This window comes from Terrabacter sp. NPDC000476, assembly GCF_040300125.1.
Classification (GTDB): Bacteria; Actinomycetota; Actinomycetes; order Actinomycetales; family Dermatophilaceae; genus Terrabacter.
Genome location: NZ_JBEPDF010000001.1, coordinates 1,918,523 through 1,973,033 on the forward strand (window position 1 = coordinate 1,918,523; position 54,511 = coordinate 1,973,033).

Here is a 54,511-nt window from a genome sequence, read left to right on the forward strand (position 1 = left end):
CACCCCGTGACCCAACCACCGGGCGCCCCAGCGCGTGACCGAGCACGGAGCACCCCACTGCGACCGTGCCCGCTGGATCGCGTCACCCCGTGACTCAACCTCCCGGGGGCGCAGGCCGGAGGTACATCACCAGCAGGCGCCTCTGGAGAGTCATCCGCCGACGCACCATCCTCTCCGCGTCCGGGGCAACCGCGCCGCCGGCGCCACACACCTGAGGTGACTCGCCCGACGAGCTCCCGAGGTGCGCGTCCCACCAAGCCACTCACCCCGCGAGGGCGCGTCGGCCCGCGACGGAATGCACAGCCTTCGGGCCCCGGACAGCGGCGCGGCGCCTCGAACGTCCCCACGTCGATGAGTCACCTCACGACGCAACGCAGAGCGGCCAGCCACACCTGCCCGACACCACGAGAGCCACACCTGCCCGACACCACGAGAGCCACACCTGCCCGACACCACGAGAGGTGAGCAGCGCGCCGCCTGGAGCATCCCCGCGTCGGTGCGTCACCTCACGACGCAACGCAGAGCGACCGACCACACCTCCCCGGCACCGACAGGAGGTGAGCGGCGCGACGTCGATCCCGACAAAACGACCCTGCCCGGGCCGGCGCGGCCGTAGCATCCGGCGAGCCCCGCCCGTCGCCGAAGGACCTCACCGTGACCGACCATGCCTCCTCCCCGCCAGCCGCCGCGCGCCCCGGCACGACGCTGCGTCCGCACGAGGCGCAACCGCAGTCCTCCGACGGGTCATGGGTGGCACGTCGGCGACGACGGGCGACCGACGACGCCGCCCGGCGGTTGCACGACGACCTCGTGGCGCGAGGCATCACGGTCACCCGCTCGGCGAGCGGCACCGCCGTCACGGTCCTCGCCTCACTCGTGCTCGCGGCCGCGGCCGTCGTGGTCGGTCTGCTCGTCTGGGCCACCGTGGCGCGGAAGGGACTCTGGGGGTGGCTCGGGGTCGTTGCCGGATGGGCGTTCGTCGCGGCGCTCGTGCCCCGGCCGGTGCGCCTCGGCGAGACGGTCCGGCTCGAGCCGGACGACTTCCCCGCCACGCACCGGCTCGTGGCCGATCTCGCCGAGGCCGTGGGCGCCCACACCCCGGCCGCGGTGCACCTCGACGCCGGCTGGGGCGTCGAGGTCGTCGCCGTCGGCTGGACGAGGCGACCGACGCTCGTCGTCGGGCTGCCGCTGTGGACGTGCCTCACGGACGACGAGCGGGTGCCCTCGTCGCTCACGAGCTCGGCCACGTCCGCAGCGGCGACGGCGTGCGCGCTGCGCTCGTCGGCCACGCGCACGGGCTCCTCGACCGGCTCGCGACGCTGCTGACGCCGTTGCCCCGCGACGCCGTCTCGGACCTCGTGGACGACCGCCTCGAGGTGGGCCGGTCGCAGACCACCATGAACGGTCTGGGACGCCTCGTCCTCACCGTCGTGTCGGCGCCGGCCGTCGTCACCCTCCTCGCCTTCGAGCGGGTGGCGTCGCAGGAAGCGCAGGAGCGCGAGTACGCCGCCGACCTGCGGGCGGCCGAGGTGGCCGGCACCGCAGCCGTGGTGCGCCTGCTGCTCACCACGATGGGCCTCGCCGGCGTGCACACCCTGGCCGGTGCGGCCGCTCGCCGGCGCGAGGACCCGTTCACCGCGCTGGAGGCGGTCCGCGCGCGACCGGACCTGACCGACCGCGACGTCGCCCTCGCCCGGTCCCGCGCCCGCGAGCACGACCTCCGGTGGGACGCGGCGCACCCTCGCGACGACCTGCGGCTCGGCGTGCTCGAGGCCCATCCGGCCACGCCGGAGCCGGAGGCGCAGGCCGACCGACGAGCCCTGGCTCGCGCGGCCGACGCCGAGCTCACCGGCCAGCGGACCGTTCTCGCGCGCCGGCTGCGCGACGAGCTGCTCGACACCTGGCGCTAGGGCACCGGGTCGCCGACCGGACGGAGCGCGGCTCAGCCGCGGAGGGCGGAGGGGAACGCGTTCGACCAGGACCGGACGGCGATGCCACCGTCGGCCGAGCGGTCGACCGACGTCGCTGCGAGGAGCGCGTGCACCACGGCGCGCGCCACGCAGTCGGCGCCGGCCTCCATGAGCACGGTCTGCTCGACCGGGTCGGGCGCCGACCCGCCGCCGGTCGAGAGCGCGAACACGGTGTCTCCGTCGAAGAGGGTGTGCACGGGCCGCAGCGAGCGGGCCAGCCCGTCGTGCGCCACCCCGGCCGCCTTCTGGCACTGCGCCTTGGTCAAGGTCGCGTCGGTCGCCACCACGCCGATCGTCGTCGCGAGCCCCGCCCGGACGGCCCCGGCCGGCGCCGCCTCGGCGCGCGCTCGCGCGGCCTCGAGCTCGGCGACGCTCGGGCGGCCCACGTGGGCCAGCTCGCCCGGCAGACCGAGGCCCACGGCATACGGGAGCCCGGAGGTCGGGTCGACGGCCGAGCCGACGGCGTTGACGGCGACGAGCGCGGCGACCGTCGCGCCCGACGGGAGCACGACGCTCGCCGACCCGATGCCGCCCTTGAGGCCACCCACGGTCGCCCCGGTGCCCGCGCCGACGCAGCCCTGCTCGACCGTCGCCGACGACGCGAGGTCGTACGCCGCCCGGCCGTCCTCCGGGCCCGGCCGGTGCTCCCAGGTGCCGCCACGCCCGAGGTCGAAGAGGATGGCCGCGGGCACGATCGGCACGACCTGCCCGGGCCCGCCGACCGGCCAGCCGACGCCGTCCGCGGCGAGCCCTGCCATCACGCCGTCGGCGGCCGACAGGCCGAAGGCCGACCCACCGCCGAGCACGACGGCGTGCACGCGGTCGACGAGGTTGCGCGGGTCGAGCAGGTCGGTCTCCCGGGTGCCCGGCCCTCCCCCACGCACGTCGACCCCCGCCACCGCCCCACCGTCGGGTGCGACCACGACGGTGACCCCGGTGAGCCAGCCCGGTTCGTCGCGCGTGCGGTGCCCGACGCGCAGCCCCGCCACGTCGACGAGCGAGTTGGTCGGGCCGGGCGTGGTCATCGCGGGTCGCGCAGGTCGAACTCCATGAGGCGGCCGGGCGAGGAGAAGCCGAGACGCTCGTAGAACTCCTGCGCGCGGTCGTCGGGTGCGTTGAGGCGGATCCACTTGACGTCGGTCGTGCGCGACCACTCGATCATCGCCTCGGTGAGCGCGCGGCCCACGCCACGGTCACGGCATCCGGGGGCGACGAACAGCCCGCCGACGTGCAGCCACGACACGTCCCTGCGACCGGGCCACGGCAGGGCGCGGATGCGCCGGGTCTCGAGAATCCCTGCGTGCTCGCCCCGGCTCTCGGCGATCCACGTCGGGCGGTCGGGCCGCTCGGCGAGCCACGCGTCGACGAAGCGGTCGAGGTAGCCCGCCTCGGACGGCATACCCAGCTCACGGGCGAACTGCAGGTGCAGGGCGGCGACGATGAAGGCGTCGTCGGCGCCCGCGCGGCGGATCGTCACCTCGGCCATGAGGGAAGTGAACCACGCCGGTGCGCGCGGGGCGCGCAGGCCGACCCGGTGGGCGGGATCGGCCGGGAGCGTCAGACGTTGATGCCGAGGCGACGGGTCGTACGCGCCCGCTGACGGCTGGAGCGCATGCGGCGCAGTCGCTTGATGAGCATCGGGTCGGCCTCGAGGGCGGCCGGGCTGTCGAGGAGCGCGTTGAGCACCTGGTAGTACCGCGTGGAGCTCATGTCGAACAGCTCCTTGATGGCCTGCTCCTTGGAGCCGGCGTACTTCCACCACTGGCGCTCGAAGGCCAGGATCTCGAGGTCGCGGGCGCTGAGGCCGTCCTCGGACTCGTGGCTGTGCGGCTGCGCCGTGGCGTGGTCTGTGCTCATGTCCCCGTCTCGCTGAAGGTGCGGTCGTGCGTTGGCTCCGCTCACACCATAGACCCAAATGACAGGGGTGTCATTCGGCCGCCGGGCCGCCCCGACCCGTCCGGAACAGGCGTCACAGCCGCCCCTCGGGCACCACGACGGTCGTCAGTAGGGAGGTCACGAAGCAGCGCTCACGACATCGTGTCGAGGATGGCGCTGACGTCCTCCTTGGTCGTGTGCGGGTTGACGATGGCGAAGCGGGTCAGCGTCTCGCCGCGGAAGGTCGTCGGCACGACGAAGGCGAACTCCTCGCCGAGCAGGCGGTCGGTCCACGCCTGGTAGTCCTCGGGCCCCCAGCCGAGCCGCCGGAAGACGACGACCGAGAGGTCCGGCTCGCGCACCGCCTCGAGGTAGTCGCGCCGGCCGATCTCCTCGGCCGCGAAGCGGGTCACCTCGAGCGTGCTCTCGATGGCCTCGACGTAGGCGTCGGTGCCGTGCACCGCGAGGGAGTACCAGAGCGGCAGGCCACGGGCCCGGCGGGTGAGGCCGATCGAGTAGTCGGTCGGGTTCCACTCGGCCGACTTGGTGATGACGTCGAGGTAGCCGGCCTCCTGGGTGTGCGCGACCCGCGCGAGCTCGGGCTCGCGGTAGATGAGGGCGCAGCAGTCGAAGGGTGCGAAGAGCCACTTGTGCGGGTCGACGATGAAGGAGTCGGCGTGCTCGATGCCGTCGAAGAGGTGGCGCACCGACGGGGCGGCGAGGCCCGCGCCACCGTACGCACCGTCGACGTGCAGCCAGAGGCCGTACTCGCGGCACACCTCCGCAACCGACGCGAGGTCGTCGACGACGCCGAAGTTCGTCGTGCCGCTCGTCGCGACGACAGCGAAGAACGTCTCGGGACCGTTCTCCTCCAACGTCTTCCGCAGCTCGGCACCGGTCAGGCGCAGCTGGTCGTCGACGTGCACGCCGCACACCTCGGCGTCCATGACGGCTGCCATCGAGACGACGGACGAGTGCGCGTTGTCGGTGGCGGCGATCCGGTAGGGGCGGGCACCCGTGCCTGCCGCCGTGGCCTTCGCCCGGGCCGTGTGCCGGGCCACGACGAGCGCCGACAGGTTGCCCACCGTGCCGCCGGGCACGAAGACGCCGCCGGCCGACTCCGGCAGGCCCGCGAGGTCGCTGATCCACCGCAGCGCCTGGTTCTCGGCGTAGACCGCACCGGCGCCCTCCATCCACGAGCCGCCGTAGATCGAGGAGGCGCCGACGACGACGTCGAAGGCCGCGGCCTCGCGCGTCGGGGCGCACGGGATGAACGACAGGTAGCGCGGGTGGTCGGTGGAGAGGCACGCCGGGGCGAGGGTGTGCTCGAAGAGCTCCATGGCCCGGGTCGAGCCGAGGCCGTCACGCGTGATGGTCTGCCCCGCGGCGGCGGTCAGGAACTCCTCGGTCTGCGCCCCGTCGAGCGGGATCGGGTCCATGAGGAGCCGCTCACGGGCGTAGCTGAGGACCTTGTCGACGGCGACGTGGTCGGCGTCCTTGTCGAAGCTGTGCACGCACGCATGCTAGGCCCTGCCGGGCCCGGCCCGAGGTCAGGCGCCGAGGAGGGCGGCGCGCAGCTCGTCGGCCGTCGAGACGACGACGCTCGGGCGGACGCCGTGCAGCGCGTCGGGCTCGCCCGCGCCCCACGTCACCGCGACGGTGTCCATGCCCGCGGCCTTGCCCGCGAGCACGTCGACGACTGCGTCACCGACGTAGACGGCGCCGGTCCCGCTGCGGCCCATCCGCTCGAGGGCGAGCAGCAGCGGTGTCGGGTCGGGCTTGTGCTTGTCGGTGTCCTCCATCGCGACGAGCACCTCGACGTGCTCGCTGAGGCCGAGGATGTCCATCGCCTGCTGCGCCGACTCGCGCCGCTTCGAGGTGGCGACCCCGACGTGCACGCCGGCGGACCCGAGGTCCGCGAGCACCTCGCGCACGCCGTCGTAGCCGCGGATCAGCCGCTCGGTGTTGTCGGCGTTCCACTGCAGGTACGTCGCGTACAGCTCGTCGGCGTGCTCGGGCGAGTGGTCGCGGAAGGCCCCGATGAGCGGCCGGCCGATCCACGAGCGGATGACGGTCGGGTCCTCCTCGTGGCCGAGGATCGTGCGGAACGCGTGCTGGTAGGACTCGACGATGAGGTGGATCGTGTCGGCGAGCGTGCCGTCGAGGTCGAAGACGGCGGTGGACCAGCGCGGTGACGTCACCGGCCGAGCCTAGATCAGGCCGGTCCCGAGCCACCGCCCTCGTCTCATCACCCGGGTCGGCCGCGCGTCCGCCCCGAGCACGAGCAGGTCGGCCCGGGCCCCGGCCTCGAGCCGTCCCCGGTCGGCCAGCCCGAGCACCCGGGCGGGGGTGCGCGTGGCGGGCCGGACGGCATACGGCAGCGGGACGCCGGAGGCCACGGTGCGCGCGACGATGTCGGCGACGTGGCTCGTGCCGCCGGCGATCGACCCGGGCACCGTGCCGTCGGGGTCGCGGGCGAGGCGCGCGACGCCACCGGTGACGACGACCTCGAGACCGCCGAGCACGTAGGCACCGTCGCCGACCCCGGCCGCCGCCATCGCGTCGGAGACGAAGGCGACGTGGTCGGCGCCCACGAGGTCGAGCACCGTGCGAACCGTGTCGTCGGCCAGGTGCACGCCGTCGGCGATGAGCTCGACGGTGACGTCACCCCGGGCGGCCGAGCGCATCAGCGCGGCAACGGCGCCGGGCTTGCGGTGGTGCCAGGGGTCCATGCCGTTGAAGAGGTGCGTGGCGAGGTCGGCGCCGGCCGCCACGGCCTCACCGACCTGGGGGTAGGTCGCGGTCGTGTGGCCCACCGCGGCGTGGATGCCGGCTGCCGTGAGCCAGCGGACGAGCTCGAGCCCGTCGGTGCGTTCCGGCGCGAGGGTGACCTGCCGGATGTGCCCGCGCCCCAGGGCGATCAGGCGCTCGACCTCGCCGAGCGACGGGTCGCGCAGCAGCGCCGGGTCGTGCGCGCCGCAGCGCGCGGCCGCGAGCCAGGGTCCCTCGAGGTGGATGCCGTCGACGAGGCCGTCGTCGGCGAGCTCGGCGAGCATGGCCACCCCGCGCTCGAGGTCGCGCGGGCTCATCGTCACGAGGCTCGCCAGCAGGCTCGTCGACCCACGGGCGTGGTGGTGCTCCGCCGCCGCAGCCGCGGCGTCGTCGCGCAGGTCGGTGAAGGCCGTGCCGCCGCCCCCGTGGCAGTGCAGGTCGACGTATGCCGGCACCATCGTCCCGCCCACCGGCTCGGCCCCGCCCGCGCCGGGCGGGAGCGGCGCCCCGTCGACGAGCGGGGTGACGGACGTCAGGTGCTCGCCGTCGACCTGCACGAGCACGTCGGGCAGCACGGCGTCGTCGACGAGGGCGGGTCCGCGCAGTGTGAGGTTCATCGGGGTCGATTCTGTCGCACGGACGGCGGGGGTAGCGTGTGGGCGTGCCAGCCCGTCCCCTCGCCGACCTCGTCCACCCGACGTGGGTCCCCGCCCTCGAGCCGGTGGCCGACACGATCACCGCGATGGGCGAGTTCCTCCGCGAGGAGGTCGCGGCCGGCCGCGGCTACCTCCCGTCGGGCGACCGCGTGCTGCGCGCCTTCTCGCTGCCGCTGCCCGACGTGCGCGTGCTCGTCGTCGGCCAGGACCCCTACCCGACGCCCGGCCACCCCGTGGGGCTGAGCTTCAGCGTGGCCCCGGACGTGCGGTCCGTGCCGCGGTCGCTGCAGAACATCTACCAGGAGCTCGGCACCGACCTCGGCCTGCCGACGCCGGCCAACGGGGACCTGACGCCGTGGTTCGAGCGCGGCGTCATGCTGCTCAACCGGGTGCTGACGGTGCGACCCGGCGCGAGTGCGAGCCACCAGGGCAAGGGCTGGGAAACCGTGACGGCACAAGCGATCTCGGCTCTCGTCGAACGCGGCGGGCCGCTTGTCGCGATCCTGTGGGGTCGTCAGGCGCAGTCGCTCGCCCCGGCGCTCGGCGAGGTGCCGCGCGTCGAGTCGGCGCACCCGTCGCCGCTGTCGGCCCGCTCCGGCTTCTTCGGCTCACGCCCCTTCAGCCGCACCAACGACCTCCTCGCCCAGCAGGGCGCGGACCCCATCGACTGGAGCCTGACATGACCCAGCCCACTCCCGAGGTCTCCGGGCCCACGGTCTGGACGCGCTTCGTCGCCATCGGCGACTCCTTCACCGAGGGCATGTGCGACGACGACCCGACCTTCGGCCACGACGGCGAGTTCGCCGGCTGGGCCGACCGGCTCGCCTCGCACCTCTCCGGCATCGCGCGCGCCGACGGCGTCGACTTCGGCTACGCGAACCTCGCCGTGCGTGGCCGCAAGCTCGCCGACGTCGTGGGCCCCCAGCTCGAGGACGCGCTCTCGCTCTCCCCCGACCTCGTCAGCATCGTCGGCGGCGGCAACGACATCCTCCGCCCCAAGGCCGACCTCGACGGGCTCGCCGCACGGCTCGAGGCCGCCGTCGCGCGCATCCGGGCCACGGGCGCCGACGTGCTCATGGCGACGCCCGTCGACCCGGCCGACGCGCCGCTCGTCAAGGCGACCCGGGGACGCGCCGCGATCCACACGGCGAACATCTGGAGCATCGCGCGCCGCAACGGCGCCCACGTCATCGACCAGTGGGGGCTGCACGCCCTGCGCGACTGGCGGATGTGGAGCGAGGACCGCATCCACATGACGACCGAGGGGCACCGCCGCGTGGCCCTCGCCGCGCTCGAGGCGCTCGGCCACACCCCGACCGAGACCGGCTGGGCGACGCCGCTCGAGCCTGCTCCCCCCATCGGTCGGCGCGAGGCGCTGCAGGCCAACGCGCAGTGGGCCAAGGAGTACGTCGGCCCGTGGGTGCACCGCCGGCTCACCGGGCGCTCGTCGGGAGACCAGCGCTCGGCGAAGCGCCCCGACGTCGCGCCCCTCGACCCCAGCTGACCCCAGCCGACCTCTCGAGCGCGCACGACGGCATACGCCCGGGACCACGGGATGGCAGCAGGCAGTCCACGAGCGCCCCGCGTGCGGGAGCGGCGGTGAGCTGCCAGCCGGACGTCCCGGTCAGCACGTCGGGCGCCGCCGGCGCAGCTCGACCGCCGCGATGAGCACCCGACGCACCCAGTCGGGCTCGACCATGACCTGCTCCCAGGTGAAGCGCAGCACGATCCAGTCGCGCACCGTCAGCTCGTCGTAGCGCCGGCAGTCGCGGTCGAAGGCGCGGCGCTCGGCATGGAACTCGTGGCTGTCGGCCTCGATGACGATCTGCAGCGCCTCGTCGGCCAGGTCGACGCGCGCGTACAGGTCGTCGTAGCGCAGTCGCACCTGCGCCTCGACGGTGAGGCCCGGGACGCCGAGGGCGATCGCGCGGAGCACCGACTCGAACGGGTTGGCCGCGCGGGCGTCCGCCTGCCGGGCGATGCGCAGGACGCGGGCCCGCTGCCGTGGACCCAGCGTCGTCGCGAGCGCGGTGACCTCGCGTCGTGGCAGTCCGGAGCGCAACGCCGAGTCGAAGACCGACAGGGCCTCGTCGAGCGGCAGGTCGAGGCAGCAGTCCACGACGGTCCGGGCCGGGCTCGTCACGTGCGAGCGCACGTGGTCGGCCGGCAGGTTGCGCCAGTGCAGGGTCGCGACGTCGCGTGCTCCGCGCGGGAGCCGACGGTGCCGGGCGAGGGTCACGTCGGGCCGGCGCGGCGTGGTCTTGACCTTCCAGCCCCAGTGCAGGGCGGCCGAACGGTGCGAGAGCGTGCCCGCCAGCCGGCGGGCGACGGCAGCCGCCTCGTCGGCGCCCTTCAGTCCGTAGAGCCCGCGACGCAGCCGCACCACCTCGCCCGCCTCGACGGCGTGCCCGATGCTGCGCCAGGGCACGGCGCGCCGGAGCTGGCGCCAGGTGCACACCCCGCCCAGCCGTCGCACGGCCTCGGCGGCGTCCATGCGCCCACGATGACGTGCGGCGCGGGGTGCCGCGGGCCGTCGTCCACAGGCCGCGCGGGACCACGGGCTGGCACCCGACACCCCGACGCGGGGAAGCGCGCGCAGGGCGTCGCCCACTGCCAGCCGGCCGTCCCCGCAGGCCACCCCACGACGACGGATGCCGCCCCGCTGGCTCAGCGGGACGGCATCCGTGCTCGGGTCGGTGGCGCCTCAGACGCTCGCGGCGAACGCCTTCTCGAAGACGTCGAGGCCCTCGCTCAGCAGCTCGTCGCTGGCGGCGAGCGGCGGCAGGAAGCGGAAGACGTTGCCGTAGGTGCCGCACGTCAGGGTGACGAGGCCCTCGGCGTGGCAGGCCTTGTTGACGGCGCCGGTGAGCGCGGCGTTCGGCGTCAGGTCGCCGGGGCCGTTGACGAGCTCGACGGCGAGCATGGCGCCGCGACCGCGGATGTCGCCGATCTGCGGGTACTTCTCCGCGAGCGCCTGCAGGCGCGGCACGAAGAGGGCCTCGACCTGCTTGGCGCGGCCGCAGAGGTCCTCCTCCTTCATCGTCTCGATGGCACCGAGGGCCGACGCGCACGCGACGGGGTTGCCGCCGTAGGTGCCACCGAGACCGCCGCCGTGGATCGAGTCCATGACGTCGGCGCGGCCGGTGACGCCCGCGAGCGGGAGGCCGCCGGCCATGCCCTTGGCCGTCGTGATGAGGTCGGGCACGACGCCCTCGTGCTCGCTGGCGAACCAGTCACCGGTGCGGCAGAAGCCGGTCTGCACCTCGTCGGCGATGAAGAGGATGCCGTTGTCGGCGCACCAGTCGGCGACCTGCTTGACGAATCCCGGTGCGGGCACGATGAATCCGCCCTCGCCCTGGATCGGCTCGAGGATGACGGCGGCGAGGTTCTCCTCCCCCACCTGCGCGTGCACCTGGCTGACGAACGCGTCGAAGCTCTCCTTGGCGCAGTCGGCGGGGCCACCCGGCCAGCGGTAGGGGTAGCTCATCGGTGCGCGGTAGACCTCGCCGGCGAAGGGCCCGAACTTGTGCTTGTACGGCATGTTCTTCGCCGTGAGCGCCATCGTGAGGTTGGTGCGGCCGTGGTAGGCGTGGTCGAAGGCGACGACGGCGTTGCGGCCGGTGAAGTGGCGCGCCACCTTGACGGCGTTCTCGACGGCCTCGGCGCCGCTGTTGAAGAGCGCGGTGCGCTTCTCGTGGTCGCCCGGCGTCAGCTCGTTGAGCGCCTCGGCGACGTCGAGGTACTCCTCGTAGGGCGTCACCATGAAGCACGTGTGCGTGAAGTCCTGCACCTGGGCCGTGACCCGCTCGACGACGCGGGGCGCCGCGTTGCCGACCGTCGTCACGGCGATGCCCGAGCCGAAGTCGATGAGCTGGTTGCCGTCGACGTCGACGAGGATGCCGCCGCCGGCGCGCTCGACGTAGACGGGCAGGCCGGTGGAGACGCCGGCGGACACGGCCGCCGTCTTGCGCGCCTGGAGCGCGGCCGACTTGGGGCCGGGGATCGCGGTCTGCAGGAGCCGCTGCTGGGGGACGTTGCTCATGCGAGCCAGTATGCCGCCCGACGCCCCCCGCGCGGAACCGGGGTCGAGCGCGCGAGAGCTGCGCATTCCGCACCCGACAGCGCCGTCCGGTCGTGGACTCAGCGGTGCTTCACCGCGTTCACGACCGAACGCGTCGTCGGGGTGGGTCAGGGCGCGCGCTCGGTGGCGCGGTCAGAGCTCGACGCCCTCGCCGAACCGGCCGCGGTGGTCGAGCGGGATGAGCGGCCGGTCGGCGCGTGCCGCGATCTGCTGCACCGCCCACGAGTTGCCGTCGGGGTCGGAGAACCCGAAGAAGGTGCCGCCGTCGCGGGGGTCGATGACCTGGACCTCGGAGCACTCGACGCCCCGGCCGACGAGCTCGGCCCGCGCCGCCTCGGCGTCGGCGACGACGAGCTGCGGGCCGTGGAGCGACCCGGGCGCCATGGCGTTCTGGGACGGCAGGCTCCCCACGACGATCGAGCACCCGGAGCCGCGCGGGGTGAGCTGCGCGACGTGCATGTGCTCGTTCTCGGTGTCGTGGTCGAGGTCGAAGCCCACCTGGTCGCGGTAGAAGGCGATCGCGGCCGCGAGGTCGCTGACCGGGACGATGACGACCTCGAGCGTCCAGTCCACGGCGCTCAGCCCTGCGCGGCGGAGGCGGAGGCGGAGGCGTGCTGCGCGACGAGCTCCTCGAGGCGCTCGTAGCCCTGCGCCATGCCCTGCTCCATGCCGCTCTCGACCATCATGTCGCGCCCCTCGACCGTGCGACCGACGCTCCGGCCCTCGAGCCGGCACCGCCCGTCACCGAGGTCGACGAAGCGCATGAACTCGATCGCGACCTCGTCGGGGGCGCCCTCGAACTCGAACGTCTGGATGGCCATCTCGTTGTCGCGGACGGTGTGGAAGGTGCCGTGGAAGCCGTACACGTCGTCACCGTCGCGGTGGGTGTAGCGGTAGCCGCCGCCGGACGTGAAGTCCCAGCGCTCGACCACCATCTCGTAGCCCCGGGGGCCGAGCCACTGGCGTACGAGCTCGGGGTCGCGGTGGGCGTTGAAGACGGCCTCGACGGGCGCGTCGAACTCGCGACTGAAGTCGATCCACGGCACGCCGGCGGGGATGTCGAGGGTGAGGGCGTTGCTCATGACTGCTGCTCCTTGTCGGTGCTGTTCGGTGTGGTTGCGGGTGCTGCGGTGGTGCGTTCGAGGACGGCGTCGAGCGAGCGGAAGCGCTGCTCGGCGGTCAGCCGGTAGCGGTCGATCCAGGCCGTCAGGAGCTCGAGGCGAGCGGCCTCGAGGTGCACCGGACGGCGCTGGGCGTCGCGGCTGCGGCTGACGAGACCCGCCTGCTCGAGCACCTGGATGTGCCGGCTGACGGCCTGCTTGCTGATCTCGAACGGCTCGGCGAGCTCGTTGACGGTGGCGGCGCCGCGGCTGAGCCGGGCGACGATGGCGCGCCGGACGGGGTCGGCCAGGGCCGCGAAGGCGCGGTCGAGGTCGGCGTCCGAGACGGGCGACAGCATCATTGTCAACAAACTCCTTGATCAACCGATATGTTGATTACACACCCGCACCACCCTCCCGTCAACCCTCGGCTCCAGCGGCCCGTCCCGTAGCCCGCCGAGCCATCTCGATCCGGCTGAGACTCCGCAGGTGCGGGTGTATCGTCGCGTCCATGCCGCAGCTGCGTATCACCGAGGCCGCCGCCCTGCTCGGCGTCTCCGACGACACCGTCCGCCGGATGGTCGACTCGGGCCGACTCGACGGGGCCACCGACGACGCCGGGCGCCGCACCGTCGACGGCGCCCAGCTCGCGGCCGTCGCCCAGGAGCTCGCGCACCCCGCTGCCGTCGGCACCATCGGGGCCGCCTCCGCGCGCAACCGGATGCGCGGCATCGTCACGGCCGTCACGAAGGACACCGTGATGGCCAAGGTGGAGCTGCAGTGCGGTCCGTTCCGCATCGTCTCGCTGCTCTCGAGCGAGTCCGTCGACGAGCTCGGGCTCGAGGTCGGCTCGGTCGCCGTCGCCAGCGTCAAGTCGACCCACGTGGTCGTGGAGGTCCCCGCGTGAGCACGCCCCGCCCCGGCACCCACCCGCTCCCCCGGCGCCCGCTCCTTCGGCGCCGCGTGGCCGCGCCCGCCGTCACGGCGCTCACCGCCCTGCTCCTCGCCGCGTGCGGGAGCAGCACGCCGGCCGCGTCGACCGGCGGCTCGGCACAGCCGGGCGGGTCGTCCGCGTCGTCGTCGTCCCTGCAGGGCACCGTGACCGTGCTCGCGGCAGCCTCGCTCACCGAGTCCTTCGACGCGCTGAAGAAGGATTTCGAGGCCGCGCACCCCGGTGTCACCGTCGAGACGTCGTACGGCTCGAGCGCGACGCTCGTGCAGCAGGTGAACAACGGCGCACCGGCCTCGGTCGTCGCGCTGGCAGGCACGGCGGCCGCCGAGCCGCTCGACAAGGGCATGGTCAAGGACACCAAGACCTTCGCCACCAACGTCCTCGAGATCGCCGTGCCGCCGGCCAACCCCGGCGGCGTCACCTCGATCGCCGACCTCGCGAAGCCGTCGGTCAAGGTCGTGCTCTGCGCCGACACCGTGCCGTGCGGCAAGGCGGCGCAGACGACCTTCACGAAGGCCGGCGTCGTGCCCAACGTCGTGAGCAAGGAGGTCGACGTCAAGGCGACGCTGGCCAAGGTCAAGCTCGCCGAGGCCGACGCCGCCGTCGTCTACCACTCCGACGTCGTCGCGGCCAAGGACGCGGTCAAGGGCCTGACGATCCCCGCGGACGTCAACACGAGCCTCACCTACCCCGTCGTCACGCTGGCCGACGACGCCGCGACGAAGGCCTTCGTCGCCTACGTCCTCAGCGCCGAGGGCCTCGCCACCGTGCAGTCCTTCGGGTTCGGCGCGCCCTGAGCCGCGCCGTGCACCGCCCCCGGCAGGATGAGGCCGCATGAGGTATGCCGCCGGGTGGCGTTCGCGCATCACCCTGGGCGTGCCGGCCGCGCTCGCCCTGCTACTGCTCGTCGTCCCGCTCGTCGCACTCCTCCTGCGCGCCGACTGGGCCCGCATCCCGACCGACCTCGCGACGCCGACCGTGCTGCCGGCTCTCCGGCTGTCGCTGACGACGACGTCGATCACGGCCCTGCTGTGCCTCGCGCTCGGCACGCCCCTCGCGTGGTTCCTCGCGCGCTCCGACCACCGCGCGACGAGCTGGGTGCGGGCCCTGCTCACCGTGCCGCTCGTGCTGCCACCGGTCGTCGGCGGCGTGGCGCTGCTCATGACGTGGGGCCGCAACGGCGTCGTGGGCCAGCACCTCGCGCCGTTCGGCATCCAGATCCCGTTCACGACGGTGGCCGTCGTGCTCGCCGAGACCTTCGTCGCGATGCCCTACTACGTGCTCGCCGTAGAGGGGGCGATGCGCGGCCTCGACCCCCGGCTCGAGGCGGTCGCCCGGACGCTCGGGGCGGGCGACCTGCGCTACCTGCGCACCGTCGCCATCCCCCTCGTGCTGCCGGGCATCGCGAGCGGCCTCGCCCTCGCGTGGGCACGCGCCCTCGGCGAGTTCGGCGCGACGATCACCTTCGCCGGCAACTTCCAGGGCCGCACGCAGACTTTGCCGCTCCTCGTCTACGTCGAGCTCGAGCGCGACCCGCAGGTCGCCATCTCGATCAGCATCCTGCTGCTCGCGGTCAGCGTGCTCGTGCTCGGCGCCCTCCGCGGGCGGTGGCTGCGGTGACCGCGGGCACGCCCGCGGGTGCCGACCGGCTCGACGGGCTCGACGCGCGGGTCCGCCTGCGCCGCGGGGTCGCCGAGATCGACGTGGCACTGGCGGCCGGGCCCGGGGAGGTCATCGGCGTGCTCGGCCCCAACGGTGGCGGCAAGACCTCGACGGTCCTCGCCCTCGCCGGCGTGCTGCCGCTCGCCTCGGGGCACGTGCGCGTCGGCGGCGCGGTCTGGGACGACGGCCGGCGGCGCCTCCCGCCCGAGCGGCGCCGGGTGGGGCTCATGCTCGCCGACAGCCTGCTCTTCCCGCACCTGCGGGCCGTCGACAACGTCGCGTTCGGCCCGCGCAGCCGAGGCGTCGACCGGGAGGGTGCGCGCCGGCGCGCGCTCGACGAGCTCGACCGCGTCGGCCTCGCCGACCGGGCCCAGGCCCGCCCGCGCGAGCTCTCCTCCGGCCAGCAGGCCCGGGTGGCCCTGGCCCGCGCCCTCGCCACCGACCCGGCCCTGCTGCTCCTCGACGAGCCGCTCGCCGCCCTCGACCCCGACACCCGGGCCCGCACCCGCAGCGACCTCGCGACCCGGCTGGCGGCATACGGCGGGGTGACGGTGCTCGTGACGCACGACCCGCTCGACGCGCTCACCCTCGCCGACCGGCTCGTCTTCGTCGAGGACGGGCAGGTCACCCAGACGGGCACGCCGGCGCAGGTGCTGAACGAACCGCGCAGCGCCTACGTCGGCACCGTCGTCGGCCTCAACCTGTATGCCGCCCGGGGGGACGCGCACGGCCACGTCACCACCGAGACCGGCGGGGTGCTCGTCACGACCGACCCGACCGAGGGCGCGGTCTGGGCGACGATCCCGCCCGGTGCCGTGTCGTTGCACCGGCACGAGCCCGACGGATCGCCCCGCAACGCCTGGGCCCTGCGCATCCGGTCGGTGACGATGCAGGGCCAGTCGGCGCGAGTCGGTCTCGAGGGGGTCGTGCCGCTGACGGCCGAGGTGACGCTCGAGTCGGTCACCGCCCTGGGCCTGCAGGTCGGACAGGACGTCTGGGCGGCCGTGAAGGCCACCGAGGTGCGCACCTACCCCCGCTGACCCGTCAGCGGGCCGCGTCGTGCTCGACCGCCGGCCGCCCGGCCACGCGACGCACCCGGAGGACCACGAGCACCGACGGCAGCTGCACCACCGCGGCGACGAGCAGTGCCACCGGGATCGACGTCCGCGTGGCGAGCGCACCGAGCGGCGGGCCACCGACGACCTGCCCGACGGCGTTGGCCTGGCTCGTCATCGACAGGACCGTGGCGCGCGTCGGTCCCTCGAGGTTGCGGTTGACCCACGTCGCCTCGATGGGCGCGCTGAACGCCATGGCCGCGCCGCGCACCCACACGCAGGCGAGCGCGAGCCAGAGGTTGCCGACGAGGGCGACCCCCGCGACCGCGGCGACCTGCGCGAGCGCCGCGATCGCCACCGGCACGCCGGGGGCCGTGTCGACGACGCGCCGCGGCAGCCAGCGGCCGCTCGCCAGCGACGCGAGGAGCGCGAGCACGGTGCCGACGAGGGCGAAGGCGGTGAAGGCGATCGCCTCGTCGCCGCCGAAGACCTCCGGCATCGCGAAGGTGTCGAGCAGCCGCACGCGCCAGAGCCGGTCGAAGACCTCGCTCGCGAGCCCGGCGAGGAGGCTGACGAGGAGGAAGGCCCGCACGACGCGCCGACGCCGGGCGAGGCGAAGGCCCGCCACGAGCTGGTCGCGCAGGTGCCCGAACGTCTCTCGCTCGCCCCGTGGCGTCGGGTGGAAGTGCCGCTCCGGCATGGCCACCCACAGCCCGACCGCGAGCAGCACCAGCGTGGCGCCCGCCACGACGACGGGGACGCGCAGCGCCACGAGGCCGAGGGCCCCGGCCGCCAGCGTGCCGACGACACCTGCCGTGAGGTCGATCTGGGTCTCGCGCGTGAATACGTGGGCGACGGCCTCCTCGCCCACCTCGTCGGTGATCCACGCCTGCAGCGCCCCGGAGGTGAAGGTGTAGCCGATGCCCCAGAGCACGTTGCCGACGATCGCGGCCCCGAAGGTCGCGGCGACCCCCTCGTAGGCGAAGCCGGCGCCGACGAGGAAGAACCCCACGATGACGGAGACCCGCCGGCTGTAGAGGTCGGCGACGAGCCCGGTCGGCACCTCGAAGAGGAAGCACGTCGCCTCGAGCACCGTGCCGACGAGCACCATCTGGAACGGGTCGAGGCCGACGACGCGGTACTGGAAGACGAGGTTGAGCGTGAAGCACAGTGCGAAGGCGAAGGCTGCCACCGCCGTCAGCACGTAGAAGGTCGGGGTGGCCTCGGCCTCGCGCAGCGGACGGCGCAGGAGCGTGAGCACGGGACGACGGTAGGGCGCCGCATCTGCCGCCGTCGCCTGCTTTAGGCACCGCGGCCGGCTCAGGGTGTCCACGGACGGCCTCGGAGCGTCTCACGATACGGACAGAATGCTCGGACGTCCTAGTATCTAGGCATGCCAGCGACGAGGCTGATGCCCACCGACGACGCCACCGACCTCATCGAGCTGACGCGCGAGATCTGCCGCAAGGACCTCGCCCCGAAGGTCGACGACGCCGAACGGGCCCGCACCTTCCCCGCGGACGCCTTCGCGACCCTCGGCCGGTCGGGGCTGCTCTCGCTGCCCTACCCCGAGGAGTTCGGGGGCGCCGAGCAGCCCTACGAGGTCTACCTCCAGGTCGTCGAGGAGATCGCGTCGGTCTGGATGAGCGTCGCCGTCGGCGTCAGCGTGCACAGCCTCACCGCCTACCCCGTCGCGACCTTCGGCACGCGCGAGCAGCAGGAGGCCCTGCTGCCCGGCATGCTCTCGGGCGAGCAGCTCGGCGCCTACTGCCTCTCCGAGCCGCTGGCCGGCTCGGACATCGCCTCGATGACGACCCGCGCGACCCCCACCGACGACGGCTGGGCGCTCAAGGGCACCAAGGCGTGGATCTCGCACGCCGGGCACGCCGACTACTACACGACCTTCGCCCGCACGTCGGACGACGGCGGTCGCGGCCTCTCGACGTTCATCGTCCCCGGCGACGCGCCCGGCCTGACCTTCGCCGAGCCCGAGCGGAAGATGGGGCTGCACTGCGACCCCGTCGCCCAGGTGATGTTCGACGGCGTGCCGGTGGAGGCCGCCCGCCTCATCGGGAGCCCCGGCCAGGGCATGCACATGGCCCTCTCGGCCCTCGACGCCGGGCGCCTCGGCATCGCCGCCGCCGCCACCGGGCTCGCGCAGTCCGCGCTCGACGCCGCCGCGACGTACGCGGCCGAGCGCGAGCAGTTCGGCCGCCGGATCGGCGACTTCCAGGGCCTCGCCTTCCTGCTCGCCGACATGGAGGCCGCGGTGACGTCGGCGCGCGCCACCTACCTGCACGCCGCCCGGCTCAAGGACGCCGGCCGTGGCTTCGGCAAGGAGGCCGCCGTGGCCAAGCTCGTCGCCACCGACGCGGCGATGAAGGTGACGACGGACGCCGTGCAGGTGCTCGGCGGCGCCGGCTACACCGAGGACTTCCCGCTCGAGCGCTACATGCGCGAGGCCAAGGTGACCCAGATCTTCGAGGGCACCAACCAGATCCAGCGACTCGTCATCTCGCGCCAGCTCCTCGCCCGCTGACCCACCGCCCGAAAGGCTTGTCATGCAGCTGAACTCGTCCACCGTCGCCGTCGTCACCGGTGGCGGCTCCGGCCTCGGCGGTGCCACCGCGCGCCGTCTCGTCGCCGACGGCGCCACCGTCGTCGTTCTCGACCTCGAGGGGTCGTCGGCGCCGGCGCTCGTCGACGAGCTGAACGCCGAGCGCGCGGGCAGCGCCGTCTTCGTCGCCGCCGACGTGCGCGACGAGTCGCAGGTGCAGGCCGCGATCGACCGGGCCACCTCGCTCGGCGAGCTGCGCGTCGCCGTCAACTGCGCCGGTGTCGCCACCCCCGGCCGCGTCATCGGGCGTGGGGGCCCGCTCCCCCTCGACACCTTCCGGACGGTCGTCGAGATCAACCTCGTCGGCTCGTTCAACGTGCTGCGCCTCGCGGCCGCGGCGATGCTCGCCAACGAGCCCGTCGACGGCGACCGGGGCGTCATCGTCAACACCGCGAGCATCGCGGCCTACGACGGCCAGATCGGCCAGGCCGCCTACGCCGCGAGCAAGGGCGGCATCGTCGGCCTGACGCTCTCGGCCGCCCGCGACCTCGCCGACAAGGCCATCCGCGTCATGACGATCGCCCCCGGCACGTTCGAGACGCCGATGCTCGCCGGGCTCCCGGGTGACGTCAAGGAGGTGCTCGAGAAGCAGGTGCCGCACCCGTCGCGCCTCGGTCGCCCCGAGGAGTACGCGAGCCTCGTGCGCCACATCGTCGACAACCCGATGCTCAACGGCGAGGTCGTCCGCCTCGACGGCGCCCTGCGGATGCCGCCGCGCTGACCCCGCAGACCCCGCTGACCTGCTGACGCCGCGTGCAGAGGTGCCCACCCGAGACCGTCGGGTGGGCACCTGCCTCCATGGGGGAGGCACGGGGCGCCGTGGTGTGGGCATGATGGCGGAATGAACGAGCCCGGCGCCGACCTCGAGGTCACGCCCGGACCCGGCCTGCGGCGGGGACTGGTCATCCCCGCGAGCGAGCTCGTCGAGCGGTTCAGCCGCGCGTCCGGGCCCGGAGGCCAGGGCGTGAACACGACCGACAGCCGGGTCGAGCTCGTGCTCGACGTGCGCACCTGCACCGCGCTGACCCCGGCGCAGCGCGAGCGGCTCGAGGACTCACCGGCGGCGCGCGTCGTCGGCGGGCGCATCACCGTCGTCGCCTCCGAGCACCGGTCGCAGCTGCGCAACCGGGCCGCGGCCCGCGAGCGCCTCGTGGCGCTGCTGCGCGCCGGCCTGGCGCCACCCGCCCCCGCGAGACGCGCCACGCGCCCGACGCGCGGCTCGCAGCAGCGCCGCATCGAGGGCAAGAAGCGGCGCGGGGAGGTCAAGTCCGGCCGCGGTCGCGTGGCGCCGGAGTGACCGGTCAGGCGTGGGGTGCGGGCAGCACGGTCGTCGCGACGACGGCGCCCACCTCGATGGGGCCGTAGACGTGCGGGAACGTCTCGCCCGTCGCGGGGTCGCCCACCTCGTGCACGACGCGAGCACCGAGGCGCGACTCGTCGACGTGCAGCAGCACGAGCGGCTCGGTGACGTCGGCGTAGAAGAGCCGCCGCACGACGGGCCACTGCGCGTCGGACGAGGCGTGGATGAAACCCTCCTCGGCGAGGGAGCGGCCGCGCGTCGAGCGCGCGTAGCTGCCCTCGGTCAGGGCCCGCTCCCAGTCGGCCTGCTCGGCCAGGTGGTAGATCATGGCGCGCGACGTTACCAACCCCCGGCCCTCCCCCGCCCGATCGCACCGACCGCAGCGACCGCACCGACCGGGGACGTGGCGTCGCCGGACGACAACCTTCCCGGTCCCCCACCGCGTTGAGGGTGCGTCCGACCACACCAGACAGGGGAATGTCAGTGGAAGCCACCGAACGCGAGGCCGACTTCTCGGCCTACGTCCGAGCGCGACAGGCGTCGCTCGCGCGGTTCGCGTACCTGCTCACCGGAGACCCGCACAGCGCGGAGGACCTCGTCCAGTCCGCGCTCGCCCGGGTCTACGCCAAGTGGGACCACATCCGGGCCGTCGAGTCGCCGGACGCCTACGTGCGCAAGGTCATGGTCAACGAGCACACGACGTGGTGGCGCCGCGCCTGGCGCCACCGCGAGCGCACCGACAGCGAGCTCATCCGGGTCATGGACCCGGCCGCGGCCCCGGCGACGGGGCGGGACGGCGAGCTGTGGGCGCACGTGCGCTCCCTCGCTCCCCAGCAACGGGCCGCCGTGGTCCTGCGCTACTACGAGGACCTCACCGAGGCCCAGACCGCGGAGATCCTCGGCATCTCCGTCGGCACCGTCAAGAGCCACACGAGCCGCGCGATCAGCTCCCTGCGCAGCACCATGAAGGAGGTCACGCCGTGACGACACCGGACCCCCAGGAGCACGAGCTCCAGTCCCTGCTCCGCTCGCACGCCGACCGGGTCGACGTGCCCGGTGACTTCGCGCCCGGTGCGATCGCCCGGCGCCGTCGCGACCAGCGCACCCGCGCCACGCTCGGGGCGGTCGCGGCCGTCGCCGTCATCGCGGTCGCCGTGCCCACGGTGTGGTCGGCCGACCGGGGCACGCCCCCGCCGGTGCCAGCGGTGTCGACGTCCTCGACCGAAGCGCTGCCGTCGCCGACCGGCTCGACGCCGGTGCCCACGACGCGGCAGACCGAGCAGGCCACCGCGACGCGCGACACGGCATACGCCCTCGACGACACGATCCGCTTCGGCGACACGGTGATCCAGCTCGAGAAGGACACCGTCGTCGAGAGCTTCGCGGTGCTGGCGGGTGGCGGCTTCGTGCTCCAGTCGCACCTCTCGACCGGTGCGTCGCAGAGCGAGATGGAGATCCTGTCGCCGACGGGACGCACCGTGGCCGCGCTCGGCGCCTCGGGGATGTATGCCGTGTCGGCCGACGGCACGCGCGTCGTCGCGAAGAGCGGCACGTCCGACACGGTCGTCGTCCACGACGCCGCCGGCGTGGAGCTGGCCCGTCGCGCCGACCCCCGCGAGGTGGCCGCCGTCGTCGGCGACCTCGTCTACCTCGGGGGCGACGGCCAGCAGGGCTCGCTCGAGTGGAACGTCTCCACCGGGAGCACGCGAGCGCTGCCGGCGCACGTCGTGGCGGTCTCGAACGACGGCCGCCGCGCCGCGCTGCGGTGGTCGGTCGCCGGTGACGCGATGGACGAGGCCTGCTGGGCGGTCGTCGACCTGACGCAGCCCTCGTTCCCGAGGACCGTCGAGCGCTGCGGCGCCGGCGAGAACCCGTCGATGTTCATGCCGAACGCCTTCTCGAGCCGCGGCACCTACCTCGTCGGCTCGATGGCGGTCGACGGTGGCTACTGGTTCAGCGCGGGCGTCGTCCGGGTCGCGGACGGCTCCACCGCGCTCGGCGGCACCGGCGACGCCACCGTCTCGGGCTGGACGTGGCACCTGGCCGACGACGAGTCGACGTTCGTCATCTCCCGCAACACCTCGCAGCCGCTCTCCCCGGCCACCGGCAACACGCTGCAGTCGTGCAGCCTCGCCCTGGGCTGCACCGTCCTCGGGGCACAGCAGCGACCCCTCGACCGCGACGGCACGACGGAGCCGAGGTATGTCCTGCCGCGGTGACGGTCCCGAGCCGCACGCCCGACCAGCGGCTCAGGCCGGGAGTGGCGGGACGGGGCGCGGGCCGGTCGCCTGCTCGAGCGCGTGCGCGATCTCGAGCAGGCGGGCGTCCTCCCCGATCGGCGCGACGAGCGTCGCGCCGACCGGCATGCCACCCGAGCGCAGCCCGGCCGACACCGTGACCGCCGGGAAACCGGCCGTCGCGTAGACGTTCGCGTGGCGGTTCGAGAGGCTGAGCAGCACGTCGCTGCCGGAGGCGTCGAACGTCCGCGCGAGCAGCGAGGCCGCCTCCTCCGTGCACCGCTGCGCTGCTTCGACGTATGCCGTGGCCGACCCCGCACGCAGGACGGCCAGCCCGAGCAGGGCCTGACCCGAGGGCATCCGCGTGCGCGGCCTCCGGAGGTTCCAGGCGAGCAGGTCGGCGGCTCCCTCGACCGGGAGGTCGGCCTCCCGGGCGGCGGAGACGAGGTGGGGCACGGTGTCGTGCACGAGACCGCCGAGCACGACGTCGGGGAAGGTCCGGTCGAACGTCGCGAGCGCCCCGTCGCGGTCGCCGAGCCGCACGTCCACCACATCGGCGCCCGCAGCCGCCAGGGCGGCGACCAGCCGGGCCAGCACGGCGTCGTTGTCGGTGGTGTCCTCGAACGGCGTGCGGTGCGAGAGCACGTCGGCCCGGAGGACGCCGACGCGGGCGCCCTCCAGGGTGCGCGCGTCGGCGGGCAGGTCGACGTGCACGGGACGCCGCGCGACGACGGCGAGCACCGCGGCGACGTCGGCCACCGAACGCGCCACGGGGCCCGCCGAGTCCTGGGTGCGCACGAGCGGGACGACGCCCTCGCCGGAGACGACGCCCCGGCTCGGCTTCATCGCGACGACGCCGGTGAAGGCGGCCGGCACCAGGAGCGACCCCGACGTCTCGGTGCCGAGGCTCGCGACGGTGAGCCCGGCCGCGACGCCGACGGCCGACCCGCTGCTCGAGCCACCCGGGGAGTACTGCGCACCAAAGGGATTCACCGACTGGCCGCCGACCGCACTGAACCCCGGCCTCGTCGACATGGCACCCGCGAGCTCGGAGAGGTTCGCCGTGCCGAGGATCACGGCACCGGCCGCACGCAGCCTCACGACGACCTCGGCGTCACGCTGCGCGACGTGGTCCGCGAGCAGCATCGACCCGACGGTCGTGCGCATCGGAGGGGCCGTCTCGATGTTGTCCTTGACCGTGACCGGCATGCCGTCGAGCGGTGAGGCGACGCCTCCCGCGCGCCGGCGCTCGTCCGCGGCCGCGGCCTCGTCCAGGGCGTGGGGGTTGAGCTCGATGACGGAGCGCAGGACGTCATCGTGCTCGCGAATCCGGCTGAGGCACAACAGGACGAGCTCGGTCGACGTCAACCGACCGTCGTCCATGAGCTCACCCAGCCTGCTGATGGTGGACCCGTCGACGAGGCCCGCGACACGCTCGCGACGGTCGCGCGAGAACCCGGCGAGCGCGGCGTCGAAGGGCGACGTGTCGAGCGGTCGGAGTCGCGGCGTCCGGGCGGCCCGGCGGGCCACCCAGAGGCCGGTCACCACCGATCGTGTGACGACGAGGCGACGGTTCACCCGACCCATGATGGCCGTCTCCCCCGCGACGCGCGGCCGAATCCCGCAGAGGCCCTTGTGCATCCGTGACGCGGCCCTACGCTTGGCGTGAGCGTCCCGGGGGAACGGGTCCGCTCATCCGGCTCCACCCGGCACGGAAGGACCCTCATGCCCGATCACACCACGACCGCCCCCACGCCGGACCTCGCCCGCAAGGCCGTGGCCGAGGGCGTCGGCACCTTCATCCTCGTCTTCTTCGCCGTCGGCTCCGCCGTCTTCGGCATCGACACCATCGGCGCGGTCGGCGTCGCCCTCGCCTTCGGACTCGTGCTGCTCGCCCTCGCCTACGCGATCGGGCCCGTCTCGGGTTGCCACGTCAACCCCGCCGTCACGCTGGGTGTCCTGATGCGCCGGGGCATCACGACCCAGGAGGCCGTCGCCTACTGGGTCGCGCAGGTCGTGGGCGCGCTCGTCGGCGCCGCGCTGCTCAAGCTCATGGTGTCCGGCTTCGGCGGGGTCGCCGACGCGACCGGCGCGCTCGGAACGAACAACTGGGGCAAGACCATCTCGGCCGGCGGCACGTTCGTGCTCGAGGTCGTCATGACGTTCCTGCTCGTGTTCGTCGTGCTCCTCGTGACGAACCGCGCCGCGGCACCCGGCTTCGCCGGCCTGGCGATCGGCCTCGTGCTCACCGTGATCCACCTCGTCGGCATCCCCCTCGACGGCACGTCGGTCAACCCCGCCCGCTCGCTCGGCCCGGCCCTGCTCAACGGCGGCGAGTCGCTGACGCACGTCTGGATGTTCGTCGTCGCTCCCCTCGTCGGCGGCGCCGTCGCCGCGCTCGCCGCGCCCTTCTTCGAGACCCGGACCGCCGGGTCCGACACCGACCCGACGGGGGCGGACGTCCCCGCCTGAGCAGGCCGACCGCCGTGAGCGACAGCTCCGAGCTCGCACCCTCACCACGCGCCGGCGGACGGTGGGTTCGCTGGACGGCCGCCCTCGTCGTGCTCCTGTGGTTCGGGGTGGGCGGCGCCGGCGGCCTCTCGTCGGTCGCCTCTCGGAGGTGGCGACGAACGACGACGCCGACTTCCTGCCCCGTCCGCCGAGTCCACCGCCGTGAGCAAGGTCGTCACGCGCCGTCGGCGAGTTCCTGCAGACCCCGCCACAGGCCGCGATCCCGAGCGAGGACGGGAAGGCCGCCCTCGTGCTCGTGGCCTTCGTCGCCGACCGGGCGGAGGAGACGATCAACGGCGACACGGCGCTGTATGCCGTCGCGAGCGCCCTGCGCGACGCCGGCGCGGCGACGCTCGCCCCCTCGGGGCTGGCCGTCCACGTCACGGGCGCCGGCGGCTTCTTCGCCGACTTCATCATCGCCTTCAGCGGCATCGACGGCATCCTGCTGCTCGTGGCGCTGGGCGTCGTCTTCCTCATCCTGCTCATCGTCTACCGGAGCCCGATCCTGCCGTTCGCGGTGCTCGTCACGGCGATGTGCGGGCTCTCGCTCGCCGCCCTCGTCGTCTTCCCGCTCGCCCGCCACGGCGCGATCAGCCTGAGCGGGCAGAGCCAGGGCATCCTCTCGATCCTCGTCGTCGGCGCCGCCACCGACTACGCACTCCTGCCCGTGGCCCGGTTCAAGGAGGAGCTGCACGACCACGCGTCGACGTGGGTCGCCATGCGAGGGGCCTGGCGGGCGACCCTCGAGCCGATCGCGGCGAGCGCGGCGACCGTCCTGCTCTGCCTGCTCTGCCTGCTCTGCCTGCGGCTCTCGGAGCTCGGCAGCACCAAGGGCCTCGGCCCGGTCGGCGCGCTCGGCATCGCGGGCGCCTTCGTCGCGGCGCTCACCTTCCTGCCCGCCGTGCTGCTCCTCGCCGGCCGACGGATCGTCTGGCCGCAGGTGCCGCGCGTCGACCACGTGCACCGCGCGGACTCCGTCGGCACGCGGGGCATCTGGGGCCGCGTCGCCGGACTCGTCGGGCGTCGCCCCCGCCGCACGTGGGTCGTCACGCTCGTGGCGCTCGTCGCGTGCGCGGCGTTCCTGCCGACGCTCGAGGCCCGCGGCACCGCGCAGTCGGACCTCTTCCTCACCCGGGTCGACTCCGTGACCGGTCAGAAGGTGCTGGCCCGGCACTTCCCGGCCGGCTCGGGCTCACCGGTTCAGGTCGTGGCGCCGGAGGCCGAGGCGGCCGACGTCGTCCGGGTGCTCGAGTCTTCCGAGGGCGTGAGCAGCCCCCAGGTCGGGCTCCTGCCCGGCCGACCGCCCGTGCTCGTCGACGGCTCCGTCGTCATCCAGGCCACGCTCGACGCCGCCGCCGACACCGTGGCGGCGGAGGACACCGTCGAGTCGCTCCGCAGCGCGCTCGACCGCGTCGGCCCCGACGTGCTCGTCGGGGGGTCGACGGCCACGAACCTCGACGTGCGGCTGGCGAGCGCCCGCGACCTGCGGGTCATCATCCCGACCATCCTCGGTGTCATCTTCGTCGTGCTCATGCTGCTGCTGCGCTCGCTCGTCGCGCCGCTCGTGCTCGTCGCGGCGAACTTGCTCTCGTTCGCGGTGACGATGGGCGTTGCGGCCCTCGTGTTCAACCACGTGCTGCACTTCCCCGGGTCCGACCCGGCCACGCCGCTCTACGGCTTCGTCTTCCTCGTCGCCCTCGGGATCGACTACTCGATCTTCCTGATGACGCGCGTGCGGGAGGAGTCGCGGCTGCGCGGCACCCGGCCGGGCATCCTCGTGGCGCTCACCGTCACGGGCGGCGTCATCACGAGTGCGGGGCTCGTGCTCGCCTCGACCTTCTCGGCCCTCGCGGTGCTGCCGATCCTCTTTCTCGTCCAGATCGCCGTCATCGGCGTTCGGTGTGCTGCTCGACACGCTCGTCGTGCGCGGCCTGCTCGTGCCGGCCGTGGCGTACGACATCGGCGAGCGGATCTGGTGGCCGGTGGGTCTCCCCCGCGCCGGACGGCACGAGGCGCGCGTGGGCGGAGGGGGTGCGCGCGACGGAGAGCCCGCGGACGGGCCGACGGGGCAGCCGGGCTGAGCGGCGTGCGTCAGCCGGCGGCCTCGAGCGACCCGGCGACCGCGGGCTGGCGGCCGTAGCCGCTCGTGCGGGCCCGGCCGAGCGCGGGCACGGCGCCGGCCAGGGTCTCGAGGTAGACCGCGCGGCGCGTCGAGCCGGACTCCTGCTGCGGCGTGAGCCCGCCCGCGTGCACGTCGTCCGCGTAGTGGGCCTCGAGGCCGGTTCGGAGCAGGCGGAGGGCCTCGCTGCGCTGCTGCGAGATGGCCGAGGAGGTGAGGCCGAGCTCGGTCGCGACGTCCTTGACCGCCTTGCCCTCGAGGTAGATGGCCGTGACGATGAGCTGGAGGCGCTCCGGCAGGGAGGCGACGGCCGCACGGAGGTACGCCGTGCGCTCGCGGGCGAGGAGCGTGTCCTCGGGCGCGGCGAGGTCGGCCACGATGGCTTCGGCCGACTCGTCGAGGGTGCCGACGGTGCGGGCGGCGTCGGCGAGGCTGGAGCGCACCTGCTCACGCGTCAGTCCGGTGGCCGCGGCCATCTCGTCGTCGGTCGGGGTGCGACCGAGCTGGGCCGAGAGCGTGCTGCTCATCGACTTGAGGGCCGTGATGCGCTGGCGCGTGCCTCGGCCCGCCCAGTCCATCGAGCGCAGCTCGTCGAGCAGGGCGCCGGAGATGCGGCGACGGGCGTACGCCCCGAACGGGACGCCGGCGGTGGGGTCGAAGGAGTCGGCCGCGAGCACGAGGCCGATCGCCCCGACCGAGGCGAGGTCCTCGCGCGAGAGGTGGGTGGAGCGCGCACACAGGTCCGACACCAGGTAGCCGACGAGCGGCAGGTTGTCGACGACGAGCTGGTTGCGCTCCGTTGTTTCCACTGGACCCCTCAGACGTGCACGATGACGTGGCGTCCGGCACGGGCGGGTGCGACGGGATGTCGGCGCCTCCGGACGTGTCCATTTTGGGTCGCTATGTTCGGTTTGTATCCGGAATCAGAAAAATGCCGAGAAAATTCTTTTCGTCCGGCGTGTCGCTCCACGGGTCACGCTCGCGGGTCGTGCCGGGGCGCGCCGCGGGAACCCCTCGAGGGGCTGCGGCGAGACCCTCCGACGCGAAGTCGGAGCGGTGTCCTACGGGGTGCTGGCCGAGGGGTCCGACGGGGTGCCGGACGGTGCGTCCGGCCCGCGGCCGACGAGCCCGCGCAGCACGTCGTCGGCACTGGCCTGGGTGGCCTCGAGGTTGGCGTCGGCCACCGCCCCGAAGATCTCCTCGCGCTTGATCTCGAGGTGGCGTGGGGCGTCGATGCCGATGCGGATGCCGTCCGTGCCGCGGCTCTCGAGGAACGTGATGACGATGTCGTCGCCGATCATGATCTTCTCGCCGGGCTTGCGGGTGAGTACGAGCATGGGGATCCCCTTCCGTGGGTGCGAGTCGTCAGCCCGGTCGCCTGCGGCGCCTCACAGCACCGTCCGTGGTGCAGGCATCCCGTCCACCCACCCTACGGGAACGCGCAGCCAGTTGACGGTGTGAGGCGAGAGCGACTCCCCGGCCCCCACGACGGCGAGCGCGTCGACCTCCATCACCGCGCGCACCCGGTCGACCCAGGCGCTCGTGTCGTCCGGCTTGTGCCGGGCATCGACGACGACCCAGACCTGGTCGGGCGCGAGCGAGGCCGCCGCCTCGAGGTGCGGCAGCCCACCGGTGGGTGAGCCCGGGTCGCACGCCACGAGCACGGCGGCGCCCACCTCGACGGCGAGCGCCCGCGAGCGCACGGCGTCCCAGCGACCGGTGAGCCGGGGACGGGCGGCGGGCGCGCTGGCGCCCGCGCCGTAGACGGCCCACCCGCTGCCGGTGCCCCCACCGCCGGCCACCTCGAGCATCGAGGCCGTCACGTGCAGGGCGCTGTCGCCGAGGCCGACGACGAGCACGAGGTCGCCCGGCGCCGACAGCGGCGCCGGCACCGCCCGCCCGGCGCGGTCGTCGCCCAGGCGCGCGAGCAGCTCGGTCAGCTGGGGCGACTCCGTCGAGACGTCCGGCACGACGGTGGCCGGGCGCACCGGCGCACCTGCGAGCGGGGCGCCGGGCACGGGTGCCCGGGTCTCGACCACGGGCGCAACCGGGCCGGGCGCCCCCGCCGGGTCCGGCGCCCCCGGGTGACCGGCCGGCCCTACGGGGCCGGTCACCCGCGCGAGGCCGGTCGGTCGGTCGGCGCGACCGACGAGGTCGGCGTTGACGTCGTCCTCGCTGCTGTCGGCGTCGTCGAGCAGCGCGAGGATGCCGGCGCGGTCGCTCAGCACGTGGCCGGCCGGCGCCACGACGACGTCCGCCGTCCGGGTGTCCGGGCCCGCCTCCGACGGTGGCCGGGGCTGGTCGGGCACCTCGACCATGACCTCGAGGTGGCGGCGTCCGAGGAAGCCGGCCACCCCGGGGTCGAGCACGCGCTCGGCGCGCACGATGCGCGCGTCTGCCCCGTAGAGCTCGGTCGCCTCACGCGTGAGCTCGTCGAGGGAGCGACCCTCAAGCAGGAACTGAGGCGCCAAGGCGCACCACCCCGATCGTCTCGATGCTGACGTCGGCCGAGGTCACCTCGGCGTAGGAGAGGACGGGCACGCCGCGCGGGGCGGGCGGCAGCAGCTTGCGCATGGCCGGCCGCAGCACCGGCGCGCACACGAGCACGGCCGACTTGCCGGCCGACTCCGCGGCCGCCACGGCGGCGCTCAGGGAGGCGAGCACGGCGTCGAGGCGGGCCGGGTCGACGACGAGCTGGGTGCCGCCCTCGGCCGGGCGCAGGTCCTGCACGAGGCTCTGCTCGAGCGTCGGCTCGATGGTGATGACCGGCAGGTGCCCGTGGTCGGCGAAGCGCGCCACGAGGGCCGGGCCGAGCGAGGCCCGGGCCGCCTCGACGAGCGACTCGGGGTCGTTGGCGACCTTGGCCCGGAGGCTGAGCGCCTCGTAGATGCGGGTGAGGTCGTTGATCGGCACCTGCTCCGCGAGCAGCCCCTGCAGCACCCGGTGGAGCTCGGCGAGTGAGAGCAGGGAGGGGGTCAGCTCGTCGACGGTGGCGGGGCTCACGGCCTTGACACCCTCGGTGAGCACGCGCACGTCCTCCCGCGAGAGCAGCCGCGCCGCGTGGACGTTGACGATCGAGGACAGGTGGGTCACGAGGACGCTGACCCGGTCGATGAGGGTCGCGCCCGTCATCTCCGCGCTGTGGCGCAGCTCGGTCGGGATCCACTTGCCGGCCAGGCCGAAGACGGGCTCGATGACGGCGTCACCGGGCAGGGAGTCGAGCGCCTCGCCGAGGGCGAGCAGCTTGCCCGACGGGGCGACGCCCCGGGCCACGTCGACGCCCGCGACGCGGATGGCATACGTCGTCGGGGGCAGCTCGACGCTGTCGCGCGTGCGGACGGGCGGGATGACGACCCCGAGGTCCATGGCGATCGTCTGGCGCAGCGCCTTGACGCGCCCGAGCAGGTCGTCGGGCGAGCTGCCGACGAGGTCGACGAGGTCGGGGGCGAGGAGGATCTCGAGCGGGTGCACGCGCATCTTCTCGAGGATCGCCTGGTTCGGGTCCTGCTCGGGCGCCTCCTCCGCGGCCGCAGCAGCGGCGGTCGCGGCGGCGGCGTCGGCCGCCTGGGTGGCGCCGACGCGGCGCGAGGCGATGATGAGCAGCCCGCCCACCCCGAGGAAGGGCAGCGGCGGCATGCCGGGCAGCAGCGCCATGACGAGGGCCGCGCACCCCGCGACGAGCAGGGCGGTGCGTGACTGGGACAGCTGCTTGGAGGCACTGCGGCCGAGGTCGGTCTCGGAGTTCGAGCGCGTGACGATCATGCCGGTCGAGACGGCCATGAGCAGCGCGGGGATCTGCGTCACGAGGCCGTCGCCGACGGTGAGCAGGCTGTAGGTGTTGAGCGCGTCGGTGATCGACAGGCCGCGCTGCACCATCCCGACGCCGATGCCGCCGACGACGTTGACGATGATGATGATGATGCCGGCGATCGCGTCGCCCTTGACGAACTTCGACGCACCGTCCATCGCGCCGTAGAAGTCGGCCTCCGCGGCGACCTCGGCGCGCCGCTCGCGCGCGACGACGTCGGTGATGAGTCCTGCGTTGAGGTCGGCGTCGATGGCCATCTGCTTGCCCGGCATGGCGTCGAGGGTGAAGCGCGCCCCGACCTCGGCCACGCGCTCGGCGCCCTTGGTGACGACGACGAACTGGATGACGACGAGGATGAGGAAGACGACGATGCCGATGATGAGCGAGCCGCCGACGGTGACCTTGCCGAAGGCCTCGATGACGTGGCCCGCGAAGCCCTCGCCGAGCACGAGCCGCGTCGACGCGACGTTGAGGCCGAGCCGGAAGAGCGTCGCCACGAGCAGGAGCGAGGGGAACACCGAGAAGTCGAGCGGCTTGTTGACGAACATGCTCGTGAGCAGGATGACGAGCGCGAGCGCGATGTTGCAGACGATGAGGACGTCGAGCAGCGACGAGGGGATCGGCACGACGAGCAGCAGCACGATGCCGACGATGCCGACGGGCACGGCGAGCCGGGCGAGGTCGCGGTTCACGGGTGCGCTCCTTGGGTGTGACCGGTGGGTCCGGGTGCGGGACGGTGGCGGCCGGCCGGGGTGGGCGGCTGGCGGGGCACGGTGTGCACGCCGGCGGCGGAGCCGCGTGCCTTGAGGGCCATGACGAAGGCGAGCACGCCGGCGACGGCGGTGTAGAGCTCGACGGGGATCTCCTGGCCGATCTCGCAGCCGGCGTGCAGGGCGCGGGCGAGCGGGACGTCGCGGACCATGGGCACCCGCTTGTCCTCCGCCTCCTGGCGGATGCGGGCCGCGATGGTGCCCGCGCCCTTGGCGACGACGCGGGGGGCGGCCTTGCCGGGCTCGTAGCGCAGCGCGACCGCGACGTGCGTGGGGTTGATGAGCACGACGTCGGCGTCGGCGATCGCGGCGATCATGCGGTTGCGTGACATCGCGAGCTGCCGCGAGCGGCGCTGCGAGCGCAGCATCGGGTCGCCCTCGCTCGTCTTCGCCTCGTCCTTGACCTCCTTCTTGCTCATCCGGGTCTTCTTGCGGTTGCGGCGCATGACGACCATGACGTCGGCCGCGGCGAGCACGAGGCCGGCGAGGACCGCGAAGCGCAGGAGCGAGGCCGCACCGTCACCGGTGACGTCGATGAGGCCCGACACGGGCAGGCCGCCCGCGGTGAGCAGCACCGGCACGAGGTCCTGCACGACCATCCACAGCACGAGCCCGACGACCGCGGTCTTGAGCAGGGCCTTGGCCCCGCCCCAGAGCGCCTGCTTGCCGAACATCCGGCCGATGCCCTGGACGAGGTTGAAGTTCTGGAACGAGGGCGAGAGCTTCTTGACGTGCACGCCGCCCTGGAGCACCGCACCCGCGATGACGCCGACGAAGACCGCGGCCACCATCGGCATCAGGGTCCAGCCGACCGACGACAGCCCGTCACCCAGGGCGGCGAGCGCCCGCGCGGGGTCGGGGTCCTCGGCCACCGAGCGCATCGTGAAGAGCTGGCTGACGCTCGCGTCGGCGCCGCGCGAGATCGTCATCGGGATCATCGCCGCACCGAGGCCGACCGCGAGCCAGGCCGTGAGGTCCTGCGACTTCGACAGCTGGCCCTTCTGGCGCACCTCGCGCATCCGCTTGTCGGTGGCCTGCTCGGTCTTCTCCTGACCGTCGTCAGCCATCAGCTCACCCCCATCAGCATGCGCGCTGCCTGGTTGGCGAGGGCCGAGACGATGCGCGGCAGGGCGAGGAACATGAAGCCCGCGAGGCCGAGCGTGATGAGGATCTTGAGCGGGAAGCCGAGCTGGAAGGCGTTGAGGGCGGGCGCCACGCGCGTCAGCAGGCCGAGGCCGACGTCGGCGAGGAAGAGGACCGCCATGAGCGGGCCGGCGATCTGCACGGCGGAGACGAACATGCCGGTCACGGACGTCGTCATCATCTCGACGGGCCGCGACAGGTCGATGCCGCCGCCGAGCGGGATCGCGCCGACGGTGCTCGTGAGCCCGCCGATGACGAGCTGGTACCCGTCGCTGCTGAAGAGCAGGGCCAGGGCGGTCATCTGGGTCAGGCGCGTGAACTGCGCACCGTTGACCATGGTCTGCGGGTCGTAGCCCTGCGCGAGCTGGAAGCCGCCGGCGAGGTCGATGAGGGCCCCGGCGGACTGGATGGCCGCGAAGACGAGGTAGACGATGAAGCCCAGCGCGAAGCCGGTGACGAGCTCGAGGACGAGGCCGGTGACGAAGGCCGCGTCGCCGCGGCCCGTGTAGGTCGCGCCGGCGCGCATCGACACGGCGAGACCGAGGCCGACGCCGAGCATCGCCTTGATCCGGGCCGGGAAGGCGTTGTGCGAGAACGGCGGTGCGATGAAGAGGAACGCCGTCATGCGGACGATGGCGAGCAGGGTCGCCTCCGCCCACGCCTGGTCGATGGGGATGTTCATCGTCGCGTCAGGCCGATCCGAGCAGGCTGGGGATGCGCGCGAACAGGTCGTTGGTGAAGGTGATCATCTCGGCGATCATCCAGTGGCCGCTGACGGCGAGCGCGATGACGACCGCGACGGCCTTGGGCACGAACGACAGCGTCACCTCCTGCAGCTGGGTGATCGACTGCACGAGCGAGATGGCGAGGCCGACGACGAGCGCGGTGACGAGCACCGGGGCCGACAGCTTGGCCGCGGTCGTCAGGGCCTGGAGACCGATGTCGAGGACGGCGGACGGGTTCATGTCACGCTCCCCGCGTAGCTCTGCACGAGGGAGGTGATGATGAGGCCCCACCCGTCGACGAGCACGAAGAGCAGCACCTTGAAGGGCAGCGACACCATGACCGGCGGCAGCATCATCATGCCCATCGACATGAGCGCCGAGGAGACGACGAGGTCGATGACGAGGAACGGGATGAAGATGACGAAGCCGATGATGAAGGCCGCGCGCAGCTCCGAGATCATGAATGCCGGCACGAGCGTCTGCAGCGGCGTCGCCTCCGGGGTCGCCGGGTTGGCGATGCCCGCAGCCCGGGTCATCAGCGCGATGTCCTCCTCGCGGGTGTGCGCGAGCATGAAGGTCGACAGCGGCTTCGCACCGGCCGTGAGCGCACCGCCGAAGTCGAGCTGCCCGTTCAGGTAGGGCTGCACGGCCAGCTCGTTCACGTGCGAGAGCACCGGCCACATGATGAAGATCGAGAGGAAGAGCGTCAGGCCCGCGAGCACCTGGTTCGGCGGCACGGAGGCGAGGCCGAGGGCGTTGCGGGTCATCGAGAGCACCACGAAGATCTTCGTGAACGAGGTCATCATGAGCAGCAGCGCGGGGGCCACCGACAGCAGCGTGATCCCGAGCAGCGTGACGACCGACGACGACGGGCCGTTGTCGGGCGAGTTGATCTCGAGGTTGATGACGCCCTTGCCGTCGCCCGGCGAGGGCGGCGTCGGCGCGGCCGGCAGGGCCGAGGCGAGGCCGGCGGCGTGACCCGCCGAGGCCGAGACGACCATCACGACGGCGGCGGCGAGCACGGCGAGCGCGAGGAGCACGAGGAGGCGGCGGCCGCGGCCGGGGCGCGGGGCCGGGCGGGTGGCCGGGCGGGTGGCCGGGCGGGTGGCGACCGTCGCGAGGAGGCCGGTCACGAGCGTCGACCGGCGCGGATCGCGTCGGCGGCGAGGCGCCACGTGGCCGGCTCCAGGATCGAGCCGGTGCCCCTCGGGGCTGCGCCGGCCGAGGGTGCGAGCCCGGCGCGCTGACGCGCGAGCTCGGCCTGGAAGGAGGCCTGACGCACCTCGCGGCGCGTCGGCAGGGGCGTCGGCAGCGGGGTCGGCAGCGGGGTCGGCAGCGGGGTCGGCAGCGGGGCCGGCCGGGGGTCCGTGGTGTCGTCGTCGAGCCCGACGAGGGCGTCGGCGGTCGGGTCGACGGGTGCGTCGGTCGTCGGGTCGACCGGGGCGTCGGTCGACGCGTCGACGGGCCACCCGAGGAACGACCCGACCGGCGACTGCACGGGCGACGGCACGGGCTCGGGGACGGCCGGGGCCTCACCCGTGTGCAGCACCGAGATGCCGTGCTCGGTCACGCCGAGCATGAAGCGCTTGCCGTCGGTGTCGACGAGCACGACCGACGCCTTCTGGCCCACGGACTGACGGGCCACGACGCTGAGGGCCTTGGCCCGGGTCGCCGCACCACCGGTGCGCACCTTGCGCTGCACCAGCCACATGAGTCCGAAGACCGCGACGAGCGAGACGACGACGCGAGCCGCCAGCAGGAGGGTGTCCATTCAGGGCCGGGCCTCGGCGGCGTCGAGGATCCGGGAGATGCGCACGCCGTAGTCCTGGTCGACGACGACGACCTCGCCGATGGCGATGCGGCGACCGTTGAGGAGCACGTCGACGGGCGCGCCGGCCGAGCGGTCGAGCTCAACGACGGTGCCCGGCTCCATCGACAGCGCCTCGCGCACGCTCATGCGGGTGCGGCCGATCTCGACGGTGAGGGCCATCTCGACGTCCTGGATGCGGCGGAGGCGACCGTCGTAGGCGCTGCCGTGGTCGGCGAAGGAGGTGATCGGGGCGGCCGCGCCGACCCGGACGGCGAGCCACCCGAAGGGCGCCGCGCCGTCGGAGATCTCGAAGACCGAGGTCTCGCCGTCGGCGCTCGCCACCCCGCCGACGAAGAGGCCGGCCGGGTCGCCCTCGACGAGCTCGGAGAGCACGCCGTCGCCGAGCGTCAGCGCGGCGCGCTCGAACGCGGGGCGCAGCACGGCCGTCGTCGGCGCGCCCGGACCGCCGCCGGCCTCGGCCACGAAGCCGGGGTCGAGCACGATGAGCGAGAGGTCGGCGGGCGCCGGGCCGACGAGCGAGGCGGACACGACGACCGCGCCCAGCACCTCGGCGCGGGCGGCGGCAGCCGTCTCGGGGGCGACCTGGCCGAGCACCCGGAGGCCGGGGACGGGCAGGGAGGCGGCGAGGTGCTCGGCGGCGGGGGCTGCGGTGCTCACGGGTGGTTCTCCTGGAGGGGGTGGAGGGCGGCATACGGGCTGGGGGCCCCGGTCGACCCGAAGGGCGAGGGGGCGGCGTGGGGGGCGTCGGGCTCGGCGGCCAGCACCGAGACGATGCGGGCGGCGACGCGCGAGCCGGTGCGCACGACCATCGCGCGGGCGAGGTCCTCGCCGCCGACCGTGACGAGGAACGGCTCGCGCGAGTGGTGCGGGAGGGCGAGCGTGTCACCCACGGCGAGACCGAGCACCTGCTCGGGCGTCACGGTGACGGGCGCGAGCGAGACGGCGACCTCGACGGGCACGTGGGCGACCTGCTGGCGGGCGAGATCGGCGGCGTCGTGCGTGCTCGCGACGGGGTTGACCGCCCCGAGCTGCGGCAGGAGCGTGTCGGCCGGGATGGCGAAGGTGACGGCCGAGGTCGTCTCCCCCACCTGCAGGCCGCACGTGACGACGACCATGAGGTCGGAGGTCGCGGCGGCCTGGGCGAACTGCGAGTTGTACTGGATCGACTCGACGCGCGGCTCCTGCGTCAGGAGCGGGCCGAGCGAGTAGGCGAGCACCTCGAGGGCCTCCTCGACGAGCGCCTTGACGAGGGCGTGCTCGATCGGGGTGAGCTTGCGCTCGAGTCCGGCCTTGTCGGAGTTGCCCCCGAGCATCCGGGCCACCCAGCCGAGGGCGGCGGGCGTCGGGAACTGCACGACCATCTTGGCGGGGGTGTCGCCGAGCACGCAGCGGACCATGCAGGTGACCGTCGGCAGCGAGGCGACGTACTCGTCGTAGGTCGCGACGATGACCGACTCGGTCGTCGCCGTCGACTTCGTGCGCACCTTGGCCGTGAGCTGGGTGCCCCACTGCCGCGCGAACGAGTCGAAGGCGGCTTCGAGGATGCGGCTGTGCTCCCGCGCCAGCGTGGTCGGGCGGCGGAAGTCATACGGTTCGACGGGGGGCGCGTCGACCTCGAGCAGAGTCACGCACCCCTCTATCGGCAGGCGCGGCGACATGGTAAGGACGCCACGCCGGGGTGTCCGGCTGCGGGTGTCGGGCGGGTCTCAGGACGACCTGGCCTGCGCCTTCAGCACCCCCGGGATGAGCGCACGCACCCGTTCCGACTGGTTCGAGAGCACGACGATGTCGACCCGGCGGTTCTGGCGGTAGTCGGCGGCGCTCGTGCCCTTGCGCGCGGGCCGCGAGGAGCCGTAGCCCGTGGCGCCGACCCGCGCCCCCGGCAGGCCGCCCTGCTCGACCATGAAGCGTGCCACCTTGGTGGCCCGCTCGGCCGAGAGCTCCCAGACGGACGGGAAGGCGGTGATGAGGTTGGCCGCGTGGCCCTCGACCGACACCTGCAGCTCGGTGCCCGCGATGACGGGCGTGATGGCGCGCATGATCTTGTAGGCCCGCGCGGTGAGGGTGACGCTGTCGGGACTGAAGAAGGTCTGCGAGCCGACGAGGCGCACGGTGAGGCCGCGCTGGTCGATGTGGAACTGGACGTCCTTCTGCAGGCCCTCGGCCGCGAGCCGCTTGCCCATCTTCTCGGCCAGGCCGCTGAACTTCTTGACGTCCTTGGTGGCCATGGCGAGGTCGCCGAAGCCCTCCTTGTCCTTGCTCGCCGCCGACGGCGGCACGACGGTGCCCGTCGCGGTGTCGATCTTCGCGCTGACGGTCGTGCCGAAGCCGGTCGCGAGCGAGTTGCGCAGCTTCTCGAAGCGGTTCTTGTCGACGGTCGACATCGCGTAGAGCACGACGAAGAGGCAGAAGAGGACGGTGATCATGTCCATGTAGGACACGGCCCACCGCTCGTCGACGTGGAACCCCTCCGGCGCCTTGCGGGTCCGGCGCCGCCGGCTCATGCCGCGGCCTGCTCGGCGTCCGAGCCCTTGGACTTGCCCTTGTCCTTGCCGCCCTTGTCCTTGCCGCCGCCGGTGTCGCCCACCATGGCACGCAGGCGGTCGGCGAGCAGCAGCGGCTGGGCGCCGCCCTGGACCGCGAGGACGCCCTCCATGACGAGGGTCATCGACTCGACCTCGAGCTCGCTGAGCCGGGCGATGCGCGCCGAGATGGGCAGCCAGATGAAGTTCGCCGAGAGCAGTCCCCACAGGGTGGCGACGAAGGCGCTGGCGATCATCGGACCGAGCTCGTCGGGGGACGAGAGGTTCTCGAGCACGTGCGTCAGCGACACGACGGTGCCGATGATGCCGATGGTCGGGGCGTAGCCGCCCAGGGAGGCGAAGAACTTCGAGTCGGCGTGGTCGGCCCGCGCCTTGGAGGCGATCTGGTCCTCCATGAGGATCCGCAGCTCCTCGGCGTCGGTGCCGTCGGCGACGTTCTGGAGCGCGCCGGAGAGGAACGCGTCCTTGCTGTCGCTCGCCTCGGCCTCGAGCGCGAGCAGGCCCTCGGCGCGGGCCTTCTCGGCGAGGGAGATGATCTTCTCGATGCTGTCCTGCGGCTTGGGGGGCTTGCCGAGGAAGGCGCGGGGCACCGCCTTGAACGCCTTGAGGGTGTCCTTGATGGTGTTGCCGGCGAGGCCCACCGCGATGGTGGCGCCGAAGACGAGGATCATCGGCGGCGGGAGCAGCAGCGAGCCGATGTGCGAGCCCTCGAGCGTCACGATGGCGACGACCGAGCCGAACGCGAGCACGAGCCCGATGATGAGTGAGGGATCCATCGCTGCTCCTTATCGCTCGGTGGGCCGCAGGGGCGTGGGTGACGGTGACGGTGACGGTGAAGGAGAGGGTGACGGGACGACGCTCAGCTGGCGCAGCTCGCCGGGCACGACGTGCTGGGCGGTGGCGATGACGAGGGCACGGAAGTCGGCGATGAGGGCGATGACCTCGGGCAGCCCCTCGCGCACGACGTAGGTGGCTCCCCCGACCATGACGAGCGTCGTGTCGGGGTTCTCCTGGATGCGTTCGATGAGGTCGGGGTTCACGGCGAAGCGCGACCCGTTGAGGCGGGTGACGGCGATCATGGGGTCGTTCCTGTCGGGGGGCGGGGCTGCTGCGTGCCTCCGCCCCCCTCTATCGGCAGGGACGCGTGCGGCATTAGGTTCAGCGCTTGAGGTCGACGAGCTCCTGCAGCACCTGGTCGGAGGTCGTGATGATGCGGGCGTTGGCCTGGAAGCCGCGCTGGGCCACGATGAGGTTCGTGAACTCCTGGGACAGGTCGACGTTGCTCATCTCGAGCGCGCCGCCCACCAGCGTGCCGAAGCCGGCGTCGCCGGCGGCGCCGATCTGCGGGTTGCCGGAGTTCGCGGTCGGCGCGAACGAGGAGCCGCCGACCTTCTCGAGGCCCGAGGGGTTCGTGAACTGCGCGAGCGCGACCCGGCCGACGGCCTGGCGCACGCCGTTGCTGAACGAGCCGACGAGCGAGCCGTCGGTGCCGACGCTGAACGCCTCGAGGCTGCCCGCCTTGTAGCCGTCCTGGCCCTTGGCGACCACGGTGCTGCTGCCGGCGTAGCCGGTGACCGTGCTGAGGTCGACGGCGATGCCACCGACGGTGACGGAGCCGCCGCCCGTCTGCTGGCCGTTCGCGAAGGTCAGCGCGCCCGCGCCGGTCGCGCCCGAGGCGTCGGCCGCGGAGACGTTCCAGCCGCCCGCGGTCCGCGTGAACGACAGCGCGAGCGAGCGGGCGTTGCCGGCGGCGTCGAAGACCTGGATGTCGCGCTTCAGCGTCGTCCCGGTCGCGGCGTCCGAGGGCAGGTTGCCGGCCACGTCGACGGTGGTCGTCGCCCGGGCCGGGATCATCGTCGTCGGGGAGAGCAGCAGGTCGCCCATCTGGCCCCCGGTGTTGACCTGGCCGGTCGCGTCGGCGCTCCAGCCCTGCAGGACGCCGCCGTCGGGGCCGACGAGGTGGCCGTTCGCGTCGAGGCCGAAGGCGCCGGCGCGGGTGTAGTTCTGCTGGCCGCCGCGGTTCGTGACGAAGAAGCCGTCGCCCGAGATCATCATGTCGGTGGCCTTGCCGGTGCTCTGCGCGGAGCCCTGGGTGAAGTTCGTCGTGACGCTGGCGATGCGCACGCCGAGGCCGACCTGGGCCGGGTTCGTGCCGCCGGTGGCGGCCTGCGGGCCGGTGGCGCCCTGCGTCATCTGCGAGAGGGTGTCCTGGAACTGCGTCGTCGAGCCCTTGAAGCCGGTCGTGTTGACGTTGGCGATGTTGTTGCCGGTGACGTCGAGCATCGTCTGGTGGGCGCGCAGGCCCGAGATGCCGGAGTAGAGCGAGCGGAGCATGGTTGGCTGCCTTTCTTGGCGGTCAGAACGTGGTGTGGGTGCGTGTCGTCGTGCGGGTGAGGTGCAGGTCGTATGCGGGCGGCGCGGGCTGCGGTCGACGCCGGGGTGGCGTTGGGGTGGCGATGGGGGCGGCGCCGGCGCAGGTCGCGGACGCCGGCTCAGCCGCCGGTCACGGTGGTGATGGTGTCGATCGGGACCGAGACCGAGCCGATGGTCACGGTCGGGGTCGCGCCGGCGTAGGAGACGCCGGAGACGGCTCCCGTCGCGGTGGCGCCGTCGGCGCCGAGGTAGCTGACGGTGCGGCCCAGCAGGGCAGCGGCGGCCGCGCGCTGCTGCGTCTGCAGCCCGTGCGCGGAGTCGGTCGCGAGCTGGGTCAGCTTCTCCATCATCGCCAGCTGCGTCGACTGCCCGATCATGGCGTTGGTGTCCATGGGAGAGCTGGGGTCCTGGTTCTTCAGCTGCGTGACGAGCAGGCTCATGAACACCTCGGAGTCCATCTCCTGCTTCGGGGTGCGGGTGGGCGCCGTCGACGTCATGCTCGACGCGCCGACGGCGCCGACGGCGCCGACGGAGCTGACGGGTCCGGACGGGATCGCGGTCATGGGGTCTTCCTTCGGGTCAGACGAGGACGTCGAGGCGGGTGGTGGACGGCAGGTGCGCAGCGGTGCCGAGCCGATGTCGGGGCGGGTCGTCGTGCGACGCCGGGCGGGCGTGGGCCGGCGCCCCGCTCCCCCGGCCACCTGTGCCCAGGTCGCCACCGCCCTGGCGGCCCGAGACGTCGGGCTGGGGTGCGCCGTGGTCGGAGAGGTCGAGGCTCGCCCCGAGGCCGGTGCCGGCGAGGTCGCGCCGCAGGTCGCCGAGCACGGCGTGCACGGCCGCGCGTCCTGCCTCGGTCGGGCAGAACAGCTCGATCCGGATGCCGTCGGTCCCGATGTGCGCGCGGACCGTCACCGACCCGAGGTGCTCCGGGGTCACCTTGAGGGTCAGCACGTGCTCGCCGGCGCCGGCGGCGGCGATGGCGAGCACGGGACGGGAGAGCTGCTCGGCGACCGGTCGTGCGGTCGAACCCGCCGTGGGTGCCTGACCGACGGCCCCGGCGGCGGCCGTCGCCGGCGGGGTGGCGACGGTCGGCACGCCGACGGGGGTGGTGGCGCCGAGAGCGAGGGTGCCGTCGCCGGCCGGCGCGCCGCCCACCGGCGGGGTGGCGGGCGCCGAGGTGTCGGCCGACGTCGCGGCGGCGTCGAAGCCGGTTACGACGACGGGTGCGGTCGCGACCGCGGCCGCTCCCCCTCGCCCGGCCGCGCGCGCACCGGCGACGGCCGTGAGCGGGCCTCGGTTCGCGTCCGCCAGGGCGGACGCCGGCCCGGGGGTCGGCGGGATCGTCTCTGCAACAGGGGAACCCGGCTGGGAGCTGCCCTTCTCGCCACCAGCCCCCGACCCGGCGCCGGCATCCGCGTCGACGTCCGCATCGGCGGCGGTCGCGGCGGGAGCAGCGGCGGGGTCGGCGGTGGCCGACGCACTCGTCGTCGTGCTCGTCGTCGTGGTCGTCGTCGTGGTCGTCGTCGGAGCCGCGCCGATGGCGCCGCCGGTGGACGTGGCCGTCGGGGCAGGCATCGGTGCAGGGGTGGTGGCTGAGGCTGCTGCGGCGGTGCCCGCAAGCGCGGCCGTGGCAGCGGCAGCCGCGGTGGCAGCCTGCGCCGCAGCGGTCGGCTGCGCGACGGGCGCGCCGGCCGTCAGGTCGAGAGGCGTCGGGTCGAGGGGCGTCGTACTCGGCGCAGACGTCTCCACGCCGTCGGCGGTGGTCGCGTCCGCGGGGGTCTTCGGGTCGGTGGGGGTCTTCGAGTCGGTGGAGGTCCTCGAGTCGGTGGAGGTCGCCGCGCCCGTGGAGGTCGTCGCGTCGGGTCGGGCCGTCGCCACGGTGGACGGGCTCGACGCCGCCGCGCCGACGGGCTCGCCGCTGCGGGTGGACCCGTCGCGAGCCGGTGCGGCCGCGGACGCAGGAGCGCCCTCCGACGCGTGGGCACCCCTGGCCGACGCGGGCGGTGCGCCGTCGCGAGCCGGCTTGGACGGGGTCAGTGCGGTGGCGAGGGCGCGACCGAAGGCGTCGTCGCCGGCGGCGGCGGTGCCGCGGCCCGGAGCTGCGGACGGAGCAGCACCGGCAGCGCGGCCGGTCACGGCGGGGCCGAGGGAGCCCGAGGCCGTCATCGAGGGGGTCATCAGGACGCGCTCCTGCCGAGCTCCGAGACGATCTGGCGGGCGGTGTGCTCCCACTTGGCGTAGGCGTGGGGGAACGCCGAGCGCTGGACGGCTTGGTCGGCGGCGGCCACCGACATGCTCTGCCAGCCCGGCACCTTGGTGAGCCGGTCGAGGAACATCCGCGTCGAGGCGCGCGGGTCCATGGCCTCGGCCACGGTGCCCCACGAGAAGTGGTTGCCGTGCACCTGCTGCTGGAAGAGGCCGACGGAGTAGCCGTCGGTGCCGCGGGCCGAGGCGTCGGGAGCCAGCTCGCGCGAGCCGGGGACCTTGGGGTTCCAGTACATCCGGAGCGAGCTCTCCTGCAGGGCCGTCGAGATGGCGTTGACCGCCGCCTGCGCCGGCAGGCCCTTGGCGCGTACCTCGTCGACGATGATCTGGGCGTAGCGGCGCTGGCTCGCGTCGAGCTTGGCCGTGGCCGGGCCTGCCGCCGCGGTGGCCCCGGCGGCGGAGACCGCAGCCGCGGCCGAGGCACCACCCTCGGGCACGATGCGCCGGATCGCGTAGAGGTTCGAGCGCATCTCCCAGGCGTCGCGCACCTGGATCGTCTTGCCGGGCATCGGCGCGTCGATGGCCTTGCCCTCGCCGAGGTAGATGGCGATGTGCTTGCCGCCGTGGCTGATCAGCAGGTCGCCGGCCTTGGCCTGCGCCATCGACGCGACCGGGGTGCCGTGCTTCATCTGCTGCGAGACGACGCGGGGCAGGTCGATGCCGACGTCACCGAAGACGCGCTGCACGAACCCCGAGCAGTCCATGCCCTTGCGCGGGTCGGTGCCGCCCCACACGTAGGGCACGCCGACGTACTTCTTCGCGGCGGCGGCGATGTCGGACCCGCTGACGCCGGTGGAGCCCGACGTCGCGCCGCCGAGGGCGGCAGCCGCCCCCGTGGCCCCGGTCGCACCCATCGCACCGGTTCCACCGGTCGCGCCGGTTCCACCGGTCGCGCCGGCACCGAGGGTCGCCGCGAGGGTGTCGGCGAACGCGGTCGCGCCCGCTCCGGTGCCCGTGCCGGAGGCCGATCCCTGGGCGGTGGCGGCGACGGACGCGGCGCGCGCGGTCGCCGGCGCCTGGAAGCTGGCGAGGGTGCTCTGGATCTGCTGGATCCGACCCATCGACTCGGTGAACGTCATGCGTCGGCCCCCCGCAGCGCGGCCCGCACCCGGGCCGTGGAGCCGAGCTCGTCGAGCACGACCTGCTCGGCGGCGAGCTCGGCGGTGTGCCGGGCCGCGACGTGCTTCGCCTCGAGCTTCTCGAGACCGAGGGTCTTGGCGCGCGCGGTGGCGAATCCCCTCTCGGCCCAGGTGCGCTCGTCCGAAGCGGTCACCGTCAGCACGTGCAGCTCGGCGAGCATGGCGCTCGAGGCCGCGCGGGCGGCGGCGATCGCCTGGAGCTCGGCGATGGTGTCGACCTCGGCCTTGATGGCGTCGGCATCGGCGATCGCGCGGTCGGTGCGGGCCACGAGCGCCGCGTGGCGGGCCGTGGCCGCGCCGTAGACGGCAGCGGCCTGGTCCTCTTCGAGGCGGCGCAGCCGGAGCAGGCCGGCGAGGGAGAAGGACGTGGTCATCGCAGACCTCCCAGGGTCGTCGACAGGTCGGTGAGGGTGGCCCAGGCCTGCTCGGCGGGCGTCTGGTCCTCGAGGCGCTGGGTGAGGAAGGCCTCGATGCGGTCGGAGTGGTCGAGCGCGGCGTCGACGAGGGGGTTGGCGCCACGGGTGTAGGCGCCGACGTCGATGAGGTCCTGCGCGGACGTGCGGGCCGCGAGCACGCGGCGCAGCGCGGTCGCGGCTGCGGTCCGCTCGCGCGGGTTGACCTTGGTCGCGACGCGCGAGATGGAGCCGAGCACGTCGATCGGCGGGTAGTGACCCATGACGGCGAGCTTGCGGTCGAGCACGACGTGGCCGTCGAGGATCGACCGGGCCGCGTCGGCGACGGGCTCGTTGTGGTCGTCGCCGTCGACGAGGACGGTGTAGATGCCGGTGACGGAGCCGGTGCGGGCGGTGCCGGCGCGCTCGAGCAGCCGCGCGAGCAGGGCGAACGCCGACGGCGGGTAGCCCCGGGTGGCGGGCGGCTCGCCCGCCGAGAGCCCGGTCTCGCGCTGCGCCATGGCGACTCGCGTCAGCGAGTCCATCATCAGCAGGGCGTGCGCCCCCGCGGCGCGGAACGACTCGGCGATGCTCGTGGCCGTCTCGGCGGCCCGGAGCCGCATGAGGGCGGGCTCGTCGGAGGTGGCGACGACGACGACCGAGCGGGCCATGCCCTCCGGTCCGAGGTCGTCCTCGAGGAACTCGCGCACCTCGCGGCCACGCTCCCCCACGAGGGCGATGACGCTGATCTCGGCCTCCGTGCCGCGGGCGACCATCGACAGCAGCGACGACTTGCCGACACCCGAGCCGGCGAAGAGGCCGATGCGCTGACCGCGACCGAGGGTGACGAGGGTGTCGAGGGCGCGCACGCCGGTGGCGAGCGGCGTGTCGATGCGGGCGCGCTCCATGGGCGAGGGCGCACGGTCGTCCGCCGGCGCCCGGTCGGCCACGAGCGGTCCGCGGCCGTCGATGGGCCGGCCCAGGCCGTCGAGCACGCGACCCAGCAGACCTGCGCCCGTCGGCACGCCCGCAGCGGCGCGCACCGCACGCACCGGCTGGCCGACGCGCAGCCCGGCCAGCGGCCCGAACGGCATGCACGTCAGCGTCCCTCTGGCGGAGGCGACCACCTCGGCACGGGTGGGGGCCACCGTGTCCGAGGCGATGTCGATGTGGTCCCCGACGGCGCACGGCAGGCCGGCGACCTCGAGGGCGAGCCCGCGCACGGCGGTGACGGCACCGATGCGCTCGGGCGCGGCAGCGGCCACGGCCTGCGCGAGGCCTCTCACGACCGGTCCTCGAGGAGCGCGGTGCGCGCCCGGTCGAGCGCGGAGCCGATGCGGGCGTCGAGCTCGCCGTCCGGGTAGACGGCGACCGCGTCGCCGCGGCCCAGGCTCGGGTCGGGCACCACGGTCACGGCGGACACGGCGGCCAGGCCGGACGGCTGCCCGTTGGAGGCGACGACGAGGGCGTCCTCCGGGTGCATCCGCACGGTGACGACGCCGGCGTGGTCCGGCGCCGAGAGGGCGCGGGCGAGCGCGGCGCAGGCCGCATCGGGTGCGTCCGAGAGCTCGCGGACGAGGATGGCCTCGGCGAGGTCGACGGCGGCCGCGACGAGGTGCGCGTCGGCGTCGGCCAGCACCGGGGCGGTGCGGGCCATGAGGTGCTGCGCCGCTGCCTCGAGCGCCGCGACGGCGCGCTCCGTGCGAGCCCGGGCGGCCGCGACGACGGCGTCGTGCTCGGCTCGACGCTGCTCGTCCTGGGCCACCGCCTCGGCGGCCGCGCGGGCCAGGCCGGCCGCGTAGCCGGCGGCGTGCCCTCGCGCGTAGCCGGCGGGGTCGCCGGTCGCGTCGAGGCTCGGGAAGACGACCGCCTCGGCCGCGCGGCGGTCCGTCGGAGCCGGGGCCACGGCGGGCGCCGCGGGGGCGGCAGGCGCAGCAGGCACGGCAGGCACGGCAGGCACGGCGGGCACGGCGGGCCGGGTCGGAGCGGTCGCCGGGGCGGACGTGTCCCGCGCGTCGTGCAGGTCGGTGACGAGGGGCCACGTGACCCGGTGCACGGCAGGACCGGCCGGCGCGTGCGACCGGGGCGCGAGCGAGGTGTCAGTAGACAAGGTCGTCCTCCTCGCCGCGGCGCAGGGTGATCGTCCCGGCCTCCTCGAGGTCGCGGATCGAGCGCACGATCTCGGCGCGGGCCTCCTCGACCTCCGAGGCACGCACCGGCCCGAGGGCGGCGGTCTCGGAGTCGAGGATCTCGCGGATGCGGTCGGAGATGTTGCTCGTGATGGCCTCGTGCACCGCGGGCGGCGCGCCCTTGAGGGCGCGTGCGAGCACGGCTGCGTCGAGGCCGCGGAGCACGAGCTGCACGTCCTTGCGCTCGAGCTTGACGATGTCGACGAAGGTGAGCATCTTGCCGCGCACCTCGTCGGCCAGGGCGGGGTCGAGCGCGGCCAGGCCGTCGAGCACCGCGCGCTCGGTCGCCGCGTCGGAGCGGTTGATGATGTCGACGAGCGGCTGGATGCCACCGACGGCCCGCTGGGGGCGCGGGCCGGACGACACCGACGAGCCGGTGCGGGCGCGCAGGTTGTCGGCGACGACGCGCACGGCCTCGGGCGTGGCCGGGCCCATCGTCGCGAGGGCGAGCGCGACGTCGGCCGCACGGACCGGGCCAAGCCCGGCGATGACGTGGGAGGCCTGCTCGGGGCGCAGGTGGGCGAGCACGAGGGCGATGGTCTCGGGCAGCTCGCCGTCGAGGAGGGTCACGAGCTGGGCCGGGTCGACCGTCTCGAGGAACTCGTACGACTTGCCGGCCATCGTCGAGGTGAGCCGGTCCATGACGCCCGCGGCCCGGTTCGCCCCGAAGGAGGACTCGAGCAGCCCGGCGGCGAAGTCGCGCCCGCCGATCGTCGTGCGGCGTCCCGAGACGGCGATCTCGTGGAACTCCGCGATGACGTCCTCGGACAGGTCGGAGTCGACGCGGCTGAGCCGCACGATCTCCGCCGCGACGTCCTCGGCCTCGGCGTCGCTGAAGTGGCTCATGACCTTGGCGGCCGCGTCGGGGCTCATCTGCATGAGCACGATGGCGACCTTCTGGGTGCCCGTCAGGTGCGTCGTCGGGGCCGAGGTCGTGGTGAGCGTCATACCGGCTGCCGCTCGTCCATCAGGCCGCGGAGCAGCTCGGCGGTCTTCTGCGGCTCGGTCGAGCCGAGCCGGTTGACCTGGGCGCGGCGGCGCTCGGCGTCGAGGGCGTCCTCGCTCGGGTCGGGCAGGGCCGGCACGGCCGTGAGGTCGGGCAGGACCGGCGTCGCCGGCACGGTCAGCGTCGGGCCGCCCTCGATGGCGACGGTGTCCTCGTCGGGCATCAGCTCGCCGTCGAGCTCGACGGGCTCGCGCACCGCGCGGCGGCGCGAACGCATCCAGAGGAAGGCCACGAGGCCGACGACGAGCAGGGCGGCGCCGGCCCAGATGAGGGTCGTCGTGGTGCGGGCGCTCGCCTCGGCGGCGGCCTCGGCCTGCTGGGCGGCGAGGGCGGCCTTGGCCTGGTCGGCGGACGCCGTGCTGAAGGGCATGACCTGCATGGAGAGCACGTCGCCGCGCTTCGTGTCGATGCCGGCGGCAGCCGAGACGAGGTCGGTGAGGTTCTGGATGTTCACGGCACGGGCCGCGGTCTGGTTGACGGCGACCGAGACCGACTGGCGCTGCAGCGCGCCCGCCGGGATGGTGCGCTCCTCGATCGTCTTGTTGACGGCGTTGTCGCGCGTGTCCTTCGTCGAGTCGTAGGTGCCGGTACCGGTGCCGCCCGCGCCGCCGGGCACGGCGATGTTGTCCGGCCCGAGCACCCCCGAGGCGCCGGAGGCGCCGTTGCCGGTGTACTTCTCCGTCGTCGTCGACTGGCTGAGCGGGGCGACGCCCTTGGCGCTGTTGTAGGTCTCGGACTTCTGCTGCGCCGAGCGGGGGTCGACCTGCGGCGTGACGGCGACGGTCGCGTTGCCCGGGCCGAGCACCCGGTCGAGCACGGCCTGGACCGAGGACTCGGTGCGCTGCTGGTACTCCGTCGCCTGCTTGGCGCCGGTGCCGCTCGTGCCCACGCCGACGGCCGACAGGACGGCGCCCTGGGCGTCGACGACGGTGACGTTGGCGGGCGCGAGGTCGGGCACGGCGGCCGAGGTGAGGTGAACGATGGCCTCGACGCGGTCGGTGGGCAGCGTCTGGCCGGGCAGCGTCTGGACGAAGACGGATGCCGTCGGCTTGCCCTGCTGGGCGGTGAAGACGGTCTTCTCCGGGATCGCGAGCTGCACGGTCGCGGCTTGCACGCCCTCGAGGTGGCTGATCGTCGTGGCGAGCTCGCCCTCGATGGCGCGCTTGTAGGTGACGTTCTGCTGGAACTCGGAGGTGGTGACGCCCATCTTGTCGAGGAGCGAGTAGCCCGAGGCGGGCGCCGCGGGCAGGCCCGCCGAGGCGGCCTTGAGGCGCTCGTCGTAGACCTTCTCCTGGGGCACGAGCACCGTCGAGCCGCCGTCGGCGAGCTGGTAGGGCACGTTGTCCTTGCCGAGCTGCTGCACGACGGCGCTCGCGTCGGCGCTCGCCAGCCCGGTGAAGAGCGGGGCGTAGCTGGGCTGCGTGGCCCACGTCGTGAGCGCGACGCCGCCGAGCGCGAGCAGCGCGAGGCCGATGGCGGCCACCGTGCGCTGGCCGACGGTGAATCCCTTGAGGGTGGTGCCGAACCGCGAGGCGGCCGACGTCAGGAACGGGGGCATCAGGCCTGCATCCTCATGATCTCGTTGAAGGCCTCGACGCCCTTGTTCCGCACGGTGGCGGCGAGCTCGAGGGTCACCTGGGCGCGGGAGGCCGCGATGGTGGCGGTGTGGATGTCGTCGAGGCTGCCGGTGACGGCCTGGACGGAGAGCTGGTTCGAGGTCGACTGCAGCTGCTGGAGGTTGTCGACGGCGCCCGCGAGGCTGGCCGCGAAGCCGCCGCCGCCGGTGCCGGCCGCCGACACGGCGGACGTCGGGGCGTAGGCGCCGACGGGACCCAGCGGACCGATGGGTGCGATGCTCATGACGACCTGCCGATCTGCAGGGCGGCCTCGTAGATCGTCTTGGCGCGGTCGACGACCTGGGCGTTCGCCTGGTAGCCGCGCTGGGCCATGATGAGCGAGCCCATCTGCTCGTTGAGGTCGATCTCCGGGTAGCGCACGTAGCCCTCGGCGTCGGCGAGGGGGTGGCCGGGCTCGTAGACGAGGCGGCCGGTGGCGTCGCCCTCACGCATGGCGGAGACGTAGACGCCCGACGTGCCGGGGCCGGCCTGCGCCTCGATGTAGCGCGCCTGGAAGGCCGGGCCGCTCGTCGCGGTGGCCGTGTTGACGTTGGCGAGGTTGTCGGCGACGGCGTCGAGCCACTTGCGGTGCACCGTCAGCGAGCTGCCCGCGATCCCGATCGCGTCGAAGGTCATGACGTCCTCATCGCGGTGCGCAGGGCCGAGAACTTGCCGTTGAGCGCCTGGCTCGCGAACTGGAACCGCAGCACGGTGTCGATGTTGGAGAGCGTCTCGGTGTCGAGGTTGACGTTGTTGCCGTTCGTCCGCGTGGGCTCCTCGGAGATCGAAGTCGTTGCGGAGACGGCGCCGTCACCGGAGCGCACGGAGGCGGCGAGGGCGTCCTCGAACTGCACCCGCTGGGCGTGGTAGCCCGGGGTGTTGACGTTGGCGATGTTGTCCGCGATGGCGCGCTGACGCTGGGAGAGCCCGTTGAGGGCACTGGTCAGGGCGGCGGACGTCACGGAATCGAGCACACTTCTCCTGCATGACTCGCAAGGTGGGTGGCCGATCCGTGGCCTGACGCGGTGAGCAATCCGTGCTCGACCGGGACTATCGGCAGGGCGGTGGGATGCGTTAGCCCTGGGCGTCGACGAAGACCGGGGCCGGTGCGGGTGCGGCCGGCACGGCGTCGAGGACCGTGAGGTGGCGGGCGGCCCGACGGCGGGCCTGCTCGAGGCGCCGGGCCAGCTCGACCTGCGCGGCGGCCAGGTCGTGGGCCCGCGCCGCGAGCTCGGGGGGCAGCGGGCCGAGGCCCGTCGGCGGCAGCCAGGCGTCGGGGACGGGGCGCAGCGCACCCGCGTCGCCGGTGGGGACCTCGACGTCGAGCGCGTGCTGGGCGCCGGCGAGGTCGCCCTCGAGCTGGTCCAGCACGGCCTCCCAGGTCTCAGCCAAGAGCCGGCCCGCCGACCCCGACGGGAACGGCACCGTCGCGCGAGTGCTCGGCCGCGGCGTACCAGGCCTCCTGGAGCGGGGTGAGCAGCGTGATGGCCTCGCGGGTGCGGGCGACGTCGCGGTGGATGTTGGCGTTGACGAGGGCCATCCGGACGTACTCGTAGAGCGCGCGGAGGTTGTCGGCCCCGTCCCAGACGCCCGGCTTCAGGGTCGCCGAGAGCTCGACGATGATGTCCTGGGCGTGGATGAGCTGGTTGCTCGCGGCCTGCCAGTCGGCGATCTCCTGCGCGGCCTGCGCGCGGTGGAGGTCGAGCAGGAGCCGGTCGTAGAGCATGGTCAGGAGGCGGGCCGGGCTGGCGGAGAGCACCGCGTCGCGGGCGTACTGCTGGCGGGCGAAGGTCGCACTGGTCACCGTGGTGTCCTTTACTTCGAGTTCGAGTTCGACGAGATGGTCGGCAGTCCGGCGATCTGGCTCGTGAGCCAGGTCTGCTGGGACTTGAGGGTGCCGAGGGCGGTGTCCATCGCGTTGTAGATGGCGAGCAGCGCCGTGCGGCGGTCGGCGAGGCGCTGGTCCCAGCCGGCGACCCGCGTGCTGAGGTCGTTGACGATGGACTGGCGCCCCGCGATGAGCTGGGTGATCGACCCGCTGGCAGGGGCCGAGGCGTTCGTGGCGGCGGTGCCGACCCGGCTCGAGATCTCCTCGAGCGCGGCGCGGGTGCCGGCGCCGTCGGCCGCGAGCGCGGCGGAGAGCTTGGCCTGGTCGAAGCTGAAGGTGCCGTCGCGCTGGATGACGATGCCGATCTCCGAGGGCGAGCGACCGTTGGCCGTGGGCCGGTAGACGGCGTCGGTGATCGCCGACGCGACCGAGCGCATCGTCGAGTCCCCCGTGAGCGAGCCGCCCGAGGCGCTGGACGTCCCCGAGGAGGACGTGGTGGTCTTGACGCTGGCGTTGGCCGCGATGGCCCCGAGCACGTCGTTGACCGAGCTCACGAGGTCGCTGGCCTGCTTCGAGATGGCGGTCGCGTCGCTCGCGACGGTGATCGTCGCCGACGTGCCCACCGAGGCGGGCGTCGTCGTGACGCTGACCCCGGGCAGCAGGTCGGTGAAGGTGTTCGTCGACGACGACACCACCTGCTCGGCGGCCGTGCCGGCATACAGCGTCACCTGCGCGTCCTGGGCGGTCGAGACGACGGCCGAGCCGGCGCGCGACATGAGGTCGGTCGCCGTCCCCGCCGTCACGTCCGCCGCGGAGCCCTCGTATGCCGTGAAGGCACCCTTCGCGCCGGATTGGGCGGCGGTCAGCTGGAGGCGGTAGAGCGGGGTGCCGGAGCCGTCGGTGCCGGCGCTCACCTTGAGCGCGCGCACCGGTCCGCCGGAGGCGTTGACCGCCGAGACGACGTCGTCGAGCGACGTGCTCGCCGGGGCGACCTCGGTCGTGGCGCCGGTGCTGTCGACGAACGTCAGCCTGGCGGCGTTGCCCGACCCGTCGGTCGGCCAGGCGCTCATCGCGCCCGTGACGTCGAGCTGGGTCCGCGCCACCCGCGTCACCGTGAGGTCGAGGGAGCCGGGGCTCGCGGCGCTGGTCGCCGTGGCCGTGACGGTCTGGACGCTCGACGTGGCGGTCAGCAGGTTGGCGGCGCTCGGCTGGCCCGCCTTGGTGGCGAGCGTGGCGAGCGCGGCGGCCTTGGTGTTGATGCCGCGGAGCACGCCCATCAGCTGCTCCTGCGCGCTCTGCGTCGACTTCAGCTGCTGCTGCGGCAGCGCCTCGACGGCCATGAGCGAGTTGACGATCGAGGTGATGTCGAGCCCGCTGCCGAGCCCGTTGACCGAGACTGCCACGACCGCTCCTTGCGTGAGTCCGGGGCCCGGAACCGACGCCGGGCGTGCGTGAGGAGCCCTGCCGGCGGCCGGGTGCGAGGCACCCGGCCGCCGTCAGCGCACCGGTGAGGGCTCAGCCGAGGAGCTTGAGGATGCCCTGGCCGGACTGGTTCGCCTGCGCGAGCATCGCCGTGCCGGCCTGCGAGAGGATGTTCGCCTTGGTGTAGTTGACCATCTCCTGCGCCATGTCGGTGTCGGTGATGTGCGACTGCGACGCGGCGAGGTTCTGGGCGGACACGTTGGCGATCGTCATCGCGTGGCTGATGCGGTTCTGCACGGCACCGAGGTTGGCGCGGTCGGTCGAGACCTTGGTGATGGCGGCGTCGATCGCGGCGATCGTCGTCTGGGCCTTGGTCTTGTCCGTCACGTCGAACCCGGCACCGACGGCAGCGCCGTCGGTCGACGCCAGGGTGCCGACCGAGGTGGCGACGTCGGCGAGCGCCACGTCGATCGTGTCGTTCGCCGTGCTGCCGGCGCCGACCTGGAACGTCTTCGTCCCGCCCTTGAGCAGGTCGATGCTGTTGAAGTTGGTGCCGTTCGTGATGCGGTAGAGCTCCTTGGAGAGGTCGCCCGCCTCCTTGGCGATCGCCGTGCGCGAGGTCGTGTTGTTCGAGTCGTTGGCGCCCTGGACCGCGAGGTCACGCATGCGCTGGAGGATCGAGTGGACCTCGCCCAGGCCGCCGTCGGCGGTCTGGATCATGTTGATGCCGTCCTGCGCGTTGCGGGCGGCGACACCGTAGCCGTTGACCTGCGCACGCAGGCCCTCGGAGACCGTGAGGCCGGCAGCGTCGTCCGCGCCGGAGTTGATGCGGAGGCCGCTGGAGAGCTTGGACATCGAGCTCGCCATGTTGGCCGAGGTGCGGCTCAGGTTCTGGTAGGCCTGCATAGCCGAAAGGTTGGTGTTGACGGTGAGAGCCATCGGAGTTCCTCCATGAATTGAATGGGTGGTGCAAGGCCCGTCCGTGGGCCTTCAGCTGCCCCTATCGGCAGGGGCTCGGGATGCGTTAAGTGCCGGTGGGAGAATTCTTTTTCCGGACCCGGCACCCACTGCGTGCTTAAGCGCCTCCCACCCCTGCCGATAGTCCAGACTGCAGGTGCGAAGACGCGCACCGTTACGTGACGTCGCTGGATGGGAGAGGGCTCGAGTGGATTCCGGAGCTCGATGGGGTGCTGACGACGGCGGGCGGACCACGGTCCACGACCTGTCGGCGCACCTGTGGCGTGAGCGCGAGCTCCTCGACCTGCTGACCTTCAAGCTCGAGGAGGAGCAGCTGCTCCTCTCCGCGGGCCGGGCACGCTGGCTCTCCCACGCCACGCGGGAGGTCGAGCAGGTGCTCGAGCGCCTCCGCATCGCCGGCCTGGAGCGGGCCACCGCGGCCGCCGCCGTGGCGCACGACTGGGGCCTGCCGCCCGACGCGACGCTGCGCGACCTCGCGGCCGGCGCGACCGACGGGCCCTGGGCCGAGCTGCTCTCGGCGCACCTGACGGCCATGACCGACCAGGCAGCCGCCATCCGGCAGCTGCGCGACGCGAACGCCCAGTTCCTGCGCGCCGCCTCGCGCTCGACGCAGGAGACGCTGGCCACCACGGACCCCACGCCCACGACCTACGACGCCCACGGACGGTCCGCCTCCTCGGGGGACGCCCACCTGTTCGACCACTCGTTCTGACCGGAAAGGCACGATGAGCACCTTCGGCGCCCTCAACACCGCCTACCGCGGGCTGTCCGCGGCCCAGCAGGCGATGGACCTCGCCGGGCACAACGTCGCCAACGCCGGCACCGCGGGCTACACGCGCCAGCGCATCGAGCAGTCGTCCATCGGCGCCCCCGCCCCGATGGGTCTCGGCACCACGGGCGTGCAGGTCGGCCAGGGTGTCTCGGTCGACCGCATCGCCCGCCTCGGCAACGCCCTGCTCGACGCGTCGGTGCGCACGACGGCCTCCTCGGCCGGCTACACCGGCGCCCGGGCCGCGGCCTTCGACCGCATCGAGGCCAACCTCAGGGAGCCCGGCGCGTCCGGGCTGTCGGCGCAGCTGCAGGCGTTCTTCGCCGGCTGGCAGGACGTCGCCAACCGTCCCGGCGAGGCCGGCGCGACGAGCGCCCTCCTGCGGTCGGCCGGCCAGCTCGCGTCGACGCTCTCGGCGGGGCGCACCGCCCTCGAGGCGCAGTGGAGCGACACGGCCGGCGACGCGCAGCAGATGGTCGCCTCGCTCAACGACGCCGCCGCTCAGGTCGCCGCCCTCAACACCGACATCCGCTCGACGATCGCGCGTGGCGGCTCCGCGAACGAGATGATCGACGCGCGGGCCCGGCTCACCGAGACGATCTCCACCATCTCCGGGGCGAGCGTGCGCGACGAGCCCGACGGCACCGTGACCGTCTACCTCGGCGGCAACGCCCTCGTCCGCGGGGACCAGGCCCGCGGCGTGCAGCTCGAGGGCGTCACGAGCATGGCGGCGGGCACCACCCCCCGCCTCTCCTGGGCCGACCGCCCCGACCTCGAGGTCGGCCTCGACGGCGGCACGCTCGCCGG

The 54,511-nt window shown here is 73.7% G+C and carries 61 protein-coding genes (1 of these 61 only partly in view); 17 read left to right on the forward strand and 44 right to left on the reverse strand.

Features of this window, described 5'->3' with window-relative positions; translation table 11 throughout:
* The first annotated feature begins 654 nt into the window (after positions 1 to 654).
* Together ABT295_RS08955 and ABT295_RS08960 are read left to right on the forward strand one after the other, a co-directional pair.
* Positions 655 to 1,326, forward strand: coding sequence for a M48 family metalloprotease (locus ABT295_RS08955; protein WP_352394011.1), 672 nt, complete (start codon positions 655 to 657; stop codon positions 1,324 to 1,326).
* Entirely contained in the window at positions 1,266 to 1,910 is a 645-nt protein-coding gene (locus tag ABT295_RS08960) for a hypothetical protein (RefSeq protein ID WP_352394012.1), read from the forward strand. Before ABT295_RS08955 ends, ABT295_RS08960 begins: the two co-directional genes overlap by 61 nt.
* A gap of 32 nt (positions 1,911 to 1,942) precedes the next feature.
* On the opposite strand, the gene ABT295_RS08965 is transcribed toward ABT295_RS08960, so the two are convergent.
* The 6 genes from ABT295_RS08965 to ABT295_RS08990 all read right to left on the reverse strand — a co-directional run bounded on the left by ABT295_RS08965 (position 1,943) and on the right by ABT295_RS08990 (position 7,234).
* Positions 1,943 to 2,995: a P1 family peptidase gene (locus tag ABT295_RS08965; protein WP_352394013.1), complete on the reverse strand. Its 1,053-nt coding sequence runs from the start codon at positions 2,993 to 2,995 to the stop codon at positions 1,943 to 1,945.
* Positions 2,992 to 3,456 (reverse strand): GNAT family N-acetyltransferase, encoded by a 465-nt coding sequence (locus ABT295_RS08970; protein WP_345507215.1) that lies wholly within the window; start codon positions 3,454 to 3,456, stop codon positions 2,992 to 2,994. Before ABT295_RS08970 ends, ABT295_RS08965 begins: the two co-directional genes overlap by 4 nt.
* A 71-nt stretch (positions 3,457 to 3,527) precedes the next feature.
* Positions 3,528 to 3,872 carry a nucleoid-associated protein NapA gene (gene napA, locus ABT295_RS08975; protein WP_502991082.1) on the reverse strand — a complete coding sequence of 115 codons (345 nt, stop codon included), beginning with the start codon at positions 3,870 to 3,872 and terminating at the stop codon, positions 3,528 to 3,530.
* Between the two features lie 125 nt (positions 3,873 to 3,997).
* A complete protein-coding gene (locus ABT295_RS08980) occupies positions 3,998 to 5,359 on the reverse strand; it encodes a pyridoxal phosphate-dependent decarboxylase family protein (protein WP_352394015.1) in 1,362 nt (453 codons plus the stop codon).
* 36 nt (positions 5,360 to 5,395) lie between these two features.
* A complete protein-coding gene (locus ABT295_RS08985) occupies positions 5,396 to 6,046 on the reverse strand; it encodes an HAD family hydrolase (protein WP_352394016.1) in 651 nt (216 codons plus the stop codon).
* A gap of 9 nt (positions 6,047 to 6,055) precedes the next feature.
* Positions 6,056 to 7,234 (reverse strand): N-acetylglucosamine-6-phosphate deacetylase, encoded by a 1,179-nt coding sequence (locus ABT295_RS08990; RefSeq protein ID WP_352394017.1) that lies wholly within the window; start codon positions 7,232 to 7,234, stop codon positions 6,056 to 6,058.
* Between the two features lie 44 nt (positions 7,235 to 7,278).
* Between ABT295_RS08990 and ABT295_RS08995 the strand changes: the two genes are divergently transcribed.
* Together ABT295_RS08995 and ABT295_RS09000 are read left to right on the forward strand one after the other, a co-directional pair.
* Positions 7,279 to 7,956: a uracil-DNA glycosylase gene (locus ABT295_RS08995; protein ID WP_352394018.1), complete on the forward strand. Its 678-nt coding sequence runs from the start codon at positions 7,279 to 7,281 to the stop codon at positions 7,954 to 7,956.
* A complete protein-coding gene (locus ABT295_RS09000) occupies positions 7,953 to 8,777 on the forward strand; it encodes an SGNH/GDSL hydrolase family protein (protein ID WP_352394019.1) in 825 nt (274 codons plus the stop codon). Before ABT295_RS08995 ends, ABT295_RS09000 begins: the two co-directional genes overlap by 4 nt.
* A gap of 120 nt (positions 8,778 to 8,897) precedes the next feature.
* Here the strand turns inward: ABT295_RS09000 and ABT295_RS09005 are convergent, their stop codons facing one another.
* The 5 genes from ABT295_RS09005 to ABT295_RS09025 all read right to left on the reverse strand — a co-directional run bounded on the left by ABT295_RS09005 (position 8,898) and on the right by ABT295_RS09025 (position 12,816).
* Positions 8,898 to 9,767, reverse strand: a complete 870-nt coding sequence (locus ABT295_RS09005; protein ID WP_352394020.1) for a DUF559 domain-containing protein — start codon at positions 9,765 to 9,767, stop codon at positions 8,898 to 8,900.
* 210 nt (positions 9,768 to 9,977) lie between these two features.
* A complete protein-coding gene (gene gabT, locus ABT295_RS09010; protein WP_352394021.1) occupies positions 9,978 to 11,315 on the reverse strand; it encodes a 4-aminobutyrate--2-oxoglutarate transaminase in 1,338 nt (445 codons plus the stop codon).
* Between the two features lie 171 nt (positions 11,316 to 11,486).
* Positions 11,487 to 11,927, reverse strand: coding sequence for a VOC family protein (locus tag ABT295_RS09015; RefSeq protein WP_352394022.1), 441 nt, complete (start codon positions 11,925 to 11,927; stop codon positions 11,487 to 11,489).
* Between the two features lie 5 nt (positions 11,928 to 11,932).
* Positions 11,933 to 12,436: an SRPBCC family protein gene (locus ABT295_RS09020; RefSeq protein WP_352394023.1), complete on the reverse strand. Its 504-nt coding sequence runs from the start codon at positions 12,434 to 12,436 to the stop codon at positions 11,933 to 11,935.
* Positions 12,433 to 12,816, reverse strand: a complete 384-nt coding sequence (locus ABT295_RS09025) for an ArsR/SmtB family transcription factor (protein ID WP_352394707.1) — start codon at positions 12,814 to 12,816, stop codon at positions 12,433 to 12,435. Before ABT295_RS09025 ends, ABT295_RS09020 begins: the two co-directional genes overlap by 4 nt.
* Positions 12,817 to 12,965: 149 nt before the next feature.
* Here ABT295_RS09025 and ABT295_RS09030 point away from each other — a divergent pair, with 149 nt between their 5' ends.
* Genes ABT295_RS09030 through ABT295_RS09045 form a run of 4 tightly spaced genes read left to right on the forward strand, consistent with a single transcriptional unit; the run spans position 12,966 to position 16,108 of the window.
* Positions 12,966 to 13,361, forward strand: a complete 396-nt coding sequence (locus ABT295_RS09030; RefSeq protein WP_352394024.1) for a TOBE domain-containing protein — start codon at positions 12,966 to 12,968, stop codon at positions 13,359 to 13,361.
* Positions 13,358 to 14,203: a molybdate ABC transporter substrate-binding protein gene (gene modA, locus ABT295_RS09035; protein ID WP_352394025.1), complete on the forward strand. Its 846-nt coding sequence runs from the start codon at positions 13,358 to 13,360 to the stop codon at positions 14,201 to 14,203. The genes ABT295_RS09030 and modA overlap by 4 nt, the downstream gene beginning before the upstream one ends.
* Before the next feature lie 37 nt (positions 14,204 to 14,240).
* Positions 14,241 to 15,026 carry an ABC transporter permease gene (locus tag ABT295_RS09040; RefSeq protein WP_352394026.1) on the forward strand — a complete coding sequence of 262 codons (786 nt, stop codon included), beginning with the start codon at positions 14,241 to 14,243 and terminating at the stop codon, positions 15,024 to 15,026.
* Positions 15,023 to 16,108 carry an ABC transporter ATP-binding protein gene (locus ABT295_RS09045; RefSeq protein ID WP_352394027.1) on the forward strand — a complete coding sequence of 362 codons (1,086 nt, stop codon included), beginning with the start codon at positions 15,023 to 15,025 and terminating at the stop codon, positions 16,106 to 16,108. Before ABT295_RS09040 ends, ABT295_RS09045 begins: the two co-directional genes overlap by 4 nt.
* 4 nt (positions 16,109 to 16,112) lie before the next feature.
* Here ABT295_RS09045 and ABT295_RS09050 read toward each other — a convergent pair whose 3' ends face one another.
* Positions 16,113 to 17,384 (reverse strand): MFS transporter, encoded by a 1,272-nt coding sequence (locus ABT295_RS09050; RefSeq protein ID WP_352394028.1) that lies wholly within the window; start codon positions 17,382 to 17,384, stop codon positions 16,113 to 16,115.
* 132 nt (positions 17,385 to 17,516) lie between these two features.
* On the opposite strand from ABT295_RS09050, the gene ABT295_RS09055 reads away from it, so the two are divergent.
* From ABT295_RS09055 to arfB, 3 genes are all read left to right on the forward strand, one after another.
* A complete protein-coding gene (locus ABT295_RS09055) occupies positions 17,517 to 18,662 on the forward strand; it encodes an acyl-CoA dehydrogenase family protein (protein ID WP_352394029.1) in 1,146 nt (381 codons plus the stop codon).
* A gap of 22 nt (positions 18,663 to 18,684) precedes the next feature.
* Positions 18,685 to 19,461 (forward strand): SDR family NAD(P)-dependent oxidoreductase, encoded by a 777-nt coding sequence (locus ABT295_RS09060; protein WP_352394030.1) that lies wholly within the window; start codon positions 18,685 to 18,687, stop codon positions 19,459 to 19,461.
* 120 nt (positions 19,462 to 19,581) lie between these two features.
* On the forward strand, positions 19,582 to 20,037 hold the full coding sequence (gene arfB / locus ABT295_RS09065; RefSeq protein WP_352394031.1) for an alternative ribosome rescue aminoacyl-tRNA hydrolase ArfB: 456 nt from the start codon (positions 19,582 to 19,584) through the stop codon (positions 20,035 to 20,037).
* Between the two features lie 4 nt (positions 20,038 to 20,041).
* On the opposite strand, the gene ABT295_RS09070 is transcribed toward arfB, so the two are convergent.
* Positions 20,042 to 20,368 (reverse strand): DUF952 domain-containing protein, encoded by a 327-nt coding sequence (locus ABT295_RS09070; RefSeq protein ID WP_352394032.1) that lies wholly within the window; start codon positions 20,366 to 20,368, stop codon positions 20,042 to 20,044.
* Between the two features lie 149 nt (positions 20,369 to 20,517).
* Between ABT295_RS09070 and ABT295_RS09075 the strand changes: the two genes are divergently transcribed.
* Together ABT295_RS09075 and ABT295_RS09080 are read left to right on the forward strand one after the other, a co-directional pair.
* Entirely contained in the window at positions 20,518 to 21,024 is a 507-nt protein-coding gene (locus ABT295_RS09075; protein ID WP_502991083.1) for a SigE family RNA polymerase sigma factor, read from the forward strand.
* Positions 21,021 to 22,259, forward strand: coding sequence for a hypothetical protein (locus ABT295_RS09080; protein WP_352394034.1), 1,239 nt, complete (start codon positions 21,021 to 21,023; stop codon positions 22,257 to 22,259). Before ABT295_RS09075 ends, ABT295_RS09080 begins: the two co-directional genes overlap by 4 nt.
* A 30-nt stretch (positions 22,260 to 22,289) precedes the next feature.
* Here the strand turns inward: ABT295_RS09080 and ABT295_RS09085 are convergent, their stop codons facing one another.
* Positions 22,290 to 23,855, reverse strand: a complete 1,566-nt coding sequence (locus ABT295_RS09085) for an amidase family protein (protein ID WP_352394035.1) — start codon at positions 23,853 to 23,855, stop codon at positions 22,290 to 22,292.
* Positions 23,856 to 24,002: 147 nt separating this feature from the next.
* Here ABT295_RS09085 and ABT295_RS09090 point away from each other — a divergent pair, with 147 nt between their 5' ends.
* Together ABT295_RS09090 and ABT295_RS09095 are read left to right on the forward strand one after the other, a co-directional pair.
* The gene (locus ABT295_RS09090; RefSeq protein ID WP_352394036.1) at positions 24,003 to 24,749 is read left to right on the forward strand and encodes an aquaporin; all 747 of its coding nucleotides are present in this window, start codon (positions 24,003 to 24,005) and stop codon (positions 24,747 to 24,749) included.
* Between the two features lie 289 nt (positions 24,750 to 25,038).
* Positions 25,039 to 26,928 (forward strand): MMPL family transporter, encoded by a 1,890-nt coding sequence (locus ABT295_RS09095; RefSeq protein ID WP_352394037.1) that lies wholly within the window; start codon positions 25,039 to 25,041, stop codon positions 26,926 to 26,928.
* Here the strand turns inward: ABT295_RS09095 and ABT295_RS09100 are convergent.
* From ABT295_RS09100 to ABT295_RS09245, 30 genes are all read right to left on the reverse strand, one after another.
* The gene (locus ABT295_RS09100) at positions 26,880 to 27,716 is read right to left on the reverse strand and encodes a sigma-70 family RNA polymerase sigma factor (protein ID WP_352394038.1); all 837 of its coding nucleotides are present in this window, start codon (positions 27,714 to 27,716) and stop codon (positions 26,880 to 26,882) included. The two genes, ABT295_RS09095 and ABT295_RS09100, sit on opposite strands and share 49 nt — an antisense overlap.
* 252 nt (positions 27,717 to 27,968) lie before the next feature.
* Positions 27,969 to 28,244, reverse strand: a complete 276-nt coding sequence (locus ABT295_RS09105) for a carbon storage regulator (RefSeq protein WP_352394039.1) — start codon at positions 28,242 to 28,244, stop codon at positions 27,969 to 27,971.
* A gap of 51 nt (positions 28,245 to 28,295) precedes the next feature.
* Entirely contained in the window at positions 28,296 to 29,378 is a 1,083-nt protein-coding gene (locus ABT295_RS09110; protein WP_352394040.1) for a hypothetical protein, read from the reverse strand.
* Complete coding sequence (locus ABT295_RS09115) at positions 29,356 to 31,407, reverse strand: flagellar biosynthesis protein FlhA (protein WP_352394041.1); 2,052 nt, start codon at positions 31,405 to 31,407, stop codon at positions 29,356 to 29,358. The genes ABT295_RS09110 and ABT295_RS09115 overlap by 23 nt, the downstream gene beginning before the upstream one ends.
* Positions 31,404 to 32,552: an EscU/YscU/HrcU family type III secretion system export apparatus switch protein gene (locus ABT295_RS09120; RefSeq protein WP_352394042.1), complete on the reverse strand. Its 1,149-nt coding sequence runs from the start codon at positions 32,550 to 32,552 to the stop codon at positions 31,404 to 31,406. The genes ABT295_RS09115 and ABT295_RS09120 overlap by 4 nt, the downstream gene beginning before the upstream one ends.
* Positions 32,552 to 33,310 carry a flagellar biosynthetic protein FliR gene (locus tag ABT295_RS09125; protein WP_352394043.1) on the reverse strand — a complete coding sequence of 253 codons (759 nt, stop codon included), beginning with the start codon at positions 33,308 to 33,310 and terminating at the stop codon, positions 32,552 to 32,554. The genes ABT295_RS09120 and ABT295_RS09125 overlap by 1 nt, the downstream gene beginning before the upstream one ends.
* A 7-nt stretch (positions 33,311 to 33,317) precedes the next feature.
* Positions 33,318 to 33,593 (reverse strand): flagellar biosynthesis protein FliQ, encoded by a 276-nt coding sequence (gene fliQ, locus ABT295_RS09130; protein ID WP_345507179.1) that lies wholly within the window; start codon positions 33,591 to 33,593, stop codon positions 33,318 to 33,320.
* Positions 33,590 to 34,393 (reverse strand): flagellar type III secretion system pore protein FliP, encoded by an 804-nt coding sequence (fliP, locus tag ABT295_RS09135; RefSeq protein WP_502991136.1) that lies wholly within the window; start codon positions 34,391 to 34,393, stop codon positions 33,590 to 33,592. The genes fliQ and fliP overlap by 4 nt, the downstream gene beginning before the upstream one ends.
* Positions 34,394 to 34,482: 89 nt before the next feature.
* Positions 34,483 to 35,124: a flagellar biosynthetic protein FliO gene (gene fliO, locus ABT295_RS09140; protein ID WP_352394044.1), complete on the reverse strand. Its 642-nt coding sequence runs from the start codon at positions 35,122 to 35,124 to the stop codon at positions 34,483 to 34,485.
* Positions 35,125 to 35,841: a flagellar motor switch protein FliN gene (fliN, locus tag ABT295_RS09145; RefSeq protein ID WP_352394045.1), complete on the reverse strand. Its 717-nt coding sequence runs from the start codon at positions 35,839 to 35,841 to the stop codon at positions 35,125 to 35,127.
* Complete coding sequence (locus tag ABT295_RS09150) at positions 35,838 to 36,812, reverse strand: flagellar motor switch protein FliM (protein ID WP_352394046.1); 975 nt, start codon at positions 36,810 to 36,812, stop codon at positions 35,838 to 35,840. The genes fliN and ABT295_RS09150 overlap by 4 nt, the downstream gene beginning before the upstream one ends.
* Before the next feature lie 78 nt (positions 36,813 to 36,890).
* Complete coding sequence (locus ABT295_RS09155) at positions 36,891 to 37,688, reverse strand: OmpA/MotB family protein (protein ID WP_352394047.1); 798 nt, start codon at positions 37,686 to 37,688, stop codon at positions 36,891 to 36,893.
* A complete protein-coding gene (locus tag ABT295_RS09160) occupies positions 37,685 to 38,503 on the reverse strand; it encodes a motility protein A (protein ID WP_352394048.1) in 819 nt (272 codons plus the stop codon). The genes ABT295_RS09155 and ABT295_RS09160 overlap by 4 nt, the downstream gene beginning before the upstream one ends.
* Before the next feature lie 9 nt (positions 38,504 to 38,512).
* Positions 38,513 to 38,806, reverse strand: a complete 294-nt coding sequence (locus tag ABT295_RS09165; protein ID WP_352394049.1) for a flagellar FlbD family protein — start codon at positions 38,804 to 38,806, stop codon at positions 38,513 to 38,515.
* A 79-nt stretch (positions 38,807 to 38,885) separates the two neighbouring features.
* On the reverse strand, positions 38,886 to 40,061 hold the full coding sequence (locus ABT295_RS09170) for a flagellar hook protein FlgE (RefSeq protein ID WP_352394050.1): 1,176 nt from the start codon (positions 40,059 to 40,061) through the stop codon (positions 38,886 to 38,888).
* 158 nt (positions 40,062 to 40,219) lie between these two features.
* Positions 40,220 to 40,663, reverse strand: coding sequence for a flagellar hook assembly protein FlgD (locus tag ABT295_RS09175; protein WP_352394051.1), 444 nt, complete (start codon positions 40,661 to 40,663; stop codon positions 40,220 to 40,222).
* 16 nt (positions 40,664 to 40,679) lie between these two features.
* Positions 40,680 to 42,278 (reverse strand): flagellar hook-length control protein FliK, encoded by a 1,599-nt coding sequence (locus ABT295_RS09180; RefSeq protein WP_352394052.1) that lies wholly within the window; start codon positions 42,276 to 42,278, stop codon positions 40,680 to 40,682.
* Positions 42,278 to 43,444 (reverse strand): C40 family peptidase, encoded by a 1,167-nt coding sequence (locus ABT295_RS09185; protein WP_352394053.1) that lies wholly within the window; start codon positions 43,442 to 43,444, stop codon positions 42,278 to 42,280. Before ABT295_RS09185 ends, ABT295_RS09180 begins: the two co-directional genes overlap by 1 nt.
* The gene (locus ABT295_RS09190; RefSeq protein WP_352394054.1) at positions 43,441 to 43,878 is read right to left on the reverse strand and encodes a flagellar export protein FliJ; all 438 of its coding nucleotides are present in this window, start codon (positions 43,876 to 43,878) and stop codon (positions 43,441 to 43,443) included. Before ABT295_RS09190 ends, ABT295_RS09185 begins: the two co-directional genes overlap by 4 nt.
* Positions 43,875 to 45,182 (reverse strand): FliI/YscN family ATPase, encoded by a 1,308-nt coding sequence (locus ABT295_RS09195; RefSeq protein ID WP_352394055.1) that lies wholly within the window; start codon positions 45,180 to 45,182, stop codon positions 43,875 to 43,877. The genes ABT295_RS09190 and ABT295_RS09195 overlap by 4 nt, the downstream gene beginning before the upstream one ends.
* Positions 45,179 to 46,006 (reverse strand): FliH/SctL family protein, encoded by an 828-nt coding sequence (locus tag ABT295_RS09200; RefSeq protein WP_352394056.1) that lies wholly within the window; start codon positions 46,004 to 46,006, stop codon positions 45,179 to 45,181. The genes ABT295_RS09195 and ABT295_RS09200 overlap by 4 nt, the downstream gene beginning before the upstream one ends.
* Positions 45,996 to 47,033 (reverse strand): flagellar motor switch protein FliG, encoded by a 1,038-nt coding sequence (fliG, locus tag ABT295_RS09205; RefSeq protein ID WP_352394057.1) that lies wholly within the window; start codon positions 47,031 to 47,033, stop codon positions 45,996 to 45,998. Before fliG ends, ABT295_RS09200 begins: the two co-directional genes overlap by 11 nt.
* Positions 47,030 to 48,649: a flagellar basal-body MS-ring/collar protein FliF gene (fliF, locus tag ABT295_RS09210; RefSeq protein ID WP_352394058.1), complete on the reverse strand. Its 1,620-nt coding sequence runs from the start codon at positions 48,647 to 48,649 to the stop codon at positions 47,030 to 47,032. The genes fliG and fliF overlap by 4 nt, the downstream gene beginning before the upstream one ends.
* Positions 48,649 to 48,951, reverse strand: coding sequence for a flagellar hook-basal body complex protein FliE (gene fliE / locus ABT295_RS09215; protein ID WP_352394059.1), 303 nt, complete (start codon positions 48,949 to 48,951; stop codon positions 48,649 to 48,651). Before fliE ends, fliF begins: the two co-directional genes overlap by 1 nt.
* On the reverse strand, positions 48,948 to 49,343 hold the full coding sequence (locus tag ABT295_RS09220; RefSeq protein WP_352394060.1) for a flagellar basal body rod protein FlgC: 396 nt from the start codon (positions 49,341 to 49,343) through the stop codon (positions 48,948 to 48,950). Before ABT295_RS09220 ends, fliE begins: the two co-directional genes overlap by 4 nt.
* On the reverse strand, positions 49,340 to 49,681 hold the full coding sequence (locus ABT295_RS09225) for a flagellar basal body rod protein FlgB (protein ID WP_352394061.1): 342 nt from the start codon (positions 49,679 to 49,681) through the stop codon (positions 49,340 to 49,342). The genes ABT295_RS09220 and ABT295_RS09225 overlap by 4 nt, the downstream gene beginning before the upstream one ends.
* Positions 49,682 to 49,781: 100 nt before the next feature.
* Positions 49,782 to 50,099 carry a hypothetical protein gene (locus ABT295_RS09230; RefSeq protein WP_352394062.1) on the reverse strand — a complete coding sequence of 106 codons (318 nt, stop codon included), beginning with the start codon at positions 50,097 to 50,099 and terminating at the stop codon, positions 49,782 to 49,784.
* The gene (gene fliS / locus ABT295_RS09235) at positions 50,092 to 50,511 is read right to left on the reverse strand and encodes a flagellar export chaperone FliS (protein WP_352394063.1); all 420 of its coding nucleotides are present in this window, start codon (positions 50,509 to 50,511) and stop codon (positions 50,092 to 50,094) included. Before fliS ends, ABT295_RS09230 begins: the two co-directional genes overlap by 8 nt.
* An 11-nt stretch (positions 50,512 to 50,522) precedes the next feature.
* A complete protein-coding gene (gene fliD, locus ABT295_RS09240) occupies positions 50,523 to 51,938 on the reverse strand; it encodes a flagellar filament capping protein FliD (protein WP_352394064.1) in 1,416 nt (471 codons plus the stop codon).
* A gap of 112 nt (positions 51,939 to 52,050) precedes the next feature.
* A complete protein-coding gene (locus tag ABT295_RS09245) occupies positions 52,051 to 52,896 on the reverse strand; it encodes a flagellin N-terminal helical domain-containing protein (RefSeq protein WP_352394065.1) in 846 nt (281 codons plus the stop codon).
* Between the two features lie 226 nt (positions 52,897 to 53,122).
* Between ABT295_RS09245 and ABT295_RS09250 the strand changes: the two genes are divergently transcribed.
* A complete protein-coding gene (locus tag ABT295_RS09250) occupies positions 53,123 to 53,647 on the forward strand; it encodes a flagellar protein FlgN (RefSeq protein WP_352394066.1) in 525 nt (174 codons plus the stop codon).
* Positions 53,648 to 53,660: 13 nt separating this feature from the next.
* A protein-coding gene (gene flgK, locus ABT295_RS09255; RefSeq protein ID WP_352394067.1) for a flagellar hook-associated protein FlgK crosses the window boundary here: on the forward strand, positions 53,661 to 54,511 show its 5' portion. 568 nt of this gene lie beyond the right edge of the window; only the first 851 of its 1,419 coding nucleotides appear in the window; the start codon lies at positions 53,661 to 53,663; its stop codon lies off the right edge, out of view.

Excerpts from the sequence above, each read along its gene's own strand:
- ABT295_RS09165 (WP_352394049.1), bottom strand. The coding sequence starts at position 38,806 with ATGATCGCCGTCACCCGCCTCAACGGGTCGCGCTTCGCCGTGAACCCC.
- ABT295_RS09160 (WP_352394048.1), bottom strand. The coding sequence starts at position 38,503 with ATGGATCCCTCACTCATCATCGGGCTCGTGCTCGCGTTCGGCTCGGTC.
- ABT295_RS09105 (WP_352394039.1), bottom strand. The coding sequence starts at position 28,244 with ATGCTCGTACTCACCCGCAAGCCCGGCGAGAAGATCATGATCGGCGAC.
- fliF (WP_352394058.1), bottom strand. The coding sequence starts at position 48,649 with ATGCCCCCGTTCCTGACGTCGGCCGCCTCGCGGTTCGGCACCACCCTC.
- ABT295_RS09180 (WP_352394052.1), bottom strand. The coding sequence starts at position 42,278 with ATGACCCCCTCGATGACGGCCTCGGGCTCCCTCGGCCCCGCCGTGACC.
- ABT295_RS09030 (WP_352394024.1), top strand. The coding sequence starts at position 12,966 with ATGCCGCAGCTGCGTATCACCGAGGCCGCCGCCCTGCTCGGCGTCTCC.
- ABT295_RS09220 (WP_352394060.1), bottom strand. The coding sequence starts at position 49,343 with ATGACCTTCGACGCGATCGGGATCGCGGGCAGCTCGCTGACGGTGCAC.
- ABT295_RS08965 (WP_352394013.1), bottom strand. The coding sequence starts at position 2,995 with ATGACCACGCCCGGCCCGACCAACTCGCTCGTCGACGTGGCGGGGCTG.
- fliG (WP_352394057.1), bottom strand. The coding sequence starts at position 47,033 with ATGACGCTCACCACGACCTCGGCCCCGACGACGCACCTGACGGGCACC.
- ABT295_RS09190 (WP_352394054.1), bottom strand. The coding sequence starts at position 43,878 with ATGACCACGTCCTTCTCCCTCGCCGGCCTGCTCCGGCTGCGCCGCCTC.
- ABT295_RS09020 (WP_352394023.1), bottom strand. The coding sequence starts at position 12,436 with ATGAGCAACGCCCTCACCCTCGACATCCCCGCCGGCGTGCCGTGGATC.
- ABT295_RS09155 (WP_352394047.1), bottom strand. The coding sequence starts at position 37,688 with ATGAGCCGGCGGCGCCGGACCCGCAAGGCGCCGGAGGGGTTCCACGTC.
- fliQ (WP_345507179.1), bottom strand. The coding sequence starts at position 33,593 with ATGAACCCGTCCGCCGTCCTCGACATCGGTCTCCAGGCCCTGACGACC.
- ABT295_RS08990 (WP_352394017.1), bottom strand. The coding sequence starts at position 7,234 with ATGAACCTCACACTGCGCGGACCCGCCCTCGTCGACGACGCCGTGCTG.
- ABT295_RS09125 (WP_352394043.1), bottom strand. The coding sequence starts at position 33,310 with ATGAACATCCCCATCGACCAGGCGTGGGCGGAGGCGACCCTGCTCGCC.
- ABT295_RS09170 (WP_352394050.1), bottom strand. The coding sequence starts at position 40,061 with ATGCTCCGCTCGCTCTACTCCGGCATCTCGGGCCTGCGCGCCCACCAG.
- fliO (WP_352394044.1), bottom strand. The coding sequence starts at position 35,124 with ATGGACACCCTCCTGCTGGCGGCTCGCGTCGTCGTCTCGCTCGTCGCG.
- ABT295_RS09060 (WP_352394030.1), top strand. The coding sequence starts at position 18,685 with ATGCAGCTGAACTCGTCCACCGTCGCCGTCGTCACCGGTGGCGGCTCC.
- ABT295_RS09000 (WP_352394019.1), top strand. The coding sequence starts at position 7,953 with ATGACCCAGCCCACTCCCGAGGTCTCCGGGCCCACGGTCTGGACGCGC.
- ABT295_RS09005 (WP_352394020.1), bottom strand. The coding sequence starts at position 9,767 with ATGGACGCCGCCGAGGCCGTGCGACGGCTGGGCGGGGTGTGCACCTGG.
- ABT295_RS09040 (WP_352394026.1), top strand. The coding sequence starts at position 14,241 with ATGAGGTATGCCGCCGGGTGGCGTTCGCGCATCACCCTGGGCGTGCCG.
- ABT295_RS09245 (WP_352394065.1), bottom strand. The coding sequence starts at position 52,896 with ATGGCTCTCACCGTCAACACCAACCTTTCGGCTATGCAGGCCTACCAG.
- ABT295_RS09175 (WP_352394051.1), bottom strand. The coding sequence starts at position 40,663 with ATGACCGCGATCCCGTCCGGACCCGTCAGCTCCGTCGGCGCCGTCGGC.
- ABT295_RS09090 (WP_352394036.1), top strand. The coding sequence starts at position 24,003 with ATGCCCGATCACACCACGACCGCCCCCACGCCGGACCTCGCCCGCAAG.
- ABT295_RS09055 (WP_352394029.1), top strand. The coding sequence starts at position 17,517 with ATGCCAGCGACGAGGCTGATGCCCACCGACGACGCCACCGACCTCATC.
- arfB (WP_352394031.1), top strand. The coding sequence starts at position 19,582 with ATGAACGAGCCCGGCGCCGACCTCGAGGTCACGCCCGGACCCGGCCTG.
- ABT295_RS09185 (WP_352394053.1), bottom strand. The coding sequence starts at position 43,444 with ATGACGTTCACCGAGTCGATGGGTCGGATCCAGCAGATCCAGAGCACC.
- gabT (WP_352394021.1), bottom strand. The coding sequence starts at position 11,315 with ATGAGCAACGTCCCCCAGCAGCGGCTCCTGCAGACCGCGATCCCCGGC.
- ABT295_RS09070 (WP_352394032.1), bottom strand. The coding sequence starts at position 20,368 with ATGATCTACCACCTGGCCGAGCAGGCCGACTGGGAGCGGGCCCTGACC.
- ABT295_RS09120 (WP_352394042.1), bottom strand. The coding sequence starts at position 32,552 with ATGGCTGACGACGGTCAGGAGAAGACCGAGCAGGCCACCGACAAGCGG.
- ABT295_RS09075 (WP_502991083.1), top strand. The coding sequence starts at position 20,518 with ATGTCAGTGGAAGCCACCGAACGCGAGGCCGACTTCTCGGCCTACGTC.
- fliE (WP_352394059.1), bottom strand. The coding sequence starts at position 48,951 with ATGAGCATCGCACCCATCGGTCCGCTGGGTCCCGTCGGCGCCTACGCC.
- ABT295_RS09025 (WP_352394707.1), bottom strand. The coding sequence starts at position 12,816 with ATGATGCTGTCGCCCGTCTCGGACGCCGACCTCGACCGCGCCTTCGCG.
- ABT295_RS08970 (WP_345507215.1), bottom strand. The coding sequence starts at position 3,456 with ATGGCCGAGGTGACGATCCGCCGCGCGGGCGCCGACGACGCCTTCATC.